The sequence below is a fragment of the Kitasatospora sp. NPDC059408 genome (assembly GCF_042751525.1).
Lineage (GTDB): Bacteria > Actinomycetota > Actinomycetes > Streptomycetales > Streptomycetaceae > Kitasatospora.
On record NZ_JBHYWI010000064.1, the window covers coordinates 1 to 52,372 of the forward strand.

The 52,372-nt window shown below is 73.9% G+C and carries 43 protein-coding genes, 1 pseudogene and 1 riboswitch; of the genes and pseudogenes, 25 read left to right on the forward strand and 19 right to left on the reverse strand.

Annotated features, from left to right (window positions below):
* Window positions 1-91: 91 nt before the first annotated feature.
* Both ACFXDE_RS32195 and ACFXDE_RS32200 read left to right on the forward strand, forming a co-directional pair.
* Window positions 92-658: pseudogene (locus ACFXDE_RS32195) on the forward strand (thiolase family protein); the annotation flags it as partial.
* Window positions 659-807: 149 nt separating this feature from the next.
* Complete coding sequence (locus ACFXDE_RS32200) at window positions 808-2,013, forward strand: alpha/beta hydrolase family protein (protein ID WP_380498120.1); 1,206 nt, start codon at window positions 808-810, stop codon at window positions 2,011-2,013.
* A gap of 196 nt (window positions 2,014-2,209) precedes the next feature.
* Here the strand turns inward: ACFXDE_RS32200 and ACFXDE_RS32205 are convergent, their stop codons facing one another.
* Window positions 2,210-2,743, reverse strand: a complete 534-nt coding sequence (locus tag ACFXDE_RS32205) for a winged helix-turn-helix transcriptional regulator (RefSeq protein WP_380498121.1) — start codon at window positions 2,741-2,743, stop codon at window positions 2,210-2,212.
* Between the two features lie 127 nt (window positions 2,744-2,870).
* Here ACFXDE_RS32205 and ACFXDE_RS32210 point away from each other — a divergent pair, with 127 nt between their 5' ends.
* From ACFXDE_RS32210 to ACFXDE_RS32220, 3 genes are all read left to right on the forward strand, one after another.
* On the forward strand, window positions 2,871-4,343 hold the full coding sequence (locus tag ACFXDE_RS32210; RefSeq protein ID WP_380498122.1) for an MFS transporter: 1,473 nt from the start codon (window positions 2,871-2,873) through the stop codon (window positions 4,341-4,343).
* Between the two features lie 1,304 nt (window positions 4,344-5,647).
* Window positions 5,648-9,331, forward strand: a complete 3,684-nt coding sequence (locus ACFXDE_RS32215; protein ID WP_380498123.1) for a SpoIIE family protein phosphatase — start codon at window positions 5,648-5,650, stop codon at window positions 9,329-9,331.
* A 132-nt stretch (window positions 9,332-9,463) separates the two neighbouring features.
* Window positions 9,464-9,871 (forward strand): nuclear transport factor 2 family protein, encoded by a 408-nt coding sequence (locus ACFXDE_RS32220; protein ID WP_380498124.1) that lies wholly within the window; start codon window positions 9,464-9,466, stop codon window positions 9,869-9,871.
* A 7-nt stretch (window positions 9,872-9,878) separates the two neighbouring features.
* On the opposite strand, the gene ACFXDE_RS32225 is transcribed toward ACFXDE_RS32220, so the two are convergent.
* The 3 genes from ACFXDE_RS32225 to ACFXDE_RS32235 form a co-directional block, all read right to left on the reverse strand.
* Window positions 9,879-10,946, reverse strand: coding sequence for an S-adenosylmethionine:tRNA ribosyltransferase-isomerase (locus tag ACFXDE_RS32225; RefSeq protein ID WP_380498125.1), 1,068 nt, complete (start codon window positions 10,944-10,946; stop codon window positions 9,879-9,881).
* Window positions 10,943-11,767, reverse strand: a complete 825-nt coding sequence (locus tag ACFXDE_RS32230) for an SDR family NAD(P)-dependent oxidoreductase (RefSeq protein ID WP_380498126.1) — start codon at window positions 11,765-11,767, stop codon at window positions 10,943-10,945. The genes ACFXDE_RS32225 and ACFXDE_RS32230 overlap by 4 nt, the downstream gene beginning before the upstream one ends.
* Window positions 11,768-11,880: 113 nt before the next feature.
* Window positions 11,881-12,837: an RluA family pseudouridine synthase gene (locus ACFXDE_RS32235; RefSeq protein WP_380498154.1), complete on the reverse strand. Its 957-nt coding sequence runs from the start codon at window positions 12,835-12,837 to the stop codon at window positions 11,881-11,883.
* A gap of 144 nt (window positions 12,838-12,981) precedes the next feature.
* Between ACFXDE_RS32235 and ACFXDE_RS32240 the strand changes: the two genes are divergently transcribed.
* From ACFXDE_RS32240 to ACFXDE_RS32250, 3 genes are all read left to right on the forward strand, one after another.
* Window positions 12,982-14,088 (forward strand): PP2C family protein-serine/threonine phosphatase, encoded by a 1,107-nt coding sequence (locus ACFXDE_RS32240; protein ID WP_380498127.1) that lies wholly within the window; start codon window positions 12,982-12,984, stop codon window positions 14,086-14,088.
* Window positions 14,089-14,195: 107 nt separating this feature from the next.
* Entirely contained in the window at window positions 14,196-14,585 is a 390-nt protein-coding gene (locus ACFXDE_RS32245; protein WP_380498128.1) for a DUF3224 domain-containing protein, read from the forward strand.
* 158 nt (window positions 14,586-14,743) lie between these two features.
* Window positions 14,744-15,613: a DUF5995 family protein gene (locus tag ACFXDE_RS32250; RefSeq protein ID WP_380498129.1), complete on the forward strand. Its 870-nt coding sequence runs from the start codon at window positions 14,744-14,746 to the stop codon at window positions 15,611-15,613.
* Here ACFXDE_RS32250 and ACFXDE_RS32255 read toward each other — a convergent pair.
* Window positions 15,574-17,013, reverse strand: coding sequence for a GuaB1 family IMP dehydrogenase-related protein (locus ACFXDE_RS32255; protein ID WP_380438886.1), 1,440 nt, complete (start codon window positions 17,011-17,013; stop codon window positions 15,574-15,576). The genes ACFXDE_RS32250 and ACFXDE_RS32255 overlap by 40 nt on opposite strands.
* A 350-nt stretch (window positions 17,014-17,363) precedes the next feature.
* On the opposite strand from ACFXDE_RS32255, the gene ACFXDE_RS32260 reads away from it, so the two are divergent.
* Together ACFXDE_RS32260 and ACFXDE_RS32265 are read left to right on the forward strand one after the other, a co-directional pair.
* A complete protein-coding gene (locus tag ACFXDE_RS32260) occupies window positions 17,364-18,815 on the forward strand; it encodes an SDR family NAD(P)-dependent oxidoreductase (protein ID WP_380498155.1) in 1,452 nt (483 codons plus the stop codon).
* Window positions 18,816-18,836: 21 nt separating this feature from the next.
* A complete protein-coding gene (locus ACFXDE_RS32265) occupies window positions 18,837-19,340 on the forward strand; it encodes an NUDIX hydrolase (RefSeq protein ID WP_380498130.1) in 504 nt (167 codons plus the stop codon).
* A 72-nt stretch (window positions 19,341-19,412) separates the two neighbouring features.
* Here ACFXDE_RS32265 and ACFXDE_RS32270 read toward each other — a convergent pair whose 3' ends face one another.
* Genes ACFXDE_RS32270 through ACFXDE_RS32280 form a run of 3 tightly spaced genes read right to left on the reverse strand, consistent with a single transcriptional unit; the run spans window position 19,413 to window position 22,905 of the window.
* A complete protein-coding gene (locus ACFXDE_RS32270) occupies window positions 19,413-21,653 on the reverse strand; it encodes an FtsX-like permease family protein (RefSeq protein WP_380498131.1) in 2,241 nt (746 codons plus the stop codon).
* Window positions 21,650-22,384, reverse strand: coding sequence for an ABC transporter ATP-binding protein (locus ACFXDE_RS32275; RefSeq protein ID WP_380498132.1), 735 nt, complete (start codon window positions 22,382-22,384; stop codon window positions 21,650-21,652). The genes ACFXDE_RS32270 and ACFXDE_RS32275 overlap by 4 nt, the downstream gene beginning before the upstream one ends.
* Complete coding sequence (locus ACFXDE_RS32280; RefSeq protein ID WP_359963749.1) at window positions 22,381-22,905, reverse strand: PadR family transcriptional regulator; 525 nt, start codon at window positions 22,903-22,905, stop codon at window positions 22,381-22,383. The genes ACFXDE_RS32275 and ACFXDE_RS32280 overlap by 4 nt, the downstream gene beginning before the upstream one ends.
* 434 nt (window positions 22,906-23,339) lie before the next feature.
* Here ACFXDE_RS32280 and ACFXDE_RS32285 point away from each other — a divergent pair, with 434 nt between their 5' ends.
* Entirely contained in the window at window positions 23,340-23,993 is a 654-nt protein-coding gene (locus ACFXDE_RS32285; RefSeq protein WP_380498133.1) for a hypothetical protein, read from the forward strand.
* 110 nt (window positions 23,994-24,103) lie between these two features.
* A complete protein-coding gene (locus ACFXDE_RS32290; RefSeq protein WP_380498134.1) occupies window positions 24,104-24,649 on the forward strand; it encodes a hypothetical protein in 546 nt (181 codons plus the stop codon).
* A gap of 12 nt (window positions 24,650-24,661) precedes the next feature.
* On the opposite strand, the gene ACFXDE_RS32295 is transcribed toward ACFXDE_RS32290, so the two are convergent.
* From ACFXDE_RS32295 to ACFXDE_RS32305, 3 genes are all read right to left on the reverse strand, one after another.
* Complete coding sequence (locus tag ACFXDE_RS32295) at window positions 24,662-25,333, reverse strand: YoaK family protein (protein ID WP_380438875.1); 672 nt, start codon at window positions 25,331-25,333, stop codon at window positions 24,662-24,664.
* 48 nt (window positions 25,334-25,381) lie between these two features.
* Window positions 25,382-26,116: an MgtC/SapB family protein gene (locus ACFXDE_RS32300; protein ID WP_380498135.1), complete on the reverse strand. Its 735-nt coding sequence runs from the start codon at window positions 26,114-26,116 to the stop codon at window positions 25,382-25,384.
* 107 nt (window positions 26,117-26,223) lie between these two features.
* Window positions 26,224-27,870, reverse strand: coding sequence for an NRAMP family divalent metal transporter (locus tag ACFXDE_RS32305; RefSeq protein ID WP_380498136.1), 1,647 nt, complete (start codon window positions 27,868-27,870; stop codon window positions 26,224-26,226).
* A 378-nt stretch (window positions 27,871-28,248) separates the two neighbouring features.
* A riboswitch (M-box (ykoK) riboswitch) is annotated at window positions 28,249-28,423 on the reverse strand.
* A gap of 228 nt (window positions 28,424-28,651) precedes the next feature.
* On the opposite strand from ACFXDE_RS32305, the gene ACFXDE_RS32310 reads away from it, so the two are divergent.
* From ACFXDE_RS32310 to ACFXDE_RS32320, 3 genes are all read left to right on the forward strand, one after another.
* On the forward strand, window positions 28,652-29,023 hold the full coding sequence (locus ACFXDE_RS32310; protein WP_380447999.1) for a BlaI/MecI/CopY family transcriptional regulator: 372 nt from the start codon (window positions 28,652-28,654) through the stop codon (window positions 29,021-29,023).
* Window positions 29,020-29,907 carry a M56 family metallopeptidase gene (locus ACFXDE_RS32315; protein ID WP_380498137.1) on the forward strand — a complete coding sequence of 296 codons (888 nt, stop codon included), beginning with the start codon at window positions 29,020-29,022 and terminating at the stop codon, window positions 29,905-29,907. Before ACFXDE_RS32310 ends, ACFXDE_RS32315 begins: the two co-directional genes overlap by 4 nt.
* 111 nt (window positions 29,908-30,018) lie before the next feature.
* A complete protein-coding gene (locus ACFXDE_RS32320) occupies window positions 30,019-31,143 on the forward strand; it encodes a hypothetical protein (RefSeq protein WP_380498138.1) in 1,125 nt (374 codons plus the stop codon).
* A gap of 99 nt (window positions 31,144-31,242) precedes the next feature.
* Here ACFXDE_RS32320 and ACFXDE_RS32325 read toward each other — a convergent pair whose 3' ends face one another.
* Window positions 31,243-32,334 (reverse strand): NlpC/P60 family protein, encoded by a 1,092-nt coding sequence (locus ACFXDE_RS32325; protein WP_380498139.1) that lies wholly within the window; start codon window positions 32,332-32,334, stop codon window positions 31,243-31,245.
* A 344-nt stretch (window positions 32,335-32,678) separates the two neighbouring features.
* Here ACFXDE_RS32325 and ACFXDE_RS32330 point away from each other — a divergent pair, with 344 nt between their 5' ends.
* The 3 genes from ACFXDE_RS32330 to meaB are packed head-to-tail and all read left to right on the forward strand — an operon-like array spanning window position 32,679 to window position 37,755.
* Entirely contained in the window at window positions 32,679-34,547 is a 1,869-nt protein-coding gene (locus tag ACFXDE_RS32330; RefSeq protein ID WP_380498140.1) for a methylmalonyl-CoA mutase family protein, read from the forward strand.
* Complete coding sequence (gene scpA / locus ACFXDE_RS32335) at window positions 34,544-36,748, forward strand: methylmalonyl-CoA mutase (protein WP_380447986.1); 2,205 nt, start codon at window positions 34,544-34,546, stop codon at window positions 36,746-36,748. The genes ACFXDE_RS32330 and scpA overlap by 4 nt, the downstream gene beginning before the upstream one ends.
* 14 nt (window positions 36,749-36,762) lie before the next feature.
* The gene (gene meaB, locus ACFXDE_RS32340; protein WP_380498141.1) at window positions 36,763-37,755 is read left to right on the forward strand and encodes a methylmalonyl Co-A mutase-associated GTPase MeaB; all 993 of its coding nucleotides are present in this window, start codon (window positions 36,763-36,765) and stop codon (window positions 37,753-37,755) included.
* A 222-nt stretch (window positions 37,756-37,977) separates the two neighbouring features.
* Here meaB and ACFXDE_RS32345 read toward each other — a convergent pair whose 3' ends face one another.
* Complete coding sequence (locus ACFXDE_RS32345) at window positions 37,978-38,472, reverse strand: ATP-binding protein (RefSeq protein WP_380498142.1); 495 nt, start codon at window positions 38,470-38,472, stop codon at window positions 37,978-37,980.
* A gap of 190 nt (window positions 38,473-38,662) precedes the next feature.
* Here ACFXDE_RS32345 and ACFXDE_RS32350 point away from each other — a divergent pair, with 190 nt between their 5' ends.
* Together ACFXDE_RS32350 and ACFXDE_RS32355 are read left to right on the forward strand one after the other, a co-directional pair.
* Complete coding sequence (locus ACFXDE_RS32350; RefSeq protein ID WP_380498143.1) at window positions 38,663-38,989, forward strand: putative quinol monooxygenase; 327 nt, start codon at window positions 38,663-38,665, stop codon at window positions 38,987-38,989.
* Window positions 38,986-40,224: a helix-turn-helix domain-containing protein gene (locus ACFXDE_RS32355; RefSeq protein WP_380498144.1), complete on the forward strand. Its 1,239-nt coding sequence runs from the start codon at window positions 38,986-38,988 to the stop codon at window positions 40,222-40,224. Before ACFXDE_RS32350 ends, ACFXDE_RS32355 begins: the two co-directional genes overlap by 4 nt.
* Window positions 40,225-40,494: 270 nt before the next feature.
* On the opposite strand, the gene ACFXDE_RS32360 is transcribed toward ACFXDE_RS32355, so the two are convergent.
* Window positions 40,495-41,097, reverse strand: a complete 603-nt coding sequence (locus ACFXDE_RS32360; RefSeq protein WP_380498145.1) for a superoxide dismutase — start codon at window positions 41,095-41,097, stop codon at window positions 40,495-40,497.
* A 151-nt stretch (window positions 41,098-41,248) separates the two neighbouring features.
* Between ACFXDE_RS32360 and tsaD the strand changes: the two genes are divergently transcribed.
* Window positions 41,249-42,286 carry a tRNA (adenosine(37)-N6)-threonylcarbamoyltransferase complex transferase subunit TsaD gene (gene tsaD / locus ACFXDE_RS32365; RefSeq protein ID WP_380498146.1) on the forward strand — a complete coding sequence of 346 codons (1,038 nt, stop codon included), beginning with the start codon at window positions 41,249-41,251 and terminating at the stop codon, window positions 42,284-42,286.
* On the opposite strand, the gene ACFXDE_RS32370 is transcribed toward tsaD, so the two are convergent.
* Together ACFXDE_RS32370 and ACFXDE_RS32375 are read right to left on the reverse strand one after the other, a co-directional pair.
* Window positions 42,264-42,710 (reverse strand): DUF5990 family protein, encoded by a 447-nt coding sequence (locus ACFXDE_RS32370; RefSeq protein ID WP_380498147.1) that lies wholly within the window; start codon window positions 42,708-42,710, stop codon window positions 42,264-42,266. The genes tsaD and ACFXDE_RS32370 overlap by 23 nt on opposite strands.
* Before the next feature lie 25 nt (window positions 42,711-42,735).
* On the reverse strand, window positions 42,736-43,446 hold the full coding sequence (locus ACFXDE_RS32375) for a helix-turn-helix domain-containing protein (protein WP_380498148.1): 711 nt from the start codon (window positions 43,444-43,446) through the stop codon (window positions 42,736-42,738).
* A 221-nt stretch (window positions 43,447-43,667) separates the two neighbouring features.
* Here ACFXDE_RS32375 and ACFXDE_RS32380 point away from each other — a divergent pair, with 221 nt between their 5' ends.
* Window positions 43,668-44,918 (forward strand): serine hydrolase domain-containing protein, encoded by a 1,251-nt coding sequence (locus ACFXDE_RS32380; protein WP_380498149.1) that lies wholly within the window; start codon window positions 43,668-43,670, stop codon window positions 44,916-44,918.
* A 39-nt stretch (window positions 44,919-44,957) separates the two neighbouring features.
* Here the strand turns inward: ACFXDE_RS32380 and ACFXDE_RS32385 are convergent, their stop codons facing one another.
* A complete protein-coding gene (locus ACFXDE_RS32385; RefSeq protein ID WP_380498150.1) occupies window positions 44,958-48,182 on the reverse strand; it encodes a type 2 lanthipeptide synthetase LanM family protein in 3,225 nt (1,074 codons plus the stop codon).
* A gap of 386 nt (window positions 48,183-48,568) precedes the next feature.
* Window positions 48,569-48,748, reverse strand: coding sequence for a hypothetical protein (locus tag ACFXDE_RS32390; protein WP_380436471.1), 180 nt, complete (start codon window positions 48,746-48,748; stop codon window positions 48,569-48,571).
* A gap of 381 nt (window positions 48,749-49,129) precedes the next feature.
* Between ACFXDE_RS32390 and ACFXDE_RS32395 the strand changes: the two genes are divergently transcribed.
* Window positions 49,130-49,630, forward strand: a complete 501-nt coding sequence (locus ACFXDE_RS32395; protein WP_380498151.1) for a histidine kinase — start codon at window positions 49,130-49,132, stop codon at window positions 49,628-49,630.
* A 77-nt stretch (window positions 49,631-49,707) separates the two neighbouring features.
* On the opposite strand, the gene ACFXDE_RS32400 is transcribed toward ACFXDE_RS32395, so the two are convergent.
* Entirely contained in the window at window positions 49,708-50,352 is a 645-nt protein-coding gene (locus tag ACFXDE_RS32400) for an FtsX-like permease family protein (RefSeq protein ID WP_380498152.1), read from the reverse strand.
* Between the two features lie 116 nt (window positions 50,353-50,468).
* Between ACFXDE_RS32400 and ACFXDE_RS32405 the strand changes: the two genes are divergently transcribed.
* Both ACFXDE_RS32405 and ACFXDE_RS32410 read left to right on the forward strand, forming a co-directional pair.
* Window positions 50,469-51,689, forward strand: a complete 1,221-nt coding sequence (locus ACFXDE_RS32405) for a sensor histidine kinase (RefSeq protein ID WP_380498153.1) — start codon at window positions 50,469-50,471, stop codon at window positions 51,687-51,689.
* Window positions 51,686-52,369 (forward strand): response regulator, encoded by a 684-nt coding sequence (locus tag ACFXDE_RS32410; RefSeq protein WP_380436481.1) that lies wholly within the window; start codon window positions 51,686-51,688, stop codon window positions 52,367-52,369. Before ACFXDE_RS32405 ends, ACFXDE_RS32410 begins: the two co-directional genes overlap by 4 nt.
* The last annotated feature ends 3 nt before the right edge of the window (window positions 52,370-52,372 follow it).

Below are 52,372 nucleotides of genomic sequence, written 5' to 3' on the forward strand. Positions count from 1 at the left end.
AACGCAGCGTTCTCCGCCGCTTCGCGGCTCCGGGCCAAGGATGCATTCCCTCCCCGGCTGAAGCCGGGGATACCCTGCAAGATCAGGGATGGACGAGTCGGTGCGGCCGGGCACCACGCCCGAGGTGCTCGCCGGGCTGCGCCCCGCCTTCGAGGACCCGGGCTGCGCGGAGCGCTTCCCGCAGATCTCGTGGTCGGTGACGGCGGGCAACAGCAGCCCGATCAACGACGGCGCCTCCGCCGTCCTGATCACCAGCAGCGAGACCGCCGCCCGGCTCGGCCTGCGCCCGCTGGCCCGGCTGCACTCCTTCGCGGTCACCGGCTCGGACCCGCTGCTGATGCTCACCGGCGTGCTGCCCGCCACCGACAAGGTGCTGCGCCGCTCGGGGCTCTCGCTCGCCGACATCGACCTGTTCGAGGTGAACGAGGCCTTCGCGAGCGTCGTCCTGGCCTGGCTACAGGAGACCGGCGCCGACCCGGCCCGGCTCAACGTCAACGGCGGCGCGATCGCCCTCGGCCACCCGCTGGGCGCGAGCGGCACCCGCCTGATGACCACCCTGGTCCACGAGATGCGCCGGCGCGGTGCGCGGTACGCGCTGCAGACGATGTGCGAGGCGGGCGGCCTGGCGAACGCGACGATCCTGGAGTCGATCGCCTGACGCCCGGAGTCGGTCGCCCGACGGCGGGGCCGGTGCGCCCCTAGGGGTGCCCGTAGGGGCCGTATGTCGACGGCCGTCGTACTCTCCGGCGGAACCCCTACGCCGCTGAGGCGACGTCAATTCCCTTGTGCGGGACATACGGTCCTCGCATGACCGGAATTCGTCGCACTGCCGCGGCGGCGGCCCTGCTGCTCGCCCTGCCGCTGTCCGTCGTCGTCGCCGCACCCGCGCTCGCCGCCTCCCCACCCGCGGCCGCCGCGGCCACCTCTCCCGGCACCGCCGGCACCCCGGCCACCACGCCGGCCGCCGTCCACGTCGAACTCCCGCGCCCGACCGGGCCGCACGCGGTCGGGCGGGAGATCCTGCACCTCGTCGACCAGGACCGGCCCGACCCGTGGGTGCCGTCGGCGGGTCCGCGCCAGCTGATGGTGTCGATGTACTACCCCGCCAAGGCGGGCACCGGCGGCCCGGCCCCGTACATGACGCCCGAGGCCGCGCGGATGCTGCTGGACGCGAAGCTGCCGGGCAACACCATCCCGACCGAGGCGATCACCGCCACCCGGACCTGGGCCGAGTCCGACGCGCGCCCCGCGCCCGGCCGGTACCCGCTGATCCTCCTCTCGCCCGGCTTCACGATGCCGCGCACCTCGCTGACCAGCCTCGCCGAGGACCTGTCCAGCCGCGGCTACGTCGTCGCGCTGATCGACCACACCTACGAGAACACCGGAACGACCTTCCCCGACGGGCAGACGCTCCCCTGCGTCATGTGCGGCCAACTGAGGACCCCGGAGGCCTGGGCGGGCCTGGACCGCAGCCGCGCGAAGGACGCCTCCTTCGTCCTCGACCAGCTGACCGCCCACCCCCACCCCGCCTGGCGTTACTCGCGCATGATCGACCCCGACCGCATCGGCATGGCCGGCCACTCCGCCGGCGGTGCGGCGACCGTCCCGGCCCTGCTCACCGACGACCGGATCCAGGCCGGCGTGGACCTGGACGGCAGCATGGACGTCACCGTGCCCGCCTCCGGCATCGGCGGCAAGCCGTTCATGATGATCGGCCACCCCCTGCCGGACGGCGAGGAGGACACCAGCTGGAGCCAGAGCTGGCCCAACCTCGACGGCTGGAAGCGCTGGCTGACCGTCGCGGGCACCAACCACCCCTCGTTCACCGACTTCCCGCTGTTCCTCGACGCACTCGGCCTCCCCGACACCGGCCGGACGATCCCCGCCCAGCGCGCGCTCTCGCTCACGCGCGAGTACGTCGCGGCCTTCTTCGACCTGCAGTTGAAGGGCGTCGACCAGCCGATCCTCGACGGGCCGACGGCGGAGAACCCGGAGGTCGGCTTCCACTCGTAGGCGCCGGCCGCGAGCGTCGCGAGGCCGTCGGCACGGTGCCGACGGCCTCGTCGGCGTCCCCGCGCCCCGGCGGGGCCGGGCGGCGACCGGCAGGCCGGACGGCAGCCGGGCGGGGCAGGCGGCGACCGGGCGGGTGGGCGGCGACCGGCAGGCCAGACGGCAGCCGGGCGGGTGGGCCAGGGAACGCCCGGGCGGGCTAGGGAGCGGCCGAGGCGAGTGGTTCGAGCAGCCGGTGCGGGCCGGCGAGCGCGAGCGAGACCGGGTCGGTGCGCGGGGCGCCGCCGCGGCCGGGGTTGGGCCGGATCACGACTTCGGCGGGCGGGACGAACCGGCCGCAGTGCGGACACGCGCCCGTGCGGTCGAGGTCCGTGCCGCAGGCGGCGTGCGCGAAGAGGTGGCGCGGACCGTCCGGGGTGGCGTGCCGACCGCCCCAGCGGCTCAACAGGTAGAGCGGCGCCCACAGTTCGAGTCCGGCCTCGGTGAGCAGGTAGCCGTGGCGCAGCGGCGCGTACTGGTACGGCTCCTTGCGCAGGACGCCGGCGGCGACGAGCGCGTTGAGGCGGGCGGTGAGGACGGCCCGCGGGATGCCGAGGTGGACGAGGAAGTCGTTGAAGCGCTGCACGCCGTAGAAGGCGTCACGCACGATCAGGAGGCTCCAGCGCTCGCCGACCACCTCCAGGGCGCGGGCGAGTGCGCAGTCCTGCAGTTCGTAGTCGGTTCCGAGCGCCATGGCGGTCAGCGTAGTCCAGTCGCCCAATGGGTTCAATCAACAGACCCTTGGTGGTAGCGTGCTGCCCGGAAAGCAGGTTCATTCACCAGACCCACTGGACCCACCGCCGCTCCCGGAGGGAACGCCGATGTCCCCCGCACCAACCGGCCCCGTAATCGGCCCCGTGCCCGTCCGGCCCGCTGCCACCCTCTTCACCACCGCGGTCGCCACCGCGCTGGTCACCGTCGCCTACACCGCCCCCACCGCCTCGCTCGCCGCCACCGCCGAGGCGGCCCACCTCGGGGCCGGCGGCCGCACCTGGATCCTCACCGGCACCCTCGTCGGCATCTCGGCCCTGCTGCTCACCGCCGGCAGCGCGGCCGACGACCACGGGCGCAAGCGCGTCTTCACCTTCGGCGTACTGCTGTTCGCCGCCTCCGAGGCGCTCGCCGCCCTCTCCCCCGGCGGCGCCGCCTACCTCACCGCCCGGGTGCTGCTCGGCGCCGGTTCGGCGGCGATCCTGGCGCCCGCGCTCGGGCTGATCAGCCACGCGTTCCCACCCGGACCGGCCCGGATCAGGGCGCTCGGCGTGTGGGGTGCGGCGGTCGGCCTGGGCATCGCGATCGGCCCGGTCTACGGCGCGCTGGTCGCGCAGTGGGCCGGGTGGCGGGCGGTCGGCGGCGGGCTCGCCGTCGTGTCCGCGGCGCTCGCGGCCCTCGCCTCGGCCGTCCTCGCCGAGTCACGGGCCGACAGGCCGCGCCCGCTCGACCCCTGGGGCGTCCTCACCCTCGCCGCCGGAACGACCTTGCTGATCGCCGGACTGGCCGAGGGCCGCACCGGCTGGGGCCGGCCCGCAGTACTGGTGCTGCTGGCGGCCGGGGTGCTGCTGCTCGCACTGTTCGCCCTGGTCGAAGCCAAGGTCCGGGAGCCGATACTGGACCTCTCGCTGTTCCGCAGCCCCGGCTTCATCGCGGCCACCGGCGGGGCGATGTTCACCGGGCTGTCGATGGTCGGCTTCATGAGCTACCTGCCCACCCTGCTCCAGGGCGTCCTCGGCCTCTCCGGGCCCGCGGTCGGCGGGGTGCTGGCCATCTGGTCGGGCCTCTCGGTCCTCGCCGCCCTCCAGGCCCGACGGCTCGCGGCCCACCTCGCGGCGACCACCCAGGTCGCGGTCGGGCTGCTGATCTGCGGCATCGGCGAGGCCGGCCTGTACGGGCTGGACCCGGACTCCACCTGGGCACGGCTGGCGCCCGGGCTCGCGGTCGCGGGCATCGGCAGCGGCGTGCTGAACGCCGCCCTCGCCCGGCTCGCGGTGAGCAGCGTCCCGGCCCACCGGGCGGCCATGGGATCCGGCGCCAACAATACGTCCCGGTACGTGGGTTCGACCCTGGGCGTGGCCGTCACGGTGGCCGTGGCCGCCTCCGCCCACCCGACCGCCCCCGGCCACGAGGCAGCGGCCCGCGCCCTGGCGGCGGGCACCGACCGAGCCATCGTCGTAGCGGCCGTCCTGTGCTTCGCCGGAGCCCTGCTGGCCCTGGCCTCCCGCGCTGCCGAATCCCGCAGGACGGGAGCCGCGGAGGGGGCGGAGGCCACGACACGGGAGCGAGTCCCCACCAATTGAGGGCACACGGGAAGTCGCCCCACCCGACTTCTGGCGCCGCCCCACCACAGCAGAACGCCACCAACTCAATCGTCCAAGCCCGGCGGCTCCCCCCACTCGCGCCAAAAGTCGGCCCGCCCGACTTCTCACGCCTCCGCCTGCCCAACCCGGACCACAAAACCGAACCGGCCGACGCCCCATCCCGGAGCCAAAAGCCACCCAAACGGCAAAGCCCCACCCCGCGCCAAAAGTCGGCCCACCCGACTCCTGGTGCCCCCGCCAACCCAACCCGGACCACAAAACCAAACCGACCCACGCCCCACCCCGGAGCCAAAAGTCGGCCCAACCGACTTCCAGCGCGCCCCCTGCCCCAGCAGAGTCAAAAGCCACCCAAGCGACGAGGCCCGCACTCCGCACCAAAAGTCGGCCCACCCGACTCCTGGTGCCCCACCCCAACCCAGAGCGCTCAACCGAGCCGGGAGGAACGGACCGAAAAGTCGACCCGCCCGACTTCCAGCGTCTCAGCGTCAGGCAAGCCTGCGCCCCACGGCCAGCCGGCGTCGAAAGACGCGGGCGGCCGCCAGCGCAGAAAGTCGATTCGGCCGACTTTCCGTCGCTGTGTGTGAGGGCAGTCGGGGGCCGGAAGAACAAGTCGGCCACGTCGACCTCCTCTCGCGTGCGCGGAGTCATGGAAACGCAGGGCGCAAGTCCGCGAGATCAAATCCCGTGCACGAGCAGACCGCACAGGAAGTCGGCCAGGACGACCTCCCGCGACCCCGGCAATACCAACCGGGGCAGCGGGCCAGCGGAGCAAGCCGGTGAAATCAACACGCCACAACCGGGCCCACCACACAGGAAGTCGACCAGAACGACCTCCCGCGACCCCGGCGATGCCGGCCGCGGCAGCGGGCCCGCGGAGGAAGTCGGCCGGGTCGACTTCCCGTGGCCTGTCCGGCCGTGTGAGAAGCCGGCCGCATCGACTGCCCGTGGCTGTCGGAGAGTCGACCCGTGAGAGCAGGGAGCCCTACCGACTTCGCTTGCCGGATCGGGGTCACGATCGGCGCGCTGCTGGTGTCGCCGGTCTTGCTGGTGGCAGGCGGTCCGCTGCGCCGCCGGTGCGTGCGGCACCGCTACCGGGTTGGTGCGCGTTCGCCGGTCGATCGGGCGCGGGTTCGAGGGATCCGGGCCGTCGGGTCAGCCGCGGTCCGGTGGTCGGGGTTCTGGTGGGTGTGCCTCGGGCGGTGATGTCACGGTAAGCGGGCTCCGGGGGCCGCGTGCGAAGATGGCAGGGCTGGTGGAAGCGATCTCCGGACGGTTCTCTGGCCATGGTGAACGAGAACGAGCCGCGCACGGGGGAGCCGCGGCAGGACGCCCTGCTGATGGTCCCGATCGCGACGGCGCTGATCGAGGCCGACGGGCGGATCCTGCACTGGAGCAGCGACGCCGAGGCACTGCTCGGTTACACCGCCGCCGAGGCGGTCGGTGCGAAGGCCGCGCAGTTGCTGACCTCGGACGAGGAGCGGCCCGACGTGCTGGAGCTGTTCCAGCAGATCCTGGACGGGCGGCCGTGGTCCGGGGTGTTCCCCGTGCGGCACCGGGACGGGCATCCCGTGAACCTGGAGTTCCGCACCCATCCCATCGCCGGTCCCGGCGGGCGCCCGCTGGTGCTGGCCGTCGCCTCGGACGTCACGACACTGCGCCGGATCCAGGCGGACCTGGCGGTCCTGGACGGGTTCTTCACGCAGTCCCCGGTCGGCATGGGCGTCTTCGACGCCGATCTGCGGTTCGTCCGCCTCAACGAGGCGCTGGCCCGGGTCAACGGCCTGTCCGTCGGGGCGCACGTCGGCCACCGGCTGACCGAGCTGCTGCCCGGGATCAACGGCGCCGAGGCGGAGGCGGTGATGCGGCGGGTGCTGGAGACGGGCACGCCGGTCGTGGACACGCGCTCGCACGGCCGCACTCCGGGCGATCCGCAGCACGACCACGCCTGGTCCGCCTCGTACTTCCGGCTGGAGGAGCCGGGCGGGCGGGTGCTCGGGGTCAGTTCGACGGTCATCGACATCAGCAGGCAGTTCCATGCCGACGCCCGCGCCGCCCGCGCGCAGGAGCGGCTGGCCCTGCTCGTCGACGCGACGGCCTCCATCGGCACCACGCTCGACCTGCGGCAGACCGCCCGCGAGCTGGCCGACGCGATGGTCCCGAGGGTGGCCGACATCAGCGGCGTGTTCGCCCTGGAGGCGCTGGTCGCCGGGCGCAACGTCGAGCCGACCGACCGGCTCGTCCCGCTGCTGGTGCGCCGGCTGGCCCTCGCGTCCACCGATCCGCTGTACCCGGCGGAGGCCCTGCCCGTCGACGCGGTGTACGAGCTCCCCCACGACTCCCCCTACGCGCGGGCGCTCGCCACCGGGCGGACGGTCGTCGTGCCGTCCTGGGAGCTGCCGCTGCTCAGCGAGGGCATCACCGAGAGCCGCCGCCAGGCCGCGCTCGGCGACCGACCGCGCTCGGTGCGGATCACCCCGCTGGTGGCGCGCGGCACGACGCTCGGCATGATCGTGTACTCGCGGCGCGGCGCCCGGGAGTCCTTCGCCGAGGCGGACATCACGCTCGGTGACGAGCTGGCCTCGCGCGCCGCCGTCGCGATCGACAACGCCCGGCTGTACCTGCGCCAGCACCAGACCGTCCTCGCCCGCCAGCAGGCGCTGCGGGAGGCGAAGGCCGCGCAGGAGCGGCTGGCGCTGGTCAACGTGGCGTCCGCCCGGATCGGCACCACGCTCGAAATCGACCGCACCGCGCAGGAGTTGGCCGAGGTCGCGACGCCCAGGCTGGCCGACACGGTGGTCGTCGAGGTGCTGGACGACCTCGTCCGTGGCGAGCGTGAGGCCCGCCCCTCCGGGGACGGCTCCGCGCTCCTGCGCCGGATGGCCTTCCACTCCGTGCACGGCTCCACCCTGCGCCCGATCGACCGGACCGGCGGCGTGCAGCGCTTCCGGCCCGGCTCGCCGTACGCGTGGGCGCTGGCGAACCGCAAGCCCGTGCTGGTGCCGCGGATGGACGCCGAGGGGCTGGCCTGGTTCGCCGACGACCCGGTGCGCACCGCGGCGGTGCGCGAGCAGAACGTCCGTTCGTTCATGGTCGTCCCGCTGATCGCGCGCGGCACTCCGGTCGGCGTCGCGGGCTTCTACCGCACCCTCGTCGAGCGCCCCTACGAGGACGACGACCTGGCGTTGGCCGGGGAGTTGGCGGTGCGGGCGGCCGTGTCCATCGACAACGCGCTGCTGTTCACCCGCGAGCGCGACGCCGCCGCGGCCCGCCAGCGCGCGCTCGACGAGGCATGGGCCGCGCAGCAGCGGCTGTCGCTGCTCAACGAGGCCAGCACCCGGATCGGCACCACGCTCGATCTGCACAACACCGCACGGGAGTTGGTGGAGGTCGTGATCCCGCGCTTCGCCGACTTCGTCACCGTCGACCTGCGCGACGCGGTGCTCGGCGGCGAGGAGCCGGGGCCCGTCCCGCCCGACGGCTCGGTGCTGATGCGGGCGGTCGCGGTCGGCGAGGTCGGCCCCTCGGGCACCATGACCGGCGCGGCGGACTCCGTCGGCGAGACGTCGCAGTCCGCCGCGCTGTACGCCGAGAGCCTGCGCAGCGGGCGGTCGATCCTCGTCTCCGAGGTCACCGAGGACGACCTGCGCCGGATCGTCGCCTCGCCCGACCGGGTGGAGCCCGGGCTGGCGGCGGGGGTGCACTCGTACCTGATGGTGCCGCTGGTGGCGCGCGGACTCGTGCTCGGCGGGGCGGAGTTCATCCGCATGGCCAACCCGGTGCCGTTCGGGCCGGCCGACCAGTCGCTCGCGGAGGAGCTCGCCGCCCGCACCGCCCTCGCGATCGACAACGGACGGCTCTACCGGCGCGAGCGGGACACCGCGCTCACCCTCCAGCGCAGCCTGCTGCCGCAGGAGATCCACCGCACGCTCGGCCTGGACATCGCCTACCGCTACCTGCCGAGCAGTGTCGTCAGCGAGGTCGGCGGCGACTGGTTCGACGTCGTGCCGCTGCCCTCCGGGCGGGTCGCGCTGATCGTCGGCGACGTCATGGGACACGGCATCCGGGCCGCCGCCACCATGGGCCAACTGCGCACCGTCGCCCGCACGTTGATCACCCTCGACCTCGACCCGGCGCGCGTCCTGCACCGGCTCGACGAGGCCACCATCGCACTCGGGGACGGGCAGTTCGCGACCTGCGTGTGCGTCGTCTACGACCCCGTCGACCGCCACTGCACCGCCGCCTGCGCCGGGCACCTGCCTCCGGTCGTCGCCGAGCCCGGCGGGCGGGCCCGGACGATCGAGCTGCCGCCCGGCGCACCGCTCGGCGTCGGCGGAGTCCGGTTCGAGAGCGTCGAGTTCACCCTCCCCGAGGAGGCCATCCTCGCGCTCTACACCGACGGGCTCGTCGAACGCCGGGGCCGCGACATCGACGAGGGCATCCAACTGCTCTGCCGCACGATCTCCGACCGGCGCCGCTCCCTGGAGCAGACCTGCGACGCCGTCCTCGCCGAACTCACCGGCCGCACCGCCGAGGACGACATCGCCGTCATCATGGCCCAGGTCCGCCCGGTCGGCGCGGACCGGATCGCGACCCTGCCGCTCAGCGGCGACCGCGCGATGGTCGCGCACTCCCGCCGCTTCACCCGCACGACGCTCGCCGACTGGGGGCTCGACGCCCTCGCCGACTGGGCCGAGCTGCTCACCAGCGAACTCATCACCAACGCCCTCGTCCACGCCGGATCCCCCACCCAGCTACGGCTGTTCTGCAACCGGATGCTCACCGTCGAGGTCGCCGACCAGGAGGGCGAGGCCCCGCGCATGCGGTCCGCCAGGTCCGAGGACGAGGGCGGGCGCGGCATGCACCTCGTCAACGAGCTCGCCCACCGCTGGGGCAGCCGGCGGACCGGGGACGGCAAGGTGGTCTGGTTCGAGCTGGAGCTGCCGCCCGGCACGACGGGCACCTCCTGAACCACGCGTGGCCTGCGACGACAACGGTCGATTGTCGGCCCCGCGCGGCGGTTGTTGGCCCGGTGCGGCGCCGGCGCGGTTGTCTGGTGGCACGGCGGGACAGCCCCACCGGAGGACACCAGAGGAGCCACCGTGAACCAGCAGCTCGACACCCGCACCGTCGTCACCGCCTACGTCACCGCGATCGCCGGGGGCGACCTCGACACCGCCGTAGCCTGCTTCGCCGACGACGCCACCTGGGAGTACCCGGGCACCCTCCCCCTGTCGCGGGTGTGGCGCGGCAAGGAAGCCATCTTCAGCGAGTTCCTCGTCGGCGCGCGCGCCCTGTTCGCCCCCGACACCCCGCTGGAGGTGACGCTCACCCAGGTTCTCGCGGACGGCCCGAAGGCCCTCGCCGAGTGGACTTCCAAGGGGACGGCTGCGAACGGCAGCGCGTACGAGAACCAGTGCGCGGCCGTGTTCACCGTCGAGAACGGACTGATCACGGCCGTCCGTGAGTACCTCGACACCGACCACGTCGCACGGACGCTCTTTGCCTGACGTCTCGTCAGGCCGGCAGGAGCAGGTTGACGTCGCCGAACTCGTGCCAGAGGTACCGGCTCCGGACGGCCTCGCGGTAGCAGCGGGCGAGGAGCGGAAGGCCGGCGACGGCGGCCAGGAGCTGGAGGTGGGAGGCCCGCGGCTCGTGCCAGCCGGTCAGGAGGCCGTCGACCGCCCGGACGCCGCGCTCGGGGGTGATGACCAACTCCGTCCAGCCGTCGGCCTCGTGGACCGTCCCGTCCGGGTCGGCGGCGGACTCCAGCGCCCGCACCGCAGTGGTGCCGACGGCGATCACCCGGCCGCCGCCCGCCCGGACGTGGCCCACCAGGCGGGCGGTCGCCGCCGGGACGTGGAACCGCTCCGCGTACGGCGCCTCGTGCGCCTCCGGGGACGCGACGCCGGTGTGCAGGGTTATCGGCGCGAGCAGCACGCCGCGGCCGGCCAAGCGGGCGACCACCTCCGTCGTGAACGGGCGTGCGGCACTGGGCATTTCACTGCTGCCGGGGATGCTGGCGAACGCCGTCTGGTAGGCCTCCATCGGCCAGTCGCGGTCCACGTAGCCGTACCGGATCGCCCGGCCGTGGAGTGACAGGTACGGCAACAGCGCTGCGGGGAGGTCGAGTTCGGCGTACCAGAGGCGGGCGGTGAACGGGGTGGTCAACTCGGCGGCACCGCCGGCCGGCAGGCCGATCCGCAGGCCCGGGCGGGCCGGGCTGTCCTCGGGCGGGTAGTACTCCGCCGCCCTCCCGGGCACGACGCGGCGCAACTCCACCAGGAACGCTCCGCGTTGGTCCGGCTGGGCCGAGGACAGGTGCAGTGCGACCGGCGTTCCGTCGGGCAACCGTCCGGGCAGGGCCGCCGGGATCGTCGCGGAGTTGTTGACCACCAGCAGGTCGCCGGGGCGCAGCACGTCGGGCAGGTCGGTGAAGCGGTGGTGCTCCACGGTGTCGCGCTCGCGCCGGCCGACCAGCATCCGGACGCCGTCGCGCGCCCGGCCGCGGGCCTCCGCCGGTGCGGGGGCGGAGAGTTCGGGCGGGACGGTGAAGTCGGGGCCGAGCTCCGTGAGGACGGTCATCGCCCACCTCGGACCGCTGCGAGATCCGCCGCACGGTCCGCCGTGCGGTCCCCCGTACGGTCCGCTGCGACGTCCGCTGCGAGGTCTTCCGCCCGGTACCGGCCGGACGGCGCGCCGTCCCTGAGCAGGCCGAGCAGGACGGGGGCGACCTCCTCCGGCAGCGGCTCGCCGGAGATGTCCTCGCCGGGGCTCGCCGCCTGCAGCATCTCGGTCCGCATGCTGCCGGGATCGACCGCCCAGACCCGCAACTCCGGCTCCTCCCGGGCGAGTACGGCGGTGGCGAGGTCGAGCGCCGCCTTGCTCGCACCGTAACCGCCCCAGCCGACGTACGGCACGACGGCCGCGTCGGAGCTGATGTTCAGCACCGCGCCGCCGTGGGCGCGCAGCTGCGGCAGGACGAGCTGGGTGAGCGCGATCGGGGCGAGGGCGTTGACCTCGAACGTCTCCAGGAGTTCGGGCAGCGGCGCGTCGGCGATCCTGGGCAGCGGTTCGGCGCGGGCGTCGTCCGTGCCGTTGAGGGTCCCGGCGTTGTTGATCAGGAGGCTCGCGCCGCCGAGCCCGGCGGCGGCCTCGGCGAGGCGGGCGCGGTGGTCGTCGTCCACGATCGAGCCGGGCAGCGCGACGACCCTGGTGACGGCGCCCAGCCGGGCCTCGGCGGCGGCGAGCCCGCCGGCGCCCCGGGCGGTGATCACCAGCTGCCACCCGTCGGCGGCGAGCGCCTCGGCGAGGGCCAGGCCGAGCCCTCGGGAGGCCCCGGTGACGACGGCGACGCGGGTGGGGGTGGTGGAGGCGGTGGGGGTGGTGTGCTGTGCTGCGTTCATGCCCCCACGATCGCTCCGAGCGTCCGGGTGCCGGATCGGCCACCGGGACCGGGACCCGGTCGTCCGTTGGTCCTAGGGCGCCGGGTCCGACGTAGGGCGCCGGGGTCCGACGGTCAGGTGCCCCCGGCCCCGGCCGCCCAGCCCTCCGGGTCGATCCAAGAGGACAGGGTGCGACGGCTCTCGAAGCGGTGCTCGCGGCCGGTCACGGGATCGGTGAACTCGACGACGGAGGCGAGCAGTTGGAGCGGCCGGCGGAAGTCGTCCGCGGCCGGCTCGGGCAGCACCACCGGGTACACCGGGTCGCCCAGGATCGGCACGCCCAGGCCGGACATGTGCAGCCGCAGCTGGTGCGTGCGCCCGCTGAGCGGCCGGAGCCGGTAGCGGCCGAGGCCGTCGCGCCGCTCCAGCAGGTCGATCCGGCTCTCGCTGTTCGGCGGGGCGTCGACCTCCCGGGCCGCGATCACCCCGCGCTCCTTCACGATGTGGCTGCGGACGGTCCGCGGCAGGCTCAGCCCGGGGTCGAAGGGCGCGACGGCCTCGTACTCCTTGCGGACCAGCCGGTCGCGGAAGAGCGTCTGGTACGCGCCGCGCTCCTCGGGCCGCACGACGAACAGGGCGAGCCCGGCGGTGAGGCGGTCGAGCCGGTGTGCGGGGCTGAGCGCGGGCAGGTCGAGGCCGTGCCGCAGCCGCGACAGCGCCGTCTCGACGACGTGCTTGCCGCGCGGGGTGGTGGCCAGGAAGTGCGGCTTGTCGACGACGACCAGGTGTTCGTCGCGGTGCACGACGGCGAGCTCGAACGGCACCCGCACCTCGTCGGGGAGGTCCCGGTAGAACCACAGGTGCCCGCCGGGCCGGAACGGGTCGTCCGGCGCGACCGGCCCGTCCTCGCCCACGATCTCCCGCCCGTGCAGCGCGGCGTCGACGCGCGCCGTGCCGACGGCGGCCAGCCGCTCGACGAGGTACGCCCGGACGGTCTCCCAGGGCCCCTCGATCGGCAGCCGCAGGTGCACGGGGTCCACACCGTTGCGCTGCGGAAGGGGGGAGGCCGGGCGGCGGCTCTTGCGTCTCATCTCGGTCACCCAGCCTAGTCGGGCGGCCGACGACCCGGCCGACGGGGGCGCGGCCGGAGTCCCTGACCGCGTGGGTGGCACCCGGCCTGCTCCGAAAGACACGCCCTGGGTGCCGGGTGTCGGGGGCGCGGGGACAGTGGAGGGGTGATCGAGGAGGAGGACGAGCCGGGGGACTTGCCGCCGTTGCACTTGCCCCGGCGGACGCGGGGGTTGCTGTACGGCGCGTTCCTGCTGCTCGCCGGGGCCGTCGTGGCCGACCTGGTGAGCGGGCCCGGCACGACGCTCTCGCCGCTGCTCGCGGTCGCTCCGGTGCTGGCCGGGGCCACCACCAGGAAGGCGCGGGTGCCGCTCCTGGTCGGTGCGGCGGCGCTGCTGGCCGTGGGCACGCTGGAGAGCGCCAACGAGCAGCTGCCGACCGCCGTCCGGGTCAGCGTGCTGGTGACCGTCCTCGCCGCGACCCTCGCCAGCGCCGCCAACGTGCTGCTCGTGGCGGCGCGCGAGCGGGAGCTGTTCCAGGTCCGCACGGTGGCCGAGGCGGCGCAGCGGGCGCTGCTGCGGCCGCCGCCGGAGCGGATCGGCCGGCTGCGGCTGGCCGTGCGGTACGTGGCGGCGGCGGCCGAGGCCCGGATCGGCGGGGACCTGTACGCCGTCCTCGACACCCGGTTCGGGGTGCGGATCCTGCTCGGGGACGTCCAGGGGCACGGGCTGCCTTCGGTGGAGACGGCGGCGGACGTGCTGGGGGTGTTCCGGGAGGGCGCGCGGACCGAGCCCGACCTCGGGCGGCTCGCGGAGCGCCTGGACGCGGCGCTCGCCGCGAGACCGGGCGACGGGCGGTTCGCGACCGCGCTGCTGCTGAGCGTGCCGCCGGGCCGGGAGCCGGTGACGGTCGTGAACTGCGGCCATCCGCACCCCCTGCTGCGCCGCGCGGGCGTGGTGGGCGAGCTGGAGCCGGAGGAGGCGGCGCCGCCGCTGGGACTGCTCGGGCTGACCGGCGGCCGCTACCCGGTGGGGCGCTTCGAGGCGCGGCCGGGCGATCTGCTGCTCCTGTACACCGACGGGGTCTCGGAGGCCCGGAACGCCGACGGGGTGTTCTACCCGCTGGCGCAGCGGCTGCCCGGCCTGCACGCGGGGCAGCCGGCGGACCTGCTGGACGGCGTGCTGGCGGACGTCGACGACTGGGTCGGCCCGGCCGGGCTCGCGGACGACGCGGCGCTGCTCGCGATCCGCTGGGAGCAGCGCGCGGAGCGCTGACCAGGGCATTCACCCGTGTGGAGCGCGATTGTCAGAGCCGTGTGCAAGGCTCTGATCGCGGTCGACGGGGTGTCGGTCGCGGAGACGTTCGTCGAGGGGAGAGCGCCATGGGGCACAGGGCGAGCGGGGCGTTCGAGCTGACCGCCTTCGAGCCGGTGGAGACGGAGGAGCGGGCGGGTGCGGCGTTCGGCCGGATCCGGATCGCCAAGACGTTCACCGGCGGGATCACCGGCACGAGCGAGGTGCGGATGACGTCCGTCGGGGACGCCGCGGGCGCGCCGGCCTCGTACGTCGCGGTGGAGCACGTGACGGGTGAACTGGACGGGCGGAAGGGCTCGTTCGTGCTCCAGCACGCCGCCTGGGACACCACCGGTGTGACGATACGCGTCGTCCCGGGCACCGGCTCGGGCGAGTTGGCCGGGCTCACCGGGGAGTTCCACCTGACCGTCGGCGAGGACGGCGCGCACACCTACGTCCTGGAGTACGAGCTGGGCTGACGCCGCCGCCCCTCCGTCGACCGTCCCCCGGTCGGCTGCGCGCCGCGCGCTCCGGTCGGCCGGGCACACTGCCACGATGATGCGATCAGTGCACGATCGACATCGGAGGGTGGCGCATGCCCGGTGCGGCGGCGAGCACAGGAGCGAACGGCACGGCAGTGGACGTCACGAACCCGGACGGCACGGTCGACGGGGTGGTCGCCCGGCTGCGGGCGCTCGGGGCGGGGCTGCCGCCGGAGGACGGGGTGGCGGTGTTCAACCGGGCCTACCTCACCGTCACGGAGGCGGTCCGGGAGCGGCTCGGTGGTCCGTACTTCGCCGATCCGGCGGCGGTGGCCGAGCTGGACGTGGTGTTCGCGGGGCGGTACCTGCTCGCGGTGGCGGCCGACGCCGCCGGGCGGGAGCCGCCCGCCTGCTGGCGGCCGCTGTTCGAGCTGCGCGCCCACACCGGGGTGCACCCGCTGCAGTTCGCCCTGGCCGGGATGAATGCCCACATCCAGCACGACCTCCCGCTGGCCGTCCTGGACGCGTGCGGGCGGCTCGGCTGCGAACCGGAGGACGTCGAGGACGACTACCACCGGGTCAACGGGGTGCTGGCCGAGGTGGAGGCCGCCGTCCGGGAGCAGCTGCTGGGGGCGCACGGGCTGCCGGAGCCGGCCGCGCCGCTCGCGCACCTGCTGGGCGCCTGGTCGGTGGACGCCGCCCGCGAGGCGGCCTGGTCGGCGGTGCGGGCGCTGTGGGAGCTGCGCCGGGTGCCGTGCGCCGCGCACGCCTTCGCCGCCGCGCTGGACGGCTCGGTGGGGCTGCTCGGCCGCGCGCTCCTGCTGCCGCTCGGCCTGCACGACGGCGTCCACCACGACCCGGCCGCGGGAACGGCCACAGGAACGGCCACAGGAACGGCCGCCAGCCGGCTCCCCGAAGCGAGGAACCGGCCGGTCGGCGAACCCGAGAACGGTGGCGGGGCGGGCGCACGCGCCGCCCGTGCGGATCAGGCCCAGCTGGAGTGCAGCGGCTTGCCCTCGGCGTAGCCGGCCGCGCTCTGGACGCCGACGATCGCCTTCTCGTGGAACTCCTCCAGCGTGTTGGCGCCCGCGTAGGTGCAGGAGCTGCGCACGCCGGCCACGATCGAGTCGATCAGGTCCTCGACGCCCGGGCGGGTCGGGTCGATGAACATCCGGGAGTGCGAGATGCCCTCCTCGAACAGCGCCTTACGGGCGCGGTCGTAGGTGGAGTCCTGGGCGGTGCGGTTGCTCACGGCGCGGGCCGAGGCCATGCCGAAGCTCTCCTTGTACTGGCGGCCGTCGGCGGCGGTGTGGAGGTCGCCCGGGGACTCGTAGGTGCCGGCGAACCAGGAGCCGATCATCACGTTGGAGGCGCCGGCGGCCAGCGCCATGGCGACGTCGCGCGGGTGGCGGACGCCGCCGTCGGCCCACACGTGCTTGCCGAGCCGGCGCGCCTCGGCGGCGCACTCCAGGACGGCGGAGAACTGCGGGCGGCCGACGCCGGTCATCATGCGGGTGGTGCACATGGCGCCCGGGCCGACGCCGACCTTGAGGATGTCGGCGCCCGCCTCGACGAGGTCGCGCACGCCCGCCGCGGAGACGACGTTGCCGGCCACGATCGGGATCTGCGGGTCCAGGCCGCGCACGGCGCGCAGCGCGCTGATCATGCTCTCCTGGTGGCCGTGCGCGGTGTCGACGACCAGCACGTCGGCGCCGGCCTCGATGAGGGCCTTGGCCTTGCCGGCCACGTCGCCGTTGATGCCGACGGTGGCGGCGATCCGCAGCTTGCCGGCGGCGTCGACGGCCGGGGTGTACAGGGTGGCGCGCAGCGCGGCCTTGCGGGTGAGGATGCCGATGAGGCGGCCCTCGGCGTCGACGACCGGGGCGAGCTTGCGGTGGGCCTCGGAGAGCTTCTCGAAGGCGGCGCGCGGGTCGACGTCCTCGTCGAGGAGCAGCAGGTCGCGGGACATGATGTCGGCGAGGCTGGTGAAGCGGTCGACGCCCTGGCAGTCGGAGTCGGTGACGACGCCGACGGGCTTGCCGTCCTCGACGACCACGAGGGCGCCGTGCGCGCGCTTGGGCAGCAGCGACAGTGCCTCGGCGACGGTGGCGCCGGGGGCGAGGGTGATCGGGGTGTCGAACACCAGGTGGCGCTGCTTGACCCAGGCGATGACCTCGGCGATGACCTCGGTGGGGATGTCCTGGGGGATGGCGACCAGGCCGCCGCGACGGGCGACGGTCTCGGCCATCCGGCGGCCCGCGATGGCGGTCATGTTGGCGACGACCAGCGGGATGGTGGTGCCGGTGCCGTCGTTCGAGGAGAGGTCGACTGCCTGCCGGGAGCCCACGGCGGAACGGCTGGGGACCATGAAGACGTCGTCGTACGTCAGGTCGTACGAGGGCTTGAGGTCGTTCAGGAAGCGCATGAAATGGGGCTCTCTGGCTGGGAGAAGGTACACCTCGGGTGCGGTTGCGGCGATGCCGCCGGGGCGCACTCGGGCGCCCGGCACCCAACATTCGATTCTCCGGGAGGGTCGGGACAAAAGCCAGTTCGGGGACGATTGCTGGCGCTGTACACAAATCAAGATCAAAGCTTCGCGCGTAGACTTGGATGATCGTCCAAGCGATCGACCTTTCGCCCCGGCCGGGGCGACTCCCGTAGCATTCACGCGGTAACGGCGAGGCGAAACGGGAAACGGCAGCGGGCGTGGGCATCGATCAGCAAGTAGCGGCACAGCACCTCCAGGAGAGCCCGGTCGAGGGCAGCGAGGAGGAGATCGACTACGGTCCCGGCCTCGATCCCGAGCGCCTGCGGCTCTGTCTCGAGGTGATCGCGGAGCTGGACGAGCTGCACGTCGACCACCCGGACGCGATCACCGTCCGCCAGGCCGTCGGCGGCATATTCCGCACGCTCAAGCAGCGCCGCCGCCAGGAGACCCGGGCCCGCAAGACCGCCAACGACCGCGAGGTCACCGCCCGCACGGCCACCGGCGCGCCCACCAGGATCGACGACGAGACGGCCGGCGCGTTCGGCCTGACCACCGTCACCACGACCGAGATCGCGGGCATCCTGGAGCGGCCCCGCTCCTGCTACACCTGCAAGAAGCGGTACGTCGAGGTCGACGCCTTCTACCACAACCTGTGCCAGCCCTGCGCGACGCTCAACCGGGCCCGCCGGGACGCCCGCGCCGACCTCACCGGCAAGCGCGCGCTGCTCACCGGCGGCCGAGCCAAGATCGGCATGTACATCGCGCTGATGCTGCTGCGCGACGGCGCCCACACCACGATCACCACGCGCTTCCCCAACGACGCGATCCGCCGCTTCAAGGCGATGCCGGACAGCGACCAGTGGATCCACCGCCTCAAGATCGTCGGGATCGACCTGCGCGACCCGGCCCAGGTCATGGCGCTCGCGGACGAGGTCGCCGCCGACGGCCCGCTGGACATCCTGATCAACAACGCCGCGCAGACCGTCCGCCGCCCGCCGGAGTCCTACCGCGAGCTGGTCGCCGCCGAGACCGCACCGCTGCCGGCCGGCGAGCTCCCGCAGGCCACCACCATCGGCCGCTTCGGCAGCGGCAGCGTCGACCTGCCCGCGCTCCCCCACCAGGCGGGCGGGGCCGACCTGCGGATGGCCGCCGAGGACGTCACCTCGCTCGCGCTCGTCACCGGCTCCGCGACGCCCGCCCGGATCGCGGCCGGCACCGCGATCGACGCCGGCGGCCTGGTACCCGACCTCGCGGACACCAACAGCTGGGTGCAGACCGTCTCGGAGGTCGGCCCGATGGAGCTGCTGGAGGTGCAGCTCTGCAACTCCACCGCGCCGTTCATCCTGATCAGCCGGCTGCGCCCGACGATGGCCGCGTCCTCGTCGCGCCGCAAGTACGTGGTGAACGTGTCCGCGATGGAAGGCGTCTTCACCCGCGGCTACAAGGGCGCCGGCCACCCGCACACCAACATGGCGAAGGCCGCGCTCAACATGCTGACCCGCACGAGCGCGCAGGAGATGTTCGAGAGCGACGGCATCCTGATGACCGCCGTCGACACCGGCTGGATCACCGACGAGCGCCCGCACCCGGACAAGATGCGCCTGGCGGACGAGGGCTTCCACGCCCCGCTCGACCTGGTCGACGGCGCGGCCCGGGTCTACGACCCGATCGTGCGCGGCGAGCGGGGCGAGGACCTGTACGGCTGCTTCCTCAAGGACTACGAGCGCGGCAACTGGTAACCACCCGAAGGAGAACGCGAGTTGACCTCCACCTCACCCGGACCGGCAGCCCCCGCACCGGCAGCACCCGCCCGGACGGTCGCGCCGATGCTCGGCGCCGGCGTCATCGTGCCCACCGGGGACGGCCGGGTGCTGGTCGGCCGCCGCACGACCGCCGGCGAGCCGCCCACCTGGAGCCTGCCGGGCGGGAAGGTGGAGGAGCCGGGCGAGTCCTTCGAGCAGGCGGCGGCGCGTGAACTCGCCGAGGAGACCGGCATCGTGCTGCCGGCCGACGCGATGCGGGTGCTGGCCGTGCTGCTCGACCACGAGCTCGGCCGGCCCCGGCTGACCGCCGCCGTGCTCGCGCCGCCGAGCCTCGCCGAGGCGCTGGTCACCGAGCCGCACGCGTGCGCGGGCTGGGAGCGCTTCCCGGTGGACGCCCTGCCGGAGCCGATGTTCTACCCGTCCGCCCTCGTCCTCGGCGCGTGGCTGCCGGGCATGGACGGGGTGCGCCGCCCCGGCACGCACGGCTACCGGATCGGCTGAGCCGGAGCACACCGGTGTCCCGGGGCTCCCCTGCTGCCCCGGGACACCGGCCGCTCGACCGGATCCCGCCCGTCAGCCGTTGCGCGCCGCCTCCGGCCCGGTGATCCGCCTCAGCAGCGGCAGCGTCGAGGCGATGATGCCGAGCGAGGCGAGCAGGCCGAAGCCCGTCAGCCCGTAGTAGAGCGCGCCCGGCGACACCAGGTCGTAGTCCATCTGCGACGTGAGGAACATCGCCGCCGCCGCGAAGCCCGTCCCGATCGAGATCGCCGCGACCACCAGCAGCGGCAGCGCGCTCTCCAGCCCGATCACCCGTTGCAGCAGCCGCAGCGGCGCCCCGGTCAGCCGCAGGATGGCGAACGGCCGCCTGCGGTCGGAGAGTCCGGCGACCACGCTCACCGCGAGGCTGCACCCGGCGATCGGCAGGGTGGTCAGCAGGACGACGTTCGCGAGTTGGCGCCAGCCCTGGAGCTGCTTCTGCGACACGGTGCCCCAGTCGGCGGCCATCCGCGCCTCGTACGTCGGGTAGGCCCTGGTGAAGAGCGTCCGCAGCTGTTCCATGGCCGCCGACGAACCGTCGGTGGTCGTGTAGACCATGCGCACCGGCAGCGCGGCGGCGTCCTGCACGGAGATCGGAGCGGCGGGCCACTCCTGGGCGCTCGCCTCCCGAAGGTCGACGAACTGCCAGAGCGGGACGAGGGCGACGGCCGCGCCCGGCGCGCAGTGGCCGATCACCGGGACCTGCGCCAGCTCCGGGCAGAGCACCAGCGCGGGCGCGGGCATGGCCTCGGAGCCGTGGTACTCCCGGCCGAGCCCGGCCGGGTTGTCGTGGGCCAGCGCCAAGCCGCGGAAGCCGGGCACGGCGCGGGCGGAGGCGAGCACGGAGTCGGGCACGGTGCCCATCGCGTCCGAGCGGAAGAGGTCGAACGACGGGGCGTGGACGACGGCCTTGCGGGTCTCCGGATCACCGCTCAGCGCACCGCGGTTGGCGTTGATCGTACCGATGACGCTCACCGTCGAGGTGACCACGAACAGCGCCAGCACCAGCCCGGCCACCGAGCGGAACCCGGCCTTCGGGTCGTCCGCGAGGCGGCGCACCGCGATGAGCGAGGCCGGCCGGCCGGTCCGCCGGGCCACCGCCCGGGCGGCGACCATCGTCAGCCACGGGCCGGCCACCACGAGGCCGAGCATCACGAGCAGGAAGCCGGTCAGGTAGGCCGCCGACTGACCGTCCGTGGTCGGCGGGCGGTTGTCGACGAAGTAGCCGAGCTCGCCCAGCCCCGCCAGCAGCGGGACCACCCGCCAGGCGCTCGGCGGCTTCGGCGTCACCCGGCGGGAGACGCCCAGCGGCGAGATCGTGACCCGCCGCAGCGCGAACCGGGCGGCGAGCGCCGCCGCCACCGGCACGCCCACCACGGCGCCGAGCACCTGCGGGACGGTCAGGGTCAGGTCGGAGGTGAAGAACCGGCTCCCGGTGAACGGGACCTCGGCCACCAGCGGGCGCAGCGCCGCATGGAGCGCGAAGCCGAGCACCGTCCCGGCCACCGACGCCACCGTGGACTCGACCGCCGAGATCACCGAGACCTGCCGGGGTGTCGCGCCCACCAGCCGCATCGCGGCGAAGCGCTGTTCGCGGGTGGCGGCGGACAACCGGGTCGCGGTGCCGATGAAGATCAGCACCGGGAAGATCAGCGCGCCGGCCACCACGGTGAGGATGAGCGTCATCGCGTCGCCGCGCACGCCGTGGCCGAAGCAGTCGTTGTCGCAGTCGGCGGGCAGGGTGGTGGCGATCGTCGTGATCTGCCGGGCGCGCGGCCCCGCCCTGACCTCGTCCGCCGTGCGGCCGATGACGACCGCCAGGCTGTCCGGGGAGGGCAGCGCGGCGTCGCCCAGGGTGCCGGCGAGCCGGCCGGGGAAGCGGTCGCCCAGTTGGACGGCCGGGACATCGCGCAGCAGCTTCTCCAGCGCGGGCGAGGCGTAGTACTCGCCGGGGGCCGGCAGCCCGGTCAGGCCCGGCGGGACGGGCGACGTGGGCCCGGTCGGGGCGACCTCGACCTCGAAGACCTCCTTGCCGTCGTAGAAGTCGCCGTGCGCGTACCACCAGAGCGGGTCGACGGCGGCCGGTGCCTCGGCCCGGCTCTTGGTACCCGAATTCATCCACAGCTGGCGCTCGTTGGCCCGGCCGATCGCGTTGACGCTCGCGAACGTGGAGAGCAGCAGGCCGACGCCGATCGCGACGGCCGCCGCGATCATCGCCAGCCGGGCCAGCGCCTCCCGGCCGCCGCTGACGGCCAGGCGGAGCGAGAAGGCGATCACGGCGCCACCGGTCCCGCCACCGGTCCGGCCGCCTGCCCCGCCACCGACCCCGCCACCGGTCCCGCCGAGAGCACCCGGGCCGAGCCGTCGCGCACGATCGCCTCGCGGTCGGCGTAGGCGGCGACGCGGGGCTCGTGGGTCACCAGGACGACGGTCGTGCCCTGTTCGCGGGCCGAGGCGACCATCAGGTCCATCACCTGCTCGCCGGTCAGCGAGTCCAGGGCGCCGGTCGGCTCGTCGGCGAAGAGCACCTGTGGGCGGGCCACCAGGCCGCGGGCCAGGGCGACGCGCTGCGCCTGACCGCCCGACAGCTCGCCGGAGCGGCGCTTCTCCATGCCGTCCAGGCCGAGCCTGGCGAACCACGGCCGGGCGTCGGCCAGCGCGGCGGCGCGGCGCACGCCGTTCAGCAGCAGCGGCAGGGCGATGTTCTCCTCGGCCGTCAACTCCGGCACCAGCTGGCCGAACTGGAACACGAAGCCGAAGCGGTCCCGGCGCAGGGCGCTGCGCCGGGCCTCGGCCATGGTGTCGATCCGCTGTCCGTCGAAGTGCACCTCGCCGGCGTCGGGCACCAGGATGCCGGCCAGGCAGTGCAATAACGTCGACTTGCCCGACCCGCTCGGGCCCATGACGGCCAGCACCTCGCCGGCCTCGACCGAGAGACTGGCCCCGCGCAGCGCGGGCGTCTCCCCGAAGGACAGGGCTATGTCGCGGGCCTCGATCACGGCGGTCATCGCCGCACCTCCGCGGCGAGGGCGCCCAGGCGGGCGGCGGTGAGGTCGATCCAGCGCAGGTCCGCCTCCAGGTGGAACAGGCCGTGGTCGGCCAGCAGGGCGTCCACCAGGGGGCCGGTGCGGCGCAGGTCGGTGAGCTCGCGCATCCGGCGCAGGTGGGCGGCGCGCTGGGTGTCCAGGTAGTCCTGGGCGTCACGGCCGAGCATCAGGGCGAGCACGACCTTGGTGAACAGCGTGCTCTGCAGGTTGGGTTCGGGCGCGACGGGCTCGGTCAGCCAGGTCTCGAACTCCGTCGCGCCGGTCTCGGTGATCACGTAGCGCTTGCGCTCGGGACCGTCGCCGGGCTCCGCCTCGCCGGCGACCACCTTGCCGTCGCGGGCGAGGCGGCCGAGCGTCGCGTAGACCTGGCCGTACGGGAGGGGTTTGCCGCGGCCGAACAGGGCGTCGTAGTCGCGCTTGAGGTCGTAGCCGTGGCTCGGCTCCCGTTCCAGGAGCCCGAGCAGGGTCAAGGGAACACTCATGGGGAGGACCATACCCCACGCGTATACTCCGAGTGTATATCCGGCGAGAACAAGCCGCCGACCTGGCACGACGTCAGAACCCCGGGTACGGCGGGCAGGAGGCGGGCCCCACACCCGCCCCCTGCCGCACACCGCGGCCCGACGCCCCCACGGCGAACCGGGCCGGGCCGCACCCGGGCACGGAAGGCGCGGCCCGGTTCCAAGCCTGCCCCGCCGGCGCCGCCCTGCCGAGGGCCGAACGTCCCGTTCCGGGCACCCCGTTCCAGCCACCCCGTTCCGGCCGCCGCGGCCGCCACCACCGGCGCCCGACCGTCACACGCCGCGTTCGTGCGAACCCGCACGGCTCTTGTGCGCGGGTTCGCACGGGGTGGACATTGGGTAACGGAACACCGTTCACCACTGCACAGTCCCAACACACCTGAGGAGCCGTCATCGTGTCCAGCAGCCCCCGGCCGGCCCGGCCGGCGTCGCTCCCGCGGCGGACCGGCCGCCAGCTGCGACGGGCCCTCGGCGGACGGCACGAACCGCTCGCCCGGTCCGTGGACCGCTCCCGCGCCCGCGCCTGGGCCGTCGCCACGCTGGGACTGCTGCTCGCCCTCGCCCTCGCCACCGCCGGCGCCCTCGTCAGCTACCGCTCCGCCGCGCCCCGGGCCGCCGCCGACCACGGCCGGCTCCACCAGGTCGACGCCGTCGTGCTCGGCCCGCCCCAACACGGCACCTCCGCCGGACGGTTCGCCGGCGGGTACGAGAGCCGGGTCGAGGCGGAGGCGAGCTGGACGTACCCCGACGGGCAGCCGCACACCGGCACCGTCCAGGCGCCCCGGACGGCCGCCGTCGGCAGCACCGTCCGCATCTGGGTCGACCCCGACGGCACCGTCACCGCTCCCCCGCTCGACCGCGGCGCCGTCGTCGTCTCCGCCGCCTGCATCGGCGCCGGCACGCTGCTCGCCCTCGTCGCGCTCGTCGTCGTCGGGCTCCGCCTGCGGCTCCGGGCCCTCGAACGGCGGTCCGACGAGTCCTGGACGCGCTCCTGGGCCCGGCTCGAACCCCTCTGGAGCGGCCGTGCGGGCCACCGGCAGGACGACTGAAACCGACCGGGGCCGATCCGCGTCTCCCGTAAGGCCTGTCTCGCGCCGCACGGCAGGCGGGGGTTCGAAGACAGGCCCGAGCAGCCAACCGCACCCGGGGGACCACAGACATGAAGCACCGCCGCACCGCCCTGGCCGCCGCGCTCGCGCTGGGCCTGGCCGCACTCGTCACCGGCTGCGGGCCGGACGACCCGGACCCCGCGCCCGCGGCCGCCTCGCCGGCGCCCACCACGGCCGCCTCCGGCGCGCCCGCGCCCGCCCCCACGGCGAGCGCGGCACCCACCACGCCCGCGCCGACCGCCTCGGCGGCGCTCAAGCCCTGCCACCCGGACCCGGCCCGGCCGGACTTCGTCAAGTTCGACTCCGCGACCACCGCGGGCGGCGTGACCAAAGTGACCCTGACGCCGGTGAGCTGCGGCTACAAGGCGGAGAACGAGGAGCTCGTCGAGTACACCCCCGCCGGCGACGCCACGGGCTACCAGCTGACGAAGAACGCGGTGGTGCAGGTGATCGAGTTCACCGGCAAGGGCACCAAGGAGCGCACGATCGCGCCGGCCGAGCTGGCCACGTACAAGCTGGCCAGCACGCCGTACTTCGCGGTCCACCGGAACGAGCAGGGGAAGATCACGGCGATGAAGGAGATCTACCACCCCTGAGACACGCCCTGGTCACGGCCGCGCCGCCCAGGGCGGGGTGGTGCGGGAGGCGCGGTGGAGGACGGCCGCGACGGCGACCAGCAGGGCCGAGGCCAGGGCCAGCGCCGTCGGGACGTTCGCGTGGAGGACGAGCAGGGCGCCCAGCAGGGCCCCGGCGAGCATCCAGACCGCGGAGGCCAGCCGGCGGGGGCCGGAGCGGTCCGCGGCGAGGGCGGTGATCGTCATGGTCAGCACCGTCGTCGTCAGGTCGGGCACCTTCAGCGAGCGCACCACCGCGTTCTGGCCGCCCATCGCCAGGGCGAGCAGCCCGATCAGCGCGTAGCGGACCGGGTCGGCGGTGTGCCCGGCCGCCGCCGCCAGGACGGTGCTCACGACGACGAGCGCCGCCTGGGCCGCCACCGCCGCCCGCAGCAGCCGTCCCCGGTGCTCGGGCAGGCGGTCGGCGAGGCGCCCGCCGGCCAGGGCGCCGACGAGGAAGGCGGCGAGGGCGGCGAGCGACGCGGTCGCGGAGAGGTTGGCCGCGCCGGCCAGGGCGAAGCCGAGGAACACCACGTTGCCCGTCATGTTGGCGACGAAGACGTGCCCGAGCGCGAGGTAGCTGACCGCGTCGACCACGCCGGTGACGACGGTGAGCACCAGGAGCAGCGGCACGAGCGGCCCGTGCCTGGGGTCGGGAGTGAGCATCGGGCCTCCTGGCGGTGGACGGTCTGACGGTCCCTCCGTTCTACTCCCTCACGCGAGCGCCGGGGCGCCGGGATCGTCCGATTCGTCCTCGACGTGCCAGTGGAGGTCGCGCACGCCCGGTTCGAGGGAGAGCCGGGTGACGACCTGCTCCAGCGCGGGGGCGACCTGGCCGGTGATGGCGACGGTCGCGCGCAGGCTGGTGGCCTCGCCGTTGTCGGCGCGGCGGGCGCGCAGGCCGGTGGGGGTGAGCCCGGAGGCAGAGAGGGACTGGAGCAGCAGGGCCCGGATGTGCGCCTCGGACTTGCGGTCGCACTCCACGTGGACGGTCGCGCGGTTGGTGGAGTCCGGGTCGCTGCCGGACTGCGGGGCGCGGTCGAGCAGCCGTCCGGCCGGGCGCAGCACGAGGTGGACGGCGAGCACGGCGAGGGTGCCGAGGACGGCGAGTTCGAGCTTGCCGGAGGCGGCGAGCACCCCGACGGCGGCCGAACACCACAGTGTGGCGGCGGTGTTGAGGCCGCGCACGCCGGCGCCGTCGCGCAGGATGACGCCACCGCCGAGGAAGCCGATGCCGGAGACGACGTACGAGGCGACCCGGGTGGGGCTGCCGCTGTCGCCGACGGCCTCGCTGTAGAGGACGAACAGGGTGGCGCCGGCGGCGACCAGGGCATTGGTGCGCAGGCCGGCCATCCGGGCGCGCCACTGGCGTTCGACGCCGATCAGGGCGCCGCAGGCGACGCCGGTGGCCAGCCGGACCAGGAACTCGACGGTGGTCAGGGTGTGCACGGCGGCACCTCCTACGGGGAGACGGCGGGCGGACGGGAGGGGAAAGCGGAACGGACGGGCGGCGGCCCCTCGGCCCGCCCCCGTCAGTTCGGTGGGTTCACGGTGGCTCAGTGCCCGAGGGCGGTCTGGACGACCTTGATGATGACCATGATCATCGCGATCAGCAGGTAGGCGCGCAGGGCGCCCATGCCGACCTTGCGGGCGGTGGACATGACCGGCTTCTCCAGGGTCTCCAGCGGGGGCATCCGCCAGTTCTCGCGCCCGGTGCGGTCGACCGGGTCCTCCTTGGTGCCGCTGCGGCCGAAGGTGAAGAAGTACCCGGCGACCAGCACGCCCGCCACGCCGCAGCCGGCCATGATCCACAGGATCGCCTCCGAGCTGATGTCCGGCCAGACGACGGCGGCGGTCAGGATGAGCGACAGCATGACCAGCACGCCGACCACGGCCGAGGTGAAGGCGTTGGTCTTCGGGCCGTTGACCCACGGGCCCAGGACGGCCTTGTCGTTGCAGAGCAGCAGCAGGAAGACCGTCGCGGAGGGCAGCAGCACGCCGGCGAGCACCTGGACGAACTGCGTCATCAGGCCCTGGGTGTACTCGGTGGACAGCAGCGTGATCGCCGCGGCGACCACGACCAGGCCGGCGTAGATCCCGTAGAAGCCCTTGGCGCCCTTCACGCCGCGGTGCAGCGAGTGCTTGATGCCGAACACGTCGCCGATGGCGTAGGCGGTGGACAGCGAGACCGCGAAGGCACCGATGATCGAGGCGTCCAGCAGCGCGATGGCGAACAGCACACCGGCCAGGCGGCCGGCCTTGTCCTCGATGCCCCTGGCCACGGCGGCCGCGTCGGAGAACTGGCCGAAGCCGTCGGTGCCCGCGAACGCGGCGGCGGTCAGGCCCATCATCGCGGCGGCGCCGATGATGACCACCGCGATGCCGATCCACAGGTCGATCTTCTCGTACTTCATGAAACGCGGGGTGATGCGCTTGTCGATGACGTACGACTGCTGGAAGAACAGCTGCCAGGGGGCGACGGTGGTGCCCACGATGGAGACGATCACCAGCATCACGGCCGCGAGCTGGCCCGAGCCGCCCGGCATGCTCGGCACCACGAAGTCGTGGGCCATCTGCGAGGTCTTCGGGTGGACCATGAAGTAGATCGGCACCAGCAGCAGCGAACCGACGCACAGCGTGACGGCGACCCGCTCGAAGCGCTGGAAGGAGCCGGTGAACGCCGAGGCGATGATGATCGCGGCGGCCAGGACCACCGAGGCGACCTTCGGCAGGCCGAGGTAGCCGGCCGCGAGGGTGACGCCGATGAACTCGGTCACCAGGGTCAGGGCGTTGAGCAGGAACAGGTCGATGACGCTGAACGCGCCCCAGAACTTGCCGAAGCGCTCCAGGATCAGCCGCGCGTGGCCGACACCGGTGACGGCGCCCAGGCGCAGCACCATCTCCTGGTTCACGTACAGCACGGGGACCAGCATCAGCAGGGTCCACAGCAGCTGGGTGCCGTAGTTCTGGCCGGCCTGGCCGTAGGTGGAGAAGGCGCCGGCGTCGTTGTCGCCGACCATGACGATCAGGCCCGGGCCGATGATCGCCAGCAGGGTCTTCAGCCGCACCGAGAGCCCCTGGCGGGGCGCGTCGTCGTCCAGCCTGATGGTGCCGAGGGCACCCTTGATGTCACCGATGTGCGCGTCGTCCAGCACCGCGCTGCGAGCGGCGGGAACCTTCGGGTCGAGCATGACGTCTGCCATGGTGGGTCCTCCCCGCCCCCTGCCTTGAGGGGGCCATAAGGGGGCACGCAGCAGTAATCCTCCCTGCGGACGCACGGCACCGGGCCGCACGGCGGCGCGAGCCGGGACAGGGCCGGGCTCGGGCGTCGTGCGGGCATGACGGTGCGTCAGGTCGCTTGGGTCATGGCATGGTCGAGCGCATGACGCAGCGTCTGATGGGGCGTTCGCAGGAAAGGTTGTTACCGCGTGCCGGAGGTGTACGAGAGCATGCGGGGGTAGGGGCAACTGTGGCCCGGACTACTGCAGTCCATGTTTCTCGCCTCCTCCCGGCCGGGGGGCGCACCGACTGTGCGCCGCATCGCGACACGGCAAGGAGCGTCCCGGCGCACGAAGGCTACCGGTACACCCCAACTCGTCAGAGCTTTGGCACTTCACGGCGTGATCCCCCTTGCGGGGGAAGCCACTTGGGATCAACCCTTAGGTCGGGAAGATCTGTCCTGAACCTGGGCGTCTCTCGACGTCGTCGGGTCAGTGGCCTGTGTCCGTGAAGACGCCTCACCGAACGAGGTGCCTCTTCAAACCTCGAAAAGCATACCCCCGTCAGGATCGCCGTGGGCCACTTTTCCGGTGTCCTTCGACACCTTTGTAGAACTTTGACGCCAGAGGACGCAGGAGGACGCCGGAGACGCAGCAAGAGGAGGCGCCAGAGGACGCAGGAGGACGCCCGACTTCGGCGACGTCGAACGCCGTACCATGGGCGCCGTTCCAGACGGCGGCGGCGAGGAAGGGAAACGGGGCGGTGCTGCGCGGGTTCGGCGATCTTGAGGCCGAGATCATGGACCGGCTCTGGTCCTGGGGCCGGCCGGCCACGGTGCGCGAGGTGGTCGACGACCTCCAGCAGCAGCGGCCGGTCGCCTACACCACCGTGACCACGGTGGCCGACATCCTCCACACCAAGGGCTGGCTGCGCCGGGACAAGGTCGGCCGCGCCTGGGTGTACGAGCCGACCTGCACGCGCGAGGCGTACACCGCCCGGCTCATGCACCAGGCGCTGGAGACCACCCAGGACCGCACCGGTGCGCTGCTGCACTTCGTCGACGCCATGAGCGGCGACGAGGCCTCCGCGCTGCTCGCCGCCCTGGAGCAGGTGAAGGCCCGGGACGACGAGCGGTGACCCTCGCGCTGCTCTGCCTCTACCTGGCCGCGACCGGTCTCGCGCTGCCGCGCCGGCTGGCCGGCTCCGCCCGGCTCCAGACCCGCCCGGTGGCGGGCACGGCCCTGTGGCTGGCACTGATGGCCTCCTTCGCCGTCGCGCTGCTGCTCGCCGCCCACCACGCCGTCGAACCCTTCGCCCACGAGCCCGCCGGACTGCTCGGGCTCATCCCGCACGCCGAACCGGCCCCGCCGCTGGCCCCGCACACCCACGACTGGTGGCTGCTCGCCGCCGGGGCCGCCGGGGTCGCCGCGGTGGTGGCCGCCGTCGGCGCGCGGGCCGGGCGGGCGCGCCGGCGGCACCGGAAGGTGCTGGACGTCGTCGCGGTGCGCGACCGGCACTGGAACGCCCTGGTGCTGGAACACGCCCACCCGACCGTCTACTGCCTGCCCGGCCGCCGCAGCCGGGTCGTGGTCTCGCGCGGCGCCCTGGAACTCCTCGACGAGCGCCAGCTCGCCGCCGCCGTCGCGCACGAGCGCGAGCACATCCGCGGACGGCACCACCTGCTCCGGCTGCCGGCCGACGCCTTCGCGCTCCTCCTCGGCCGCCTGCCGCTGGCCCGCCTGGGACGGGCGGAGGTGGCGCTGCTGCTGGAGATGGCGGCCGACGACGCGGCGCTCGCCCGGGTGTCGCGCAGCGAACTCGCCTCCGCGCTCTGCGCCCTGGCCACCTCCCCGGCACCCCCGGGCGGCTCCCTCGGGGTCGCGGCCACCGGGGTGCTCACCCGGGTGCGGCGGCTGGCGCGCCCCGGGGGCGGCCGGCGCCGGCGCCGAGCGGCGTGGTGGGCCGGGGTGGTGGCGATCCCGCTGCTCCCCTACCTGTTGGCCTGCGCGCCACATCCGTGAGCGGGGCGGACTCGTTCCGGTCATTGACCGTCCATCAGACTCTCAGGAAGATCGGTTAGCCTGCCCCGGCACCGCACCGTGCGGTGCGCCAAAGGGGGATCGACAACCGCGATGACCGCGAAGACTTCCAAGCGTTCGATCAGCACGTACACCCGCGCGACCGCCGTGGCCGCCGCTGCCGCCGCCGTCCTGGCGCTCACCGGCACCGCCGCCCGGGCCGCGGACCAGAGCGCCGCCGCCCCGGTCTCCGGCACCGAGGGCATCATCACCGTCGGCCACAACCAGGCCCAGCCGCTCGTCAGCCCCGACGGCACCACGGCGTACGTCGTGGTGAGCGGGACGGGCAACGCCGTCCAGGTCAAGGCGGTCGACACCCAGAGCGACGCCGTCACCCGGCAGGCCACCCTCGACACCGCCCAGCTCGGCCTGGTCGCCGCGCTGTCCGCGGACGGCACCCGCCTGTACGTCGCGAACGGGCAGCAGCTCGTGGTGCTCGACACCGCCACGCTGACCGTGCTCACCACCACCGCGCTGCCCGACCAGCCGCGCCAGGCCGGCTGGAACCCGGGCCTGCTCACCGGCCTCACCGTGAGCCCCGACGGCGCCACCGCCTACGTCGTCCAGAACGGGCCCACCGCCTACCGCCAGTACGGCCAGGGCCGGGTGGTCGCGTTCTCCACCGCCCAGCACGCCTTCACCGGCTCCGTGCAGGTGCCCACCAGCTTCACCGGCACCGCCGCGTTCCGGCCGGGCGGGCACGACCTGTACGTCGGCGGCGACGCCGGCGTCTTCCACGTCGGCACGGCGGGCACCGCGCCCACCCTGGTCGGGACCGTCGGCGGCACCGCCGGGGCGCTCGACTACCACCCGGTCTTCACCCCGGACGGCACCCGCCTGTTCGCGGTGGCCTCCGGCTACAAGGGCGGCCAGGCCGACGTGATCGACCCGGCCGGCGACACCGTCACCCGCCACCTCACCCTGGTCAACGGCTTCGCCGACCTGGGCGACCCGCAGATCAGCCCGGACGGCACCCGCCTCTACCTGACGAAGGCCGACTACAGCGCCGGCCCGTCGGTGCTCTCCGTCGACACCGCCTCCGGCAGCCTGGTCGCGGCCGAGACCGTCTCCCCCGACGAGGACCAGCTCGACGGCCTCGCCGTCGGCCCCGACGGCCACACCCTGTACCTGACCGGCAGCATCGGGAGCAACGGGACGCTCCAGATCATCGCCAACTGACCCACGGGAGCGGGCCCGGTCGCTCCGTGCGGAACGACCGGGCCCGCCTCCTTCGTCGACGTGAGCCGTGCTTCGTCGCCGTGCCGCGGGCGGTGCCCGTCAGGCGGGGCGGACGGCGCCCATGTACGGCATGACGGAGATCGGGAGGACCTCCACGTTCTTGCCCGTGCGCGGGGAGTGGATCATCTTGCCGTCGCCTATGTAGATGCCGACGTGGTGGATGTCCTCGTAGAAGAAGACGAGGTCGCCGGGCTGGAGGTCACCGCGGGCGATGCGCGTGCCGGCGTTCCACTGGTCCTGCGACATCCGGGGGAGCTTGACGCCGGCCGCGCGGTAGGCGGCGCCGGTCAGGCCGGAGCAGTCCCAGGTGTTCGGCCCGGTCGAGCCCCATTCGTAGGGCTTGCCGAGCTGGGCGGTGGCGAACTTGATGATGTCGGCGGCGCGGCCGCTCGCACTCGGGCTCGGCAGGGTGGCGTCCGCGCCGGGCCCCGCGGCGGGCCGGCCGGCCGAGCGGGAGGCCCGGTCCGCCGCGGCGGCCTGCTGGGCGGCGGCCTTCGCCTTCTCGGCGGACTCCTGGGCGTTGATCCTGGCCCGGTCGGCGGCGCTCAGCTTGTTGAGCAGCGCCTGGGCCTGCGCGAGCCGGCTCTGGACCTGCTTCTTCTCCTCGCCCAGCGACGCGCCCACGCTGTCGAGCTGGGTGAGCATGGCGGCGGCCTCGGCGCGGTCCTGGTCGAGCCGGCGCTGCTCGTCGCGGGCCTGCTTGAGCAGTGCGGTCTGGCCCTCGACGACCTGGTTCTGCGCGGCGGCGCGCTCCAGGTAGCCGGCCGGGTCGGAGTCGAGCATCAGCTGGATGCCCGGGTCGATGCCGTTGGTGCGGTACTGCTCGCCCGCCACCGCGCCGAGCCGGGTGCGCAGCTCGTTCATCGCCTCCTGGCCGCGGGCGACCTTGTCCTGGATCCGGTTCGCGTCCGCCTGGAGCGACTGCTGCTTGGCCTGGAAGCCGTTGTAGCGCTCGATGGACTGCTCGGCCTCCTCGTTGAGCTTGTCCACCTGTTCCTTGACGGAGGCGAGCGTGGGCGTCGGCTCGGCGTGGGCGGTCCCGGCGGCGAGTACCGCGCCGCCGGCCACGGCCGTGGTGAGGACGGCGAGGCGCGCCCGGCTCGGGGGGCTGGGCTTGCGGCGCTTTCCCATGGCGGTGGGCTCCTTCGGGGGACGGAGGCAGGGCGGAGCGGGGCGGAACAGGGCACGGCGGAGCGAAGGCGGGTGGGATCGCACGGGGGATGTCAGCCCCACCCGCCTTCTTCGAAGTAACTTAATAGATGGGAGCCGGGGTTCCACAATCCCGTTGTCACTTCTCCTTCTTGGAACGACCGCGGCCGCCGCTTTCGTTCAACCGTCCGCCCGGCCGCCCGGCCCCCTCGCCGCCCCGGCTGGCACTCGGCGTCACCCGCAGTGCTGAAGTGTGGCTAAATCGAGGGAAAGGTCACATCCACCGGCCCTCCTGTGCCCGCGCGAACGGGCGCTAACCTGCGGTCATGAAGGTCCCGCCCGAAGGGCTCCCCCTCGCCGCCGAGTTCCCGGCAGCGCACCGTGAGCAGTGGCAGCGGCTCGTCGAGGGCGTGCTGCGCAAGTCCGGTGCGCAGCCCGAGGACGCCCCCGCCGCCGAACAGGCGCTCGCCACCCGTCTCCAGGACGGCCTGAGCGCCCGCCCCCTGTACACCGCCGAGGACACCGGCGCCGAGGCCGGCTACCCCGGCTTCGCGCCGTTCGTGCGCGGCGGTCGCCCGCAGGGTTCGGCCGTCGCCGGGTGGGACGTCCGCCAGCGGCACGCCGACCCGGACCGGCGCCGGACCAACGAGGCGGTCCTCGCGGACCTGGAGAACGGCGTCGGCTCGCTCTGGCTGGAGCTCGGCGGGGGCGGCCTGCCGATCACCGCGCTGCCCGAGGCGCTGACCGGCGTCTACCTGGACCTGGCCGCCGTCGCCCTCGACGCCGGAGCCGAATTCGCCGACGCCGCCGAGCAGTTGTTCAAGCTGTACGAGGAGCGCGAGGTCTCCCCCGGCGCCGCCGCCGGCAACCTCGGCGCCGACCCGCTCGGCCTCCAGGCCAGAACCGGCGACACCGCCCGCACCGACGCCCTGCTCGCCGACGCCGCCGCGCTCGCCGCCCGCTGCGCCGCCGACTACCCCGGCGTCCGCGCCCTCACCGTCGACGCCCTGCCGTACCACGAGGCCGGCGCCTCGCCCGCCCAGGAGCTGGGCTGCTCGCTCGCCACCGGCGTCGCCTACCTGCGTGCCCTGACCGCCGCCGGGCTCCCGGTGGACGCCGCGCTCGGCCAGCTGGAGTTCCGCTACGCGGCCGACGGCGACCAGTTCCTGACGATCGCCAAGTTCCGTGCCGCGCGCCGCCTGTGGGCCCGCGTCGCCGAGGTGTCCGGCGCGTCCGCCGAGGCCTCCGCGCAGCGCCAGCACGCCGTCACGTCCCGGGTCATGATGACCGCGCGCGACCCGTGGGTGAACATGCTGCGCACCACCGTCGCCTGCCTCGCCGCCGGGGTCGGCGGCGCCGACGCCGTCACCGTGCTGCCCTTCGACACCGCGCTCGGCCTGCCCGACGCCTTCGCGCGCCGGATCGCCCGCAACACCCAGTCGATCCTGCTGGAGGAGTCCCACCTGGCCCGGGTGATCGACCCGGCCGGCGGCTCCTGGTACGTCGAGCAGCTGAGCGAGGAGCTCGCCCACGCCGCGTGGGCCTGGTTCCAGGAGATCGAGCGGGCCGGCGGCCAGCGGGCCGCGCTGGAGTCCGGCCTGGTCGGCGAGCGGATCGCCGCGACCTGGGCGGAGCGCTCCGCGAAGCTCGCCAAGCGGCGCGAACCCGTCACCGGTGTCAGCGAGTTCCCGCACCTGGACGAGCAGCCGCTGGTCCGCGAGCCGGCCCCGGCCGCGCCCGGCGGCGGGCTGCCGCAGGTGCGGCGCGCCGAGGCGTACGAGGCCCTGCGGGACCGCTCGGACGCCTTCCTCGCGGCCGACGGCGAGCGGCCGAAGCTGTTCCTGGCGTCGATCGGCACCGCCGCCGCGCACACCGCGCGCACCACCTTCGCGGCCAACCTGTTCCAGGCGGGCGGGATCGCGACCGTCTCCCTGGAGTCCGCCGACCCGGCCGCGTTCGCCGAGGCCTTCCGGGCCTCCGGCGCCTCCGTCGCCTGCCTCTGCTCCAGCGACGCCCTGTACGGCGAGCACGCCGCGGCCGTCGCCGGCGCCCTCAAGGAGGCCGGCGCCCGGCGCGTGCTGCTCGCCGGACGGCTCGCCGAAGTACCCGCCGGAGTGGACGAGTTCATCTACGCGGGCGGGGACGCGGTCGCCGCCTTGACCTCCCTGCTGGACCTGATCGGAGTGGCCCGATGATCCCCGACTTCACCGGAATCGGGCTGGACGGCGGCGCCGCCCGCGACGTCACCCCCGAGCAGTGGCGCTCCGCCTGGCGGCGGACCACCGGCAAGGACGTCGACGAGCTCGTCTGGGACACCCCCGAGGGCATCGGTGTCAAGCCGCTGTACACCGCCGACGACCTCGCCGGCCTGGACTTCCTCGACACCTACCCGGGCATCGCCCCGTACCTGCGCGGGCCCTACCCGACCATGTACGTCAACCAGCCGTGGACCGTCCGCCAGTACGCGGGCTTCTCCACCGCCGAGGAGTCCAACGCCTTCTACCGCCGCAACCTCGCGGCCGGCCAGAAGGGCCTCTCGGTCGCCTTCGACCTGCCGACCCACCGCGGCTACGACAGCGACCACCCGCGCGTCACCGGCGACGTCGGCATGGCGGGCGTCGCCATCGACTCCATCTACGACATGCGCCAGCTCTTCGACGGCATCCCGCTGGACAAGATGTCCGTGTCGATGACCATGAACGGCGCCGTGCTGCCGGTGCTCGCGCTCTACATCGTCGCGGCCGAGGAGCAGGGGGTGCCGCCCGAGAAGCTGGCGGGGACCATCCAGAACGACATCCTCAAGGAGTTCATGGTCCGCAACACCTACATCTACCCGCCGCAGCCGTCGATGCGGATCATCTCGGACATCTTCGCGTACACCTCGCAGAAGATGCCCCGGTACAACTCGATCTCCATCTCCGGCTACCACATCCAGGAGGCCGGGGCCACCGCCGACCTGGAGCTCGCCTACACCCTCGCCGACGGCGTCGAGTACCTGCGCGCGGGCCTCGACGTGGGCCTGGACGTCGACGCCTTCGCGCCGCGGCTGTCCTTCTTCTGGGCGATCGGCATGAACTTCTTCATGGAGGTCGCCAAGCTGCGCGCGGCCCGCCTCCTGTGGGCCAAGCTGGTCAAGCAGTTCGACCCGAAGAACGCCAAGTCGCTGTCGCTGCGCACCCATTCGCAGACCTCCGGCTGGTCCCTCACCGCGCAGGACGTGTTCAACAACGTCACCCGTACCTGCGTCGAGGCGATGGCCGCCACCCAGGGCCACACCCAGTCGCTGCACACCAACGCCCTCGACGAGGCGCTCGCGCTGCCCACCGACTTCTCGGCCCGCATCGCCCGCAACACCCAGCTGCTGCTCCAGCAGGAGTCCGGCACCTGCCGCGTCATCGACCCGTGGGGCGGCTCCGCCTACGTCGAGAAGCTCACCCACGACCTCGCCGTCCGCGCCTGGCAGCACATCCAGGAGGTCGAGGCCGCCGGCGGCATGGCCAAGGCCATCGACGCCGGCATCCCCAAGCTGCGCGTCGAGGAGGCCGCCGCCCGCACCCAGGCGCGCATCGACTCCGGCCGCCAGCCGGTCATCGGCGTCAACAAGTACCGGGTGGAGAGCGACGAGCAGATCGACGTGCTCAAGGTCGACAACTCCTCGGTCCGCGCCCGCCAGATCGAGAAGCTGCGCCGCCTGCGCGCGGAGCGCGACGAGGCCCTGACGCAGGACGCGCTGCACGCGCTGACCCGCGCCGCCGAGGCCGGCCCCCAGCGCGGCGGCTCCCTCGACGGCAACCTGCTGCACCTCGCCGTCAACGCGGCCCGCGCCAAGGCCACCGTCGGCGAGATCTCGGACGCCCTGGAGAAGGTGTACGGCCGCCACTCCGGCCAGATCCGTACCATCTCCGGTGTGTACCGAGACGAAGCGGGCCAGTCGGCCCCCCTCCAGCGCACCCGGGACCTCGTCGAGCGCTTCGAGGAGGCCGAGGGCCGCCGCCCGCGCATCCTCGTCGCCAAGATGGGCCAGGACGGCCACGACCGCGGCCAGAAGGTCATCGCCACCGCCTTCGCCGACCTCGGCTTCACCGTCGACGTCGGCCCGCTGTTCCAGACCCCGGACGAGGTCGCCCGCCAGGCCGTCGAGGCCGACGTCCACATCGTCGGCGTCTCGTCGCTCGCCGCCGGACACCTCACCCTGGTGCCCGCGCTGCGCACCGCGCTCGCCGAGGCCGGGCGGGAGGACATCACCATCGTCGTCGGCGGCGTCATCCCGCCGCAGGACTTCGACGCCCTGTACGAGGCCGGCGCGGCGGCGGTCTTCCCGCCCGGCACCGTCATCCCGGACGCGGCGTACGACCTGCTGAAGTCCCTGGCGGCCGACCTCGGCCACGAGCTGTGAGCCGCTGAACCTCCATGCCTCCGCGGACGATCGACCTCGACAGCTACGTCACGGGCGTCCTCGACGGCTCGCGCGCGTGGATCGCGCGGGCCGTCACGCTCGTCGAATCGACCCGGCCCGACCACCGGGCGCTGGCCCAGCAGCTGCTCCAGCGGCTGCTCCCGCACGCGGGCGGCGCGGTCCGGGTCGGCATCACCGGTGTGCCCGGTGTCGGCAAGTCGACCTTCATCGACTCGTTCGGCACGATGCTGACGGCGGCGGGCCACCGGGTCGCGGTGCTCGCCGTCGACCCGACCTCCAGCCGGACCGGCGGCTCCATCCTGGGCGACAAGACCAGGATGGAGCGCCTGGCGGTGGATCCCGCCGCCTTCGTCCGCCCCTCCCCCACCTCGGGCACGCTCGGCGGCGTCGCCAAGGCCACCCGGGAGTCGATGGTGGTCATGGAGGCGGCCGGGTACGACGTCGTGCTCGTCGAGACGGTGGGCGTCGGCCAGTCCGAGACGGCGGTGGCCGGGATGGTCGACACCTTCCTGCTGCTCAGCCTGGCCCGGACCGGCGACCAGCTCCAGGGCATCAAGAAGGGCGTCCTGGAACTGGCGGACGTCATCGCCGTCAACAAGGCGGACGGCCCGCACGAGACGGACGCCAAGGGCGCGGCCCGCGAACTCGCGGGCGCCCTAAGGCTGTTGCAGGCCCCCGACGCAGCCTGGACGCCCCCCGTCCTGACCTGCAGCGGCCGCGAGGGCCTCGGCCTCGACGTGCTGTGGGAACGCCTGCAACAGCACCGCAAGGTCCTGGACGCAACGGGCGCCCTGGCCGCGAAGCGCCGCGACCAGCAGGTGGAGTGGACGTGGACGATGGTCCACGACCAGCTCTACGCCCGCCTCCACGAGCACGACGAAGTACGGCGCGTCGCAGGGGACTTGGAGTCCCAGGTGCGCGCAGGCTCGCTGCCGGCGGGCCTGGCGGCCCAGCAGATCCTGGAAGCCTTCTTCGGCGGGAACTAGCTTCGTTGAGCGCCCTGCCCTCCGGACCGGAGGCAGGGCGCTTCGTCTGTCTGCGGTTATCACGCCGCCCTGGGCAGGGAGCAGAGGTCCCTGGCCGTGGGGCGCGGGGGGGGGGGGGGGCGGCCGGGGGGGGGGGGCACGGTTGGGAAGCCGAAAAACAGAGCCGGCCCCCGCCCGGGGGCGCCCCCCGCCGGGGTGGCGGGGGTGTTTGTGTGTGTGGTTTTACCCCCCCCCGGTGGGCTGGGTCCTGTGGCCGGGGCCCGTGCCCCACGCATGCGTGGGGCACGGCACTTCGGAGGTCTCCAGGTATTCGAACCACACCACTTTGCCCGTCCCCGCCGGGTGCCAGCCCCAGGCGGTGGCCAGCGTCTCCACCAACAACAGCCCACGGCCACTTGTCGATTCGGTGCAGCGCTCCGGCCGCGGGAGATCCGGGCGCCGGTCGATGACCTCGACCCGCAACCGGCCGGCGCGCCATCGGATGGCCACGGTACAGCGCGACCTCGTGTGCAGGAGGGCGTTGGCGATCAGCTCGCTCGCGCACAGCTCCACCTCCTGGAGATCATCGGGCGAGAGCGGCACTCCCCACTCCCGCACGATCGCCATCACCAGCCGCCGGGCCGGCGGAACGGAGTCGACCCCTGGCGGTACACCCCACTCCAGCGGCACCGGAAAGCTGGCGGTGTTGAGCGGGCTGACAATCACGTTCCACCCCATTGCTCCTCCATCACTGCAGATGGGCAGTGGCCGTCACCAGACGGCAGCGAAAAGGGAAGCCGGCCATAGCTCTCAGCCACGGCGAACGCACTGAACGTAGTCGCAGAAAAACTGCGAGTCAAGAGAATCTGCTACTCGCAGACCTTCACCTAGTCGTGCGAGACTCAACCAATCCAGGAAGGGGAGAACCATGGGATTCGGCCTCGTTGTGCGTTTCGTGGCCCGCGATGTGACAGCTGCTCAGGCCTTCGACGCCCTGGCTGAGGAAGCGCTCGAAGGAATCCGCGCCAAGGAACCCGGCACTCTCGTCTACGTCAACCACGCTGTACCGGACGAGCCTCACGTCCGGGTCTTCTACGAGCTGTATGCGGACCGTGAGGCGTTCGAGGAGCACGAGCGCCAGCCCCACGTCCGCCGATTCCTTGCCGAACGTGGCCAGTATCTGGAGTCGTTCGAGGTCACGTTCCTGGCCGAGATCTCCGGCAAGGGCGCGTCCGCCGACCAACTCACCCGGTGAGTCCTGAGGAACAGCGGGCGTTCGGCGCCCGGGTCGCCCAACTACGCAAGGGGCGTGGCATGCGGCAGGACCAACTCGCCGCCGCCGTCAACCGAACCGCCAGTTGGGTGTCCCAGGTCGAGCGGGGCATCCAGCCGGTGGTCCGTCTCGACGTCCTCCACTTGCTGGCGAACGGCCTTGGCGTCTCCATTCAGACGCTCAGGCCCGATGCGCCATCATCCGCCGCACCCGTACCCTCGGCTACCGAACAGACCAATGACCTTGATCTTGTGCGGCTGTCGCTGTCGGGTCATCCCGCTCTTGATGCGCTGCTCGGCGAACGCCCCCGGACGGAAACCGTCGACCTGCCCGAGCTGGCAACCGCCACCGAGGAGTTCTGGCACCTGACGCACGGCGCACGTTTTGCCGAGCTCAGCACTGCCATCGCCGACGTCCTGCCACGTCTGGAGCGGGCGTCGCGAACCGCCACGGCGGAGGAGCGCCCCAAGATCCTGCTACTGCTCAGCCAGGCATATCAGGCGGTCGCGGCGGCATTCGTCCGCCAAGACGAGGCCGACGCCGCATGGGTGGCCGCCGACCGGGCCATCCAAGCCGCCGAGCAGGCCGGACAGCCACTGCACGTGTTCGCCGGCATCTACCGACTGGCCCACGCATTCGTCCGGCTACGGCGATTGGACCAGGCAGAACACGCCGCCGGGACTGCGGTGGCGGCGCTCCGGACCTACACGTCGGCAGGACATCCGCCACCGGAAGCGTTGTCCGTCCTCGGCGCGCTCCACCTGGTTCTCGCGTTGGCCGCCGCTCGCGCCGGCCAACGCGAGCAGGCGCTGAGAGAACTCGCCCGCGCCCGTGAGGTCGCGGCACGACTCGGCGAGGACCGCAACGACTTCAACCTGGAGTTCGGGCCTACGAACGTCGAGATTCAGGCCGTCTCGACGGCAGTCGAACTCGGTGATGCGGGCGAGGCTCTGGAAATCGGCTGCCGGATCGATGCCGGACAGCTCTCGCCCGAGCGCAGGTCAAGGCTACTGATCGACCTCGGGAGAGCTCACGCGCAACGACGTCACCTGGGTGAGGCGATCGACTGCCTCCTTCGAGCCGAGGAAGCGGCGCCGGAGAGCGTCCGGAGTCACGTGGCGGCGCGGGCGACGATCCGTGAACTCATCCTCATCGCCGGCCGAGGCGCTCCTACGGAGCTGACGAAGCTGGCCAAGCGTGCGAACGCAATGGGGTGATGAAGTGCGCATCGGACCCACAGGGCACCGGGGGCTGTCGGCCAAGGCGGAGGAGCAGGTCCGACAGCTGCTCGGAGCGGCTCTTGCAGCAGAGGACCCGAGCGGGCTGGCCCGACCAGCCGCCAACCGGCCTCCTACCCCCAGGTTGTCGTAGACGACGCATTCGGGAGCTTCCGACCTGAATGTGCTCATCGGCGGGTTGGCGGCGATGCGAGGGGAATGCCCCGGACCGCCTGAGCGGGCCGGGGCATTCCCGATGCCTGAATCGGATCAGGCGGACGTGACGGCGGCGAAGCGGGCCGAGACGTCCTGCCAGTTGACGACGTCCCACAGGCGGGTCACGTAGTCGGGGCGCACGTTGCGGTACTGCAGGTAGTAGGCGTGCTCCCACGCGTCGAAGGCCAGCAGCGGCGTGGTGCCCTGGCCCACGTTGCCGTGGTGGTCGTAGACCTGCTCGACGATCAGGCGCTTGCCCAGCGGCTCCCACGAGAGGATGCCCCAGCCCGAGCCCTGCACGCCCGTGGTGGCGTTCGTCAGCTGCTTCTTGAAGGCCTCGAAGCTGCCGAAGTGCTCGGTGATCGCGTCGGCCAGCTCGCCCTCGGGGCGGTCGCCACCCTCCGGGGACAGGTTCTGCCAGAACAGCGAGTGCAGGACGTGGCCGGACAGGTGGAAGGCGAACGTCTTCTGCAGGCCGACCAGGCCGCCGAACTGCTCCTTGTCGCGCGCCTCGGCCAGCTGCTCCAGGGTGTCGTTCGCGCCCTTCACGTACGCGGCGTGGTGCTTGGAGTGGTGCAGCTCCAGGATCTCGGCCGACATCGCCCGCTCCAGCGCGGAGTAGTCGTACGGCAGGTCGGGAAGCGAGTAGGTGCCCAACGGGTCCTTCTTTCACGAAGTTGGCGATCGTGCCGGGACAACACTATTGCGTATGAGTTGCAGGAGCGATCAATGGGCTCCTGCTTATTCCCGATGGAACGTCGGGCACAATGGGAGCGCCAGGTGTAATGGGTGAGGCGGGTGAGAGACTGTGACGGTCGTACTCGGGATCGAGTCCTCGTGCGACGAGACGGGCGCCGGGCTGGTCCGCGACGGCGTGTTGCTCGGGCAGGCGGTGGCGTCGTCGATGGACGAGCACGCCCGCTACGGCGGCGTCGTGCCGGAGATCGCCGCCCGCGCCCACGTCCACGCGATGGCCCCCGTGGTCCAGGAGGCCCTGCACCGGTCCGGGCTGACGCTCCGGGACGTCGGCGCCGTCGCGGTCACCACCGGCCCCGGCCTCTCCGGCGCCCTCCACGTGGGCGTGGCCGCCGCTAAGGCGTACGCGTTCTCGCTCGGCGTCCCGCTCCACGGGGTGCACCACCTCGCCGGGCACGTCGCCGCCGCGACGCTCGACGGCGGGCCGCTGCCGGACCCGTCCGTCGTGCTCATCGTCTCCGGCGGGCACACCTCGCTCCTGCTCGTGCGCGACCTCGCCCGCGACCCGATCGTCCACCTCGGCGACACCCTCGACGACGCGGCCGGGGAGTACTTCGACAAGGTCGCGAGGATCCTCGGACTCCCCTACCCGGGCGGTCCCGCGATCGACCGCGCGGCGCGCGGCGGCGACCCGACCGCCGTCCGGCTGCCCCGCCCGCTGACCGGGCCGCAGGACCACCCGTACGCGTTCTCGTTCTCCGGCCTCAAGACCGCCGCCGCCCGCTGGGTGGAGGCGCAGCGCGCGCCGCACGTCCCCGACGCGGCGGCGGCGCTCCAGGAGGCGATCGCCGACGTGCTGACCCGCAAGGCGGTGCGGGCCTGCACGGACCACGGCATCGGCACGCTCGTGGTGGTCGGCGGGGTGGCCGCCAACTCCCGCGTCAGGGCGATGGCGGAGGAGCGCTGCGCAGCGGCGGGCATCACCCTGCGCGTACCGCCGCTGCGGCTCTGCACGGACAACGGCGCGATGGTCGCCGCCATCGGCGACCTGCTGGTCCGCGCGGGCGCCGAGCCGGCTCCCGCCGACGTGTCGATCGACCCCTCGGCGCCCCTGGAGTACGCGGCGCTCAGCCCCCTGCCGTCCAGGTGACCAGCGGCGGGCGGACGGCGGCGCACAGCGGGTGGCCCTTGGCGTCCGTGAGGCCCAGGCGGGCCACCAACAGGCCGGAGCGGACGGCGGCTTCGACGACCTCCGGGGGAATCGCGTCCAGGAAGATCTTCGCGCGGCGGAACATCGTGGACCCCGGGCCGCTCAGCCAGTTGAGGTAGACGAAGCGCCCGCCCGGGCCGCCCTGGACGTACCGGCCGGTGATGTCGGTGCCGGCGGGCGTCGGCTTCGCCACGCACTCCAGCGTCCACTCCGCGCGCGGCGCGTCGCCGGGCTGCGGGTCCAGCAACTCGCCCGGCTTGGCGCGGCGCTGGACGGCGACGTGGATGTCGCGGTAGCCCGGGAAGCCGGGGGCGGCGCCGCACTCGCGGCCGGGCAGGTCGGTGGCCTCGATCCTCAGCTGCATGCGCCCATCCTCCCCCGGTGTTCCCTCACGGCGCTTCCCGCCACTGCAGGACGGCACGCACGATGTCCTGGCCGATCCGGTCGAGGAGTGCGGCGGCGCCGTCCATCCGGGCGCCGGCCGGGGTGGCGGGGCCGAGCAGTTCGGCGCCCTCGCGGGCGACCCCGGCGAGCATCGCGTTGCGTTCGGCGCTGGCCAGCAGGGCGCGGTACCAGATGTCGCCGTCGATGACGTAGCGCGTGCAGCGCCGGTGCTCGTCGCGCTCCCGGCGGACCAGCGCCTGGCCCTCCAGGTAGGCGGTCGCCTTGGAGACGGAGGCCGGGCTGACCCGGAGCCGGTCGGCGAGGTCGCCCGCGGTGAGACTGCCGTCGTCGGTGACGTAGAGGCACGTGAGTACCCGGGCCACCATCCGGGGCATGCCGACGTGGACCAGCAACTCGGCCATCCGTTCGGCGAACTCGCGCACGGCGACCGGGTCGCGCCCGGCCGCCTGCCGGACGACGACGGCCGAGCGGGCGCCCGAGGGCGGGGCCGGGCGGGTGCGGCGGGAGCGCTGGACGGTGGCCCGGTGGGCGCGCTCGGCGCGGTAGCCGGAGGGGCCGCCGTTGCGGGCGATCTCGCGGGTCACGGTGGACGTCGGGCGGCCGAGGTCGCGGGCGATCTCGCCGTAGCCGAGCCCCTCGGCCAGGCCGGTGGCGATCCGGCGGCGGTCCTGCTGGGTCAGTCTGGCTCCGGGCATCCGTCCTCGTCTCCTCGCGTGGCGCGACCAGTATGCGCGGGGCGCCGGGCTTGTTGCAATGAACCCGCACGGCCTTGCAATCACCGGCAGGGCCATTGCAAGGATATCGCCGCTGTGAGCTGCAAGGATTCATCGGGCAATAGGAGTTGACGTTGATTCATATGGAAAGCACGCCGTAGTTTCTTCCTCGCAACCACAACCACCGCCAGGGGGAACACACCATGAAGACCACGATCCGCACCACCGTCGGCGCCGTGCTCGCCGGAGCCGTGCTCTCGGCCACCGCCGCCACGCCGGCCCTCGCCACACCGGTCCCCTCCGCGCCGCTCCCCTCCGCGCCGGTCCTCTCCGCGTCGGCCGCGAAGAGCGGGCACGACGGCGTGCAGAAGGTGCTGGACCGGGCCGTGGCCGAGGGCGGTCTGCCCGGCGCGGTCGCCGAGGTCAGGGACGGCCACCGCCGCTGGTACGGCGGCGCGGGCGTCGCCGACACCGCCACCGGGCGGGCGCGCCACCCGCAGGACCGGTTCCGGATCGGCAGCACCACCAAGACCTTCGTCGCCACCGTCGTCCTCCAGCTCGCCGCCGAGGGCCGGCTGAGCCTCGACGACAGCGTCGACCACTGGCTCCCCGGCGTCGTCGACGGGCCCGGCTACCAGCCCGACCGGATCACCGTGCGACAGCTGCTCAACCACACCAGCGGCGTCTTCAACTACGTGATGGACGAGGACGTCCAGCGCAAGGCGGGCGGCCCCGCCTTCCTCCGGCACCGCTTCGACGACTACACCCCCGCGCAGCTCGTCGGGATCGCGATGCACCACCGGCCCGACTTCGCCCCCGGCACCGGCTGGACGTACTCCGACACCAACTACGTCCTCGCCGGGCTGATCGTCGAACGCGCCACCGGCACCACGCTCGCCGAGCAGATCGAGCAGCGGATCAGCGCCCCGCTCGGCCTCGGGAGCACCTCCACGCCGGCCCCGTCCGACATCACCGTCCACGGGCCGCACGGGCGCGAGTACACGCGCCTGGGCGACCCCCACCCGGACGCCCCCGTCTACGACGTCACCGAGCTGAGCCCGTCCTGGGGCTGGGCCTCCGGCGACATGATCTCCACCGTCGGCGACCTCGACACCTTCTTCGCCGCGCTGCTGGGCGGCCGCCTGCTGCCGCCCGCCCAGCAGCGGGAGATGTTCACGATGATCCCGACGCCGCCGAAGACGTGGATCGAGAACACGGCGTACGGCCTGGGCGTGAGCTCGATCACGCTGTCCTGCACCACGGTGTGGGGCATGGGCGGCGCCATCAACGGCTCGTGGACCTACACCTACGGCAGCCGGGACGGCCGCCACCTGCTCTCCACCAACGTCAACGGCGACTGGACGAACGGGACCTGGAAGAGCGGCGCCTGGCCGATCGGCGTGTTCACCGACGAGCTGGAGGCGGAGTTCTGCCCGAGTGCCACCGGCGCGTGAGCCGGGCACCACGCGCGGGCGGTTGCGGGGGCCGTAGGGTCAACGCACCGTCGGCGGGTGGAGGCCCAGGAGGGACGGGACTCGGGTGGGTGCGGCCAGGCGGAGGAGGCCGTGGCCGATGCCGGCGAGGCCGACCATGAGGGACGGGCTGTGGACGCCGTGCGGCAGGCCGCAGGTCCAGCCCCGGGTGTCGAGGGCGTCCAGGGCGGCGCGGGCCGCGCCGTGCCAGGGGCGTCCCGCGAGGTGGAGGGGTTCCACGTTGCCGAGGTCGCCGTGGCACAGGGACGCGTTGAGGCCGAAGCCCTCGCGCAGCACGGTGTCGAGGGCGGCGTCACGCTCCTTCGCGAGCAACTCGCCGCCTTCCGGCAGGAGTTCGGCGAGCTCCACCCGGGCGAGGGCGATGCCGGAGGCGCCGTGGCACCAGAGGACCGGGAAGGACGGGCCGTCGGGACCGCCGTCCTCGCGGACGTCGCGCCAGTTGGCGGCGGCCGGGTCGAACAGGGTGCGCTCGTAGTCCAGTGCGGCGAGGGCGAGTTGGGGAAGGCGGGAGTCGCCCAGGTGGTGGCCCGCCTTCGCCAGTGCCCACGCGATGCCGGACGCGCCGTGGGCGAACCCCGCGAGCGGACGGGCGGCCGCGCCCGCGAGGGAGGCGGGGAGCCAGCCGACGCCGCCGTCGGCCCTCCCCAATTCCGAGTGCGGGGCCGCGGTTTCCGTGAGGCGTGCGGCACAGGCCGCGAGGGCGGCGGTCACGGCCGGGCCGGGGCGGACGGAGGCCCAGGCCAGGAGGCCGCCGATGGTGCCGGCGTTGCCCGCCAGGAGGTCGTGCTGGACGTCCTCGGCGGCGGTGGCCGCGATCCGGCCGATCATCTGCCCCGCCAGGGCGTCGAGTTCGTCGTCCGGGTGGTCGGCGGCGAGGTGCGCGAGGGCGTACAGCACGCCGCCGGTGCCGGCGAGGCCGCCGCCGAGGCGGTCGGCGCGACGGCGGACCTGATGGCGGAGCGTGCGTTCGGCGGCCCGGGCCGCCTCGCGGTGGGAGCGGTCCCCGGTGACGGTGGCGAGCTGGTGCAGGAAGAGGACGATGCCGGCCGTGCCGCTGTAGAGGTCGGGTCCGAGCTCGGCGGGCGCCCAGCGGCCGGGCGGGGTCCAGTTGGGGCCGGCCCAGGCGAGGTCGGCGCTGCCCCGGTGGGCCTCGCGGAGGAGCTGCTCGCCGGCTTCGACGGCCTTGGCGAGGGCGCGGGCCGCGAGGTCGTCCTCCGTCCCGGCCGGTGCGGCGAGGGGTGCGGTCGTCGCCGTTCGGCGCGGCTCGCGGGCGCCGTCGGCCGTCGTCACGGACAGCCGGAGGAGTTGGAGTTGGCACTCCAGGTCCTCCTCGCCCAGCCCGTCCGCCTTCGCGAGGGCGAGGTCGAGCGCGGGCCGGTCCGCGACGCCCGGGATCACCGCGCCGGTCGAGGAGCGGGCGTCGACGCCGTCCGGGCGGATGGTGAACACGGGCACGTCGCCGCGCCACAGGTCCGCGCGCTCGTGCTCGACGAAGGCGAGCGCGTGCTCCTCCCAGGCGGCGAGGGCCCAGAGCCGGTCGAGGTGGCGGTCCTGGTCGAGGGCGTCGCGCAGGAGGTCGGGGTGGCAGGCGGTGTTGAGGAGGCTGCGGTACTCGAAGGTGTCGCGGCGCAGCATGCGGGTCTCGTCGCCGGCGAACGCGCGGATCAGATCGCCGAGTTGGTCCTTTTCCGCGGCGAGGATCCGGTAGGCCTCGGTGAAGCCGGCCTCCAACTCGTCGAGGTGGTCGGCGAGTCGCAGCGGCCGGTCGGCCGGGACGGGCCGGCTGCCCGGGGCCTCGATCGGCAACCGCCGGTATTCGAGCCGAAGTTCGTCCGTGCCTTCGCCGACGAGGACGGGTGCCGCGCGGGGCGGGAGGGTCGAAGGGTCCCAGCCGAGGGCGGACAGGTCGGTGCCGCCGTTGCCCTCGTCCCACATGCGTTCGGGCAGCAGGCCCGAGCGCAGCACCGAGTGGCGGGCGTGGTGGCGGGCGAGGCGCTCGGACTCGGAGAGGTCCTTGGCGGGCTCGTGCAGGTCGGGGTGGAGCAGGGCCTCCAGGTCGATGAGCACGGGCTGGTCGCGGACGGCGAGCAGGTTCTGCGCGTGGCAGTCGACGGCGTCGAGGACGTACATGAGGGCGGCGAGCGTGCCGGCGCGGTGGTAGAAGGCGCTCAACTCGGCGTCGTCGCGGGCTGGTTCGGCCGTGACGTGGGCGACCCAGCCGTAGCCGTCGCGGGCCAGGTGGGCGAGGTCGTGCAGGGGCAGCCGGAGCCGGGGGTTGAGCCACCGCAGGACCTGCTGGAAGTGGCTCTCGGCGCCGAGCGGGCGGGGCTTGTAGACGATCCGGGTGCCGTGTTCGAAGCGCAGGGAGCTCACGGTGGCGCCGCCGCGGTGCGGATCGCCGAGGCCGGTGGCGAGTTCGGTGAGGCGGCCGAGGGGGCAGCCGTCGGCGAAGGTGGCGCGGATCGCGGGCAGGTCGGCGGCGAGGCGGCGGAACAGCGTGCGGCCGGTGGCGGTCCACTGCTCGGCGGCCGCCGTCAACCGGTGGGCCAGGACGGGGTGTTCGGCGAGCAGGCGCAGGGCGCGCCCGGGCCAGGTGAGCCGGTCGAGGAAGTCGCGGTAGCGCTCCTCGGGGGTGTCACCGGTCAACTCGCCGGTGAGGCGGGCGACGTGGAGCTCGGTGATGACGGTGCGGACGGCCATGCCGTGGACGGCGGCGGTGAGCGCCGGGAGGACGAGGGCGGTCAGCTCCTCGGGCGTGCCGAGGGCGGGGACGTCCAGGTCGGCGATCGCGGCGCGCAGGCGGTCGCGGGCGTCGGCCAGCAGGGGCGCGACGAGCCGGGCGAAGGCGTGGTCCTCGGGGACGTCGAGGGTGGCGGGTGTCGCGAAGGCGGCGGCGAGGCGCTCGGCCCACGGGAGGCGCCCGAGGCGGTCGGCGAGGGAGTCCGGGTGCTCGGCGAGCAGGGCGTGCAGGGCGTCCGGGTCGAGGCCGTCGGCGGCGAGGCGGCGCTCGAACCAGCCGTCCCGGTCGAACGGCGCCTGGGCGCGCCAGCGGTCCAGCTTCCGCGTGGCGCGTTCGGACCGCTCGGCGCGTTCAACCCGTTCGGACCGTTCAACCCGTTCGGCGCGTTCGGCGAGCCCCGCCGTCTCGGTGCCGGGCACCGGACCGCGGGCGTTCAGCGGGACGGCGCGGGCGGCGGCCCGCAGGAGTTCGGTCGCGTCAACCACGGGTCGGGGTCGCCTCTCTCGCTGTGTCTCTCACTGTCGCGCCGTACCGACCGCTCAGGGTGGGTGGTGCCCCGGCGTGGGGTCGGGGCACCACCCCGCGGACCGGTCACCTGCTGCGCCTGCTTGGGCAACTCGACGCGCTCTCAGGGGTGTTGAGTTGCAGTGCAGCCGCACCGTCCGCCTCGCGGCCGGAGAGCACCAGGGCCGTGGGGTGCCCGGTGCCGTGGGCCGGCCACGGTCGAACCGCCGGCCGGCGGCGCGGACGCGGCGCGGATCCCGGCGGTGCGGCCGGGACCCGCGCCGGCCGCGACCCCGGACCGTGGGCTCGGGAGAGCCGCGGGATCCGGGATCGGCCGGCTCCGGAGGCCTCACGGCCCCCGGAGGACTCAGAAGCTGCAGACGCGGCCGCAGCTCGACCAGCCGCCGCAGGTGCCGGACTGCACCGAGGCGGTCACGTACAGCTCGTCCGCGAGCTCGCCGGCCGGGTGGACCTGGTGGCCCTGGCCGAGGGTGAGCCGGAAGTCCTCGTCCTTGAGCGCGCGAACCTGCTCAGCCGTGGGCAGCATGTTGCCTCCTCGAAGCGATGGGATCTGGCACGGGCGTGCCGGGTCCGGATCCTGGCAGCGCCTCACGCGTCACACCAGGGGCGTGCGCCCCACCCGGCGCAATTCCGGCCACGATCGAAATAAGGTCCGGCCCGGCACCCCGCCCCCGTTCCCCCAGGCCATGCCCGGTCCCGCCACCGGCCGCCGCGCCCGCCGCTCCCCCGCCCGGCCCGACGGCCGCCCCACACCTGGCCAAAACCGGGGCGGTGCGGGCCACACAAACCGGACCCCACGTTTCGGGGCCGCCGCCCCCGGGGAGCCCGGCGGCCGGTCTCTGCTGTGGCAGCGCCCGGCACCCAGGGTGACGATGGAGCCCGGGACCCGTGGACCGATCGGAGCACCATGAGCGAGCAGCACAACGTCGTCCTGCTGACCTTCCCGGACGCCGCCGGCTGGCGGGCCGCCTACGACGAGGCGCAGCACCTGCCCGGCCTGCGGCAGGTGGCCGCGCTGGAGCGCAGCGCCGACGGCCTGCTGGAGGTGCGGGACGGGTTCGTGCGCGGTGCGGGCGTGGCGACCGTGGGCTCCGGCGTGCTGGGCGGGCTGGTGGGCCTGCTCGGCGGGCCGATCGGGGTGCTGCTGGGCTTCGCGGCGGGCGCGGTGCTCGGCAACGCGGCCGAGGAGCACCAGGCGACGGAGGGCGGCGCCGGACTGATCGTGCTGTCGCCGCGGGTACCGGACGGCGGTGCGATGCTCGTGGTGGACGTGCGCGAGGCGTCCCCCGGCCCGGCGGACGAGCTGGCCGCGAAGCACGGCGCCACGGTCGAGCGGATCGACGCCCGCGCGTTCGAGGAGCAGGTCAAGGCGGCCGAGCGGAAGGCCGAGGAGCCCGGCCGGGACTGACCGGGCTCCGCGGGGCGCGGGCGCGTGCCCCGCCGTCGCGGCTCCCGGCCTGAACCGGCGACACGCGCCCTTGGCACTCACTCCGCCCGCAGCGCGGCCACCGTCCGCGTCCGCGCCGCCCGGACGGCGGGCAGCAGGGCCCCGAGGACGGCGATCAGCACCCCGCCGACGGCGAGCAGAACCAGCGCCGGCGCGCCGAGGACGTCCAGCGCCGAGGCCGGGAAGTCGAGCCCGGCGCTGTGTCCCATGGCGGGCACGGTGAGCCCGTGCAGCAGCAGCCCGACGGGCAGGCCGATCGCCGCGCCGACCACCCCGACGAGGACGACCGAGGCGAGCACCACGCCCACGGTCTGCGCCGGGGTCATGCCGAGCGCCTTGGTGACGCCCATGTCCCGGGTGCGTTCCCGGATCTCCAGGACGACGGTGTTGAACACGCCGAGCCCGGCGACGACGACCAGGAGCAGGGCCAGCGTGGCGGTCAGCGAGTCCAGTGCGGCGATCGAGCCGCTGGAGCCGTGCGGCGCGCCGACCTCGGCGCTCATGTGCACCGGGGCGAGCGCGGTGCCGAGGGCGGCCGCGTAGGCGGCCCGGTCGGTGCCCTTGGTCGGCGTGACGAACCAGGCGTCCGGTCGGGGGGCCGTCCCGGACGGGAAGCTCCGGGCGTCGGTGAGCAGTTCGTTCGTCTGGACGTGCGGGTCGAAGACCTCTCCGACGACGGTCACGTACCGCGCGGGAGGTACGGCGCGCGGCGTCATCCTTGCGACGTAGTCGACGGGGGTACGAGGCTCCGCCGGACGCGGGGCTGTCCAGCCGGGCGCCCGGCCGCCACAATGTGCCGGTGATCGAAGCCCTGACCCCGGACCGGCTGCGCGCGGCCGTCCGCCCGAGCGCCGGACCGCCACCGCCCCTGCCGACCCGGCGCGGGTGGGCGTTCGACGTCGCGCTGGCCCTGTTCCTGGCCTCCCTCGGCACGCACTACGTCCTCATCGTCCAGGAGCCGCACTCGGCGCTCCTCCTGATGGTGCCGGTCGTGCCGCTGCCGCTCGCGCTTCGCCGCCGGTACCCGCTGGCGGTGCTGTGGGCCGTCCTGCCGCTCGCGCTGCTGGTGCGTCACCAGTCCGAAGACATCGCCTACTCGGCGGGCGTCGCCGTCGTCATCGCCGCCTACAGCGTCGCCGCGTACGGGCGCCGCCCGGCCGCCGTCCTGGCGAGCCTGCCCGCCGCCGCCACCACGCTCGTGGTCCTCTTCGCCGAGGCCAAACTGCCGCACTTCCCCAACGGCGTGGTCGCCGTGCTGCTCCTCGTGCCGGTGTTCGCGGTCGCCTACGAACTGCGCATGTGGCGCCGCCGGGCGGCCGAGGGCCACGAGCGGCTCTCCGCCCTCGAACGCGAGCAGCTGGCCGCGCTCCAGCGCGCGGTCGAGCACGAACGGGCCCGCATCGCCCGGGAGTTGCACGACGTCGTGACGCACAACGTGAGCATGATGACGATCCAGGCCGGGGCCGCGCGCAAGATCCTCGACACCGCGCCGGACAAGGCCCGCGAGGCGATGGCCGCCGTCGAGACCGGCGGACGCGCGGCGATGACCGAACTGCGGCACGTCATGGGCCTGCTGACGATCGACGCGGGCACCGGCGACGACCCGGCCGCCACCGCCGACCTCAGCCCGCAGCCCGGCCTCGGCCGGCTGGACGCGCTGGTCGAGGGCGTCCGGCAGGCCGGGCTGACGGTCGGGCTGACCGTCTCCGGCGAGCGCCGCGCCGTGCCGCCCGGGGTCGAGCTCGCCGCCTACCGGGTCGTCCAGGAGGCGCTCACCAACACCGTCAAGCACGCGGGCGGCGCCGCCGCCGAGGTCACCGTCGAGTACGCCCCCGGCCACCTGGCCGTCGAGGTCACCGACACCGGCGGCCGTCCCACCGGCGCCGCCGCCACCGGCAACGGCCGCGGCCTGATCGGCCTGCGCGAACGCCTCGCCGTCTACGGCGGCACCCTGCACACCGGCACCCGGCCACGCGGCGGCTACCGCGTCAAGGCCCTGATCCCCTTGGAGAGTTCATGAGCACCGACCCGCTGCGCGTGGTGGTCGCCGACGACCAGGCGCTGGTGCGCACCGGCTTCCGGCTGATCCTGGAGTCCGAGGGGATCGAGGTGGTCGCCGAGGCGGACGACGGCGAGCAGGCGGTGGCCGCCGTGCGCCGGACCAGACCGGACGTCGTGCTGATGGACATCCGGATGCCCGTCCTGGACGGCCTGGAGGCCACCCGGCGGATCGTCGCCGACACGGCGCAGGAGCCGCCGCGGGTGATCATGCTGACCACCTTCGACCTCGACCAGTACGTCTACGCCGCGATGGCCGCCGGCGCGAGCGGCTTCCTGCTCAAGGACGTCACCCCCGAGCACCTGGCCGCCGCCGTCCGGCTGGTGCGCTCCGGCGACGCCCTGCTCGCCCCGGCGATCACCCGCCGCCTCGTCGAGCGCTTCGCCCGCCCGGACGCCCCCGCCGCACCGCACCGCGAGCTGGCCGCGCTCACCCCGCGCGAACTGGAGGTCATGACCCTGCTCGCGCGCGGGCTCAGCAACGCCGAACTCGCCGCGCGGTTCGGCCTGTCCGAAGCGACGGTCAAGACGCACGTGGCCCGGATCCTCGGCAAGCTGGGCCTGCGGGACCGGGCCCAGGTGGTGGTGGCCGCGTACGAGACGGGGCTGGTGAGCGTCGGCTCGGGGCCGGGCCCGGTGTAGGCC

Bases quoted from the DNA above. Each gene is read 5' to 3' on its own strand.
- ACFXDE_RS32275 (WP_380498132.1), bottom strand. From the start codon at position 22,384: ATGACCGCCGTGATCGAGGCCCGCGACATAGCCCTGTCCTTCGGGGAG.
- ACFXDE_RS32210 (WP_380498122.1), top strand. From the start codon at position 2,871: ATGTCCCCCGCACCAACCGGCCCCGTAATCGGCCCCGTGCCCGTCCGG.
- ACFXDE_RS32255 (WP_380438886.1), bottom strand. From the start codon at position 17,013: ATGCGCTTCCTGAACGACCTCAAGCCCTCGTACGACCTGACGTACGAC.
- ACFXDE_RS32330 (WP_380498140.1), top strand. From the start codon at position 32,679: ATGAAGGTCCCGCCCGAAGGGCTCCCCCTCGCCGCCGAGTTCCCGGCA.
- ACFXDE_RS32305 (WP_380498136.1), bottom strand. From the start codon at position 27,870: ATGGCAGACGTCATGCTCGACCCGAAGGTTCCCGCCGCTCGCAGCGCG.
- ACFXDE_RS32215 (WP_380498123.1), top strand. From the start codon at position 5,648: ATGGTGAACGAGAACGAGCCGCGCACGGGGGAGCCGCGGCAGGACGCC.
- ACFXDE_RS32380 (WP_380498149.1), top strand. From the start codon at position 43,668: ATGAAGACCACGATCCGCACCACCGTCGGCGCCGTGCTCGCCGGAGCC.
- meaB (WP_380498141.1), top strand. From the start codon at position 36,763: ATGCCTCCGCGGACGATCGACCTCGACAGCTACGTCACGGGCGTCCTC.
- ACFXDE_RS32245 (WP_380498128.1), top strand. From the start codon at position 14,196: ATGGGGCACAGGGCGAGCGGGGCGTTCGAGCTGACCGCCTTCGAGCCG.
- ACFXDE_RS32200 (WP_380498120.1), top strand. From the start codon at position 808: ATGACCGGAATTCGTCGCACTGCCGCGGCGGCGGCCCTGCTGCTCGCC.
- ACFXDE_RS32280 (WP_359963749.1), bottom strand. From the start codon at position 22,905: ATGAGTGTTCCCTTGACCCTGCTCGGGCTCCTGGAACGGGAGCCGAGC.
- ACFXDE_RS32345 (WP_380498142.1), bottom strand. From the start codon at position 38,472: ATGGGGTGGAACGTGATTGTCAGCCCGCTCAACACCGCCAGCTTTCCG.
- ACFXDE_RS32370 (WP_380498147.1), bottom strand. From the start codon at position 42,710: ATGCAGCTGAGGATCGAGGCCACCGACCTGCCCGGCCGCGAGTGCGGC.
- ACFXDE_RS32325 (WP_380498139.1), bottom strand. From the start codon at position 32,334: ATGGGAAAGCGCCGCAAGCCCAGCCCCCCGAGCCGGGCGCGCCTCGCC.
- ACFXDE_RS32205 (WP_380498121.1), bottom strand. From the start codon at position 2,743: ATGGCGCTCGGAACCGACTACGAACTGCAGGACTGCGCACTCGCCCGC.
- ACFXDE_RS32230 (WP_380498126.1), bottom strand. From the start codon at position 11,767: ATGAACGCAGCACAGCACACCACCCCCACCGCCTCCACCACCCCCACC.
- ACFXDE_RS32410 (WP_380436481.1), top strand. From the start codon at position 51,686: ATGAGCACCGACCCGCTGCGCGTGGTGGTCGCCGACGACCAGGCGCTG.
- ACFXDE_RS32235 (WP_380498154.1), bottom strand. From the start codon at position 12,837: ATGAGACGCAAGAGCCGCCGCCCGGCCTCCCCCCTTCCGCAGCGCAAC.
- ACFXDE_RS32225 (WP_380498125.1), bottom strand. From the start codon at position 10,946: ATGACCGTCCTCACGGAGCTCGGCCCCGACTTCACCGTCCCGCCCGAA.
- ACFXDE_RS32295 (WP_380438875.1), bottom strand. From the start codon at position 25,333: ATGCTCACTCCCGACCCCAGGCACGGGCCGCTCGTGCCGCTGCTCCTG.
- ACFXDE_RS32320 (WP_380498138.1), top strand. From the start codon at position 30,019: ATGACCGCGAAGACTTCCAAGCGTTCGATCAGCACGTACACCCGCGCG.
- ACFXDE_RS32290 (WP_380498134.1), top strand. From the start codon at position 24,104: ATGAAGCACCGCCGCACCGCCCTGGCCGCCGCGCTCGCGCTGGGCCTG.
- ACFXDE_RS32375 (WP_380498148.1), bottom strand. From the start codon at position 43,446: ATGCCCGGAGCCAGACTGACCCAGCAGGACCGCCGCCGGATCGCCACC.
- ACFXDE_RS32350 (WP_380498143.1), top strand. From the start codon at position 38,663: ATGGGATTCGGCCTCGTTGTGCGTTTCGTGGCCCGCGATGTGACAGCT.
- ACFXDE_RS32390 (WP_380436471.1), bottom strand. From the start codon at position 48,748: ATGCTGCCCACGGCTGAGCAGGTTCGCGCGCTCAAGGACGAGGACTTC.
- scpA (WP_380447986.1), top strand. From the start codon at position 34,544: ATGATCCCCGACTTCACCGGAATCGGGCTGGACGGCGGCGCCGCCCGC.
- ACFXDE_RS32395 (WP_380498151.1), top strand. From the start codon at position 49,130: ATGAGCGAGCAGCACAACGTCGTCCTGCTGACCTTCCCGGACGCCGCC.